Source organism: Pseudodesulfovibrio sp. zrk46, from assembly GCF_012516435.1.
Lineage (GTDB): Bacteria > Desulfobacterota > Desulfovibrionia > Desulfovibrionales > Desulfovibrionaceae > Pseudodesulfovibrio.
In genome coordinates this window covers 3,206,911-3,264,581 of the sequence record NZ_CP051216.1, presented here as the reverse complement: position 1 = coordinate 3,264,581, position 57,671 = coordinate 3,206,911, and the positions used below count along the sequence as shown (strand labels likewise).

The following is a 57,671-nucleotide window of genomic DNA, read 5'->3' as shown; positions in this document are numbered from 1 at the left end:
AAAGGTATAGACGCACTCTTGATTAGAACTCCCCAAAACCTGTTTACTTCGACATTTTAACACTTTAATGTGCAATTCTAGAATAAACGCTAGGAGTTACACACCTGATGATATTTTCCATTCTTGCAGGCCTAGTTGGCGGGCTCGGTCTTTTTCTTCTTGGCATGCGCCTCATGACCAAAGGTTTACGAAATGCGGCAGGTCCTGCGCTGCGCCACATTCTTGGCCAATGGACAAAAACACCGGTGCGCGGCCTATTTTCAGGTTTCCTCATTACCGCGTTAGTCCAGTCTTCCAGCGCCATTACTGTTGCAGTTATCGGATTTGTCAACGCAGGCCTTATGACAATGAGCCAGTCAATTGGTGTTATTTTCGGAAGCAACATTGGTACGACAATTACCGGTTGGATTGTCGCCGCAGTTGGAATCAGTTTGAAGGTTAAACTGCTAGCTTTACCACTAATAGGCATAGGAGCAATTCTCAGACTTACGGGTGGGAATTCTCGTCGGCGGTACCTTGGAGATGCGTTCACGGGCTTTGGCGTGTTCTTCCTAGGAATCGAAGTGCTTCAAACCTCTTTTCATTCATTGGAATCAACCATCAATTTGGCTGCGTACAACTTTGGTGGCGTTCTAGGCATCATCGTATTTGTTTTCATTGGATTCGTTTTAACTCTGCTAATGCAGAGTTCAAGTGCAGCAATGGCTTTGGTTCTCACTGCCGCCATGTCTGGCGTCGTAACTTTAGAAAGTGCGGCGGCAGCTGTTGTCGGCACGAACATCGGCACCACAACAACTGCAATGTTCTCAGTGATTGGTGCAACTTATAATGCAAAGAAAGTTGCTGCTGCACACATTCTCTTCAATCTAATTACTGGAATTGTAGCCATTTTCCTGATCCCAATTTTTCTTGATATCTCTTCAATGTTGTCCGGCCTTGAAGGTACTAGCAATCTTGCCGCGAATCTGGCGATATTCCATACCTCATTCAATCTCTTAGGCGTATTTATTTTCCTCCCATTTACAAATAAACTTGTACATCTCCTTGACCGCCATATTGGAAGAGAAGTTGCAGAACTTGGTAAGCCAAAATACTTGGACAAAAATGTACTTAAAACACCTACACTGGCAATGGATGCTCTTTTTATGGAGCTAGGACGCTTGGGAGAAAAGGTTCGCCTAATGGGGCAAAAAGCCTTGGTTTCGCAATTCAGACATAAAGATTTTATAAAAGACAAAGCTGCTGTTGAATCCCTTATTCTCGCTATTCGAAAATATTGCATCAATATGCAGCACTCAGACTTACCAGAAGCAGTAGCTTCAAAACTACCAAGAGCTTTAAGGGTCATTCAGTACTTTCGACGAACTGTTAATATTATTGAAGAAGTATCTCACGAACATGCACTATTGGATCATCAATTGCCTGGCCCAGAGTCAGAATCTGCCCGCCATTTTCGTCGAGAAGTAAAGGATATCATTAATGTTGCACACACTCCGTGTGCTCCCGAATTCAACGAATTACAGCCTCGCTTACATGGACTACTCGATGAATACCACCGACTCAAAGATGAATTGCTTCAACTTGGAGCGGAAGGACAACTAGACTTGGGACGAATGGTATCCCTTCTTGACTACTATTCTAATATGCGACTGATGTGTGAGCAGGCAACGAAAGGAACATATTACTGGGCCGATCTCCGTAGAAAAGAAGTGACCTGCGGAGCAGCCAACGAAGAGAACGAATTCGCCTGGAAACTCGAAGAATAACCTGATAATCAAGCCTCAATGGAGGCCTCATAATGAATCGTCATCGCACTGCTATTATACTCATAGTCTGCGCTCTTATGTTTACTGCTGGCGCATATATTCTTCTATCTAAATCAGAGCCCAACGAGTCAACCTATCGACATGCCGTATCTCCTCCAGAAGAAACTGCAGCAGCTCCTGACTGGGTTGATCAAGGACAAAACGCAACCCCAGATTATACCCCCATTGATGCAGAAGCACATAATGCCACACCCACACCAGAGCAAAACGACAAGCCAATAGGTGTGATTGAAGTCGCTGAAAACAATATCGTTACTTTCACATTTGTAGAATCTCTCTCTGACTATCTACTCAACCGTTTCACTCCCCAGGATGAAAATGGTAAGCCTGCAACTTTGGCTTCTGCCAAATCTCTCAACATGTACTTCGGAAGAGAAATGGACGGCTTTTCTATTGATGGAGATGACATCTTTCAAGCCCGTCAACGCTTATTAGACTATGTTTTCACCCCCAACATTATTAATATGCTCTATGGGATGTACAAATCTGCATTTATCGCTCAACTCATTGACAGTGCGACCAGTGAAGAACGTGAATATAAAGTGGGAGTTGAAACAGAACGACGCGTATTGGACGGCTATGAAACTGCTGTAATGCTCAAACTGAATGCGCGCCGTATTGAACAAACTTCTATAATCCTTAGAGCCATTGGTTCTGATTCAAAAATAACTGAATCTGCAGGAAAATACCTTCAGGCTCAACGCGCTGTCGGACGAGCCAACGTTCAGCTTCAAAACGCTATAGCTGACGGGAAATCTACTTCTGAAGCAAGCACTCGCCTTAAACAAGCTATCATGCAAAGAGAACAGATTAAAAGTTCTTTAATTACTCGCATGAAAAAGACTTGTACCGGCTGTCCGGATTCTGAACTATTTTACTTGGCACAATGGAGCTATCGACGGGTGCTCAATGAGCCTGAAGGCAAACTTAAGGCCTTTAAAACTGCATCTGAAGTACTTGATAATCTAGCTCAAGAATTTAGAGATGCCGCAAAGGACCTAAAATAACTGCATTCTCACTTCCACTCCCTATGGCCTTGCCTCAATATATCTGAAGACTTATACATATCTAGGCATGAAGAGTTAATCTCAAAGGAGCAATGATGTACTTTAAGCAGATTACTACGCCTGGCCTTGGTTGCTTTTCTTATGTAATTGGCTGCCCTGCTGCTGGTGAAATGGTCGTTATCGATCCTAAACGAGATGTTCAGGATTATTTAGATATTTCACGTGAAGAAGGCATGAAAATCGTTCATGTCATAGACACACACGTTCACGCCGACCATGTATCAGGAGCTCAAGAGCTCAAATCACACACAGGATGCGATATTTTGCTTTATGAAACCTCGCCGGTAGACTATGAATTTGCTCCACTTAAAGAAGGTCAAAGACTTGTGATCGGCAACGCCGGGCTTAAAGTTGTACACACTCCAGGGCACACTCCTGACGCCCTTTCCTTGCTCGTAACAGATTTTACACGCGGAAATGAACCATGGATGCTTCTTACTGGAGATGTACTTTTCGTCAATGACATAGGTCGGCCTGACTTAGTAGGTGATACAAAACTTGATGAGCAGATTCAAAATCTATGGAACACACTCTACGTCAAGTTCAGCCAGTACCCTGACAGCTTAGAAGTGTTCCCTGCTCATGGAGCCGGCTCTCTTTGTGGACGAGGTATGAGTTCGAAGCCCAGCTCAACACTCGGTTTTGAACGTCGTCACAACGCAATGTTAAGATATGAATCGTATGAAGCGTTTCATCTTATGATGAGCCAAGATTTCCCAGCTCGTCCTAAAAGTTTTACCCATATTATACAGACAAATACACATGGTGCCCCTCTATTGGAACGATGCCCGCTCGATTTGGCCATGAACCCATTCAAATTTGAAGAAAAGATGCAGACAGGGGCTATCGTTATCGATGTACGTGATGCTGCAGCATACGCTGGTTACCATATACCGGGCTCCCTTAATATTGGATTCGAACCCAGCCTCGCAAATTGGGTAGGTATGACGGTTGACCCCAAATCGAATATATTACTGGTTGTCGAATCTAAAGATGACTATGAACGCATGCGCATAGAGCTGCATAGAATAGGGTACGATAACATCCTTGGCTATCTCTCTGGAGGCATTCAAGCATGGGTTTTCAGCGGACGCCCCGTAGACAATCTTTATATAGACTCAGCACAATCTCTGCAGAACTGCCAAGATGAAGGGAAAGACATTAGTCTTGTTGACGTAAGAACTCCCGGTGAATGGCATAACGGTAGAATTCCGGGAGCTATTAACATTTCACTGGCAGATATCCTTGATGGCATGTTTGACTTGCCTGATGATGCCCATCATATTTTATACTGCGCAGGAGGCTACCGTTCTAATATAGCTGCTTCCTATCTCCAGAAACATGGATACTGGAATGTTCGTAGCTTGGCAGGTGGATACATTGCATGGAACCGTGCAGGATATGCCATTGACAAATAGCCAATCATCAAATCACAAATAATAAAGGGCCAGGAAGAATAACTCCCTGGCCCTTTTACATTCTCAAAAAGCTAGGCTTTACTGGGTGGCAAGCCAGCACCAATAGTAGCAGCATCCTGTCGGCGTCCAAGTTGAGTGGAAAGGCTATAGATCTCATGTGGATCAAGAATTAAAACAACAGAACCATCACCCATAATAGTGGCACCAGAAAGGCCTTTAAGATTAAAATTATTGAGATATTGCCCAAGAGGTTTGATCACAATCTCCTGGCGCTCAAGGAGGCGATCGACAACGAGGCCTAAACGGCGATCATTATCCTGAATAACAACCATAGGCAGAACATCACGTTCATCCATTGTCTGAGGCAGTCCAAGGAGTTCCGAAAGCTCTACAATACCTAAGACCTCGCCTCTCAATGTGACGGCCTTACGATTATTCACATCAGAAAGCTTCTCTACTTCAATTTTAGTAGTCTCGGATACAGCATCAAGTGGGATAGCAAAGGTATCACCTGCAACCTGAACCATGAGAGCATCAATAATTGCTAAGGTTAGAGGTAGAGTCAAAGTCAGTTTTGTACCTTTACCAACTTCTGACTGAGTATGAACACTTCCCTTAAGGTTTTTGATGTTGGTTTTTACAACATCCATCCCAACCCCACGTCCAGAAATGTCCGTCACCTTCTCGGCTGAAGAGAAGCCTGGCGCAAAGATAAGATCCAACGCCTCACGATCATCCATTGCATTAGCTTCTTCTGGAGTAATAACTCCCTTCCGAATGGCAACCTGCTTGAGTTTTTCCGGGTCCATGCCTCGACCATCATCTTCAACCTCAATGGCAACAGAGTTACCCTTATGGTAAGCACGTAACCAAACATGCCCCTTGGGCTTTTTCCCTGCAGCTACTCGTTCCTGCTCATCTTCCAATCCGTGATCAACCGCATTACGGACAAGATGCACCAGCGGGTCTCCGATTTCTTCAACTACCGACTTATCAAATTCAGTTTCTTCACCTTCCATGATCAACTCAACCTGCTTGCCTGATTTTCGACTAAGGTCTCGGACCAAACGAGGGAAGCGAGAGAAAACGGTTTGTACTGGTACCATGCGAACCTTCATAATGGTATCTTGAAGGTCGTCTGATATACGTGCCATCGCATATGTCGTTTCTGTTAGCTGCTGGGCGACCACATGAACTTCTTCATGGCCCTCTTCTAAGGCACGAGCGAGCATTGCGTATCGATTTCGATTAATAATAAGCTCACCAATGACATTCATCAGATGGTCCAATTTATGATGGTCAACACGAATTGTACTAGAAACTTTGGGACGAGCAGGAGGCTGAGCACCTCCCCCGCTTGCACCACCAGCATTTCTGCTCGGAGCAGATGGGGCGGGTTTAGGAGCAGACGCAACGGGCTTAGGAGCTACACGGGGCTCAGGAACAGCTGCAACCGGCTCTGACACAGTCTTCTCCAAAGCCTTCTCAGGCTCAGGAGAACTTGAAGGAAGTTCTTCAATAGTGGGTTCAGACTCTTTGCTTACATCTGAATTATTGGCAGCAGGCACACTCATATTCATTGTAGGATCAGATACTGGAGCCCCCGAAATATCACTCATGGCTTTGAGCAACATGTCTTTTAAAATGGCAAATTCCTGATCTAGAATATCAAGCATCAGGGAAAAATCCATATCAGTCTTGCGACCTTGATCAACTAAGCCAACAGTTCGACCTGCATATTCTTTGATCTCATCAAAGCCCATGTAGCCAGCAGAATTCTGCATAGTTTGGAAGGTCCGAAACAAGCCATCTATAATATCTGATTGCCCAGCGTCTTTACGTAGCATTTCCAATGCTACAGCGGCAGCCTCAAGTTGCTGGTTGATAGTAGAAACAAAAAGAGCCACATCTTCCGGGTCATATGCTACGTTAGCCTGCTCTATCACTGCCTCTACTGAATCTACTGCAACATCTCTTTCCTCAACAACAGATGTCTCAGTTCCCTGCTTGCTGCTCGGAACAGATCCTTGAACAACTGATACATCCAACTCTTCCGTCACCTTCTGTAAAAGCTGTGCCATAATACTAGTGTCAACAGGGGTCACCTTATTGGTCTCAACATCCACTTTACCAACCAACTCTTCGATAAGGTCGACAGCAGACAAAAGCAAATCAATAAGTGCCTGACTAGATGCCATATCCCCTTTACGAACCTTATTAAGCAACGTTTCGGCTTCATGAGTCAGAGCATTTAACTCCTTGAAGCCAATGATACCGCTATTGCCTTTAAGGTTGTGGAAATAACGAAATGTGTCGTTGATTAGTTCATCGGCTCCATCAGGCTCACCTTCCAAAGCTAATAGACAACGGTTCAAATTTTCGATGATTTCCTGTGCTTCCTCAAGGAAATCTGCAAGATGACCTTCACCAACTGTAGTCAATACATACGGGGTATCATCGAAATTTGGGTCAGGCTCAGGTTGGAATACTGCAGTCATGACAATGTTATCCGTATCAGCCGCAACAGGTGCGGGTTCGGGGTCCATGGTTGTGACAGGCTCAACAACTTCGCCGTCCACAGCTTTGCTAACGCTCGGCTCACTATTAAATGGAGCCTCCTCAACAGTATCATCAGATAAAGTCGGGGAAACATCTTCTGACAAATCTCCGGCAAGAGCGGCTTCAATCTGGGCAATAATTGGTGAGGTATCAACATCCCCTTCCACGCCACTCTCTTCCAAATTGTCCACCATTGTACGAAGAGCATCTGTTGCAGATAATATCAAATCCATAATTGCGCCAGTCACTTGCATAGACCCCTGTCGCAATTCATCAAGGATATTCTCTGCCTTGTGGGCAAGTCCGTTAATTTTGTTTAATCCAAGAAACCCAGATGCCCCCTTAAGGGAGTGCATTGGACGAAAGATCTCATTGAGCAATCCTAGATTCTCAGGAGCCTTTTCCAGTTCAAGTAAATTGGGCTCAATGGTTTCTAAGTGTTCTTTAGCTTCGACAAAAAAATCAGCTAATATTTCTGGATCAAGAAATTCCTGGCTCATTATTACCCTCTGTTGATAAGGGAAAAGTTCTTTCGATCACTCCAACTTGTTCGGAAATGATCATTTAAATCTTGTCAGCAGCTATTAATTAGCCGAGCAGCATTTTGACATTTCTCACTAATTTTTCAGGCTGAGCAGGTTTAACCATATACAGATTAGCTCCAACAGTGAGACCTGTGTGAATATCTTTGTCCTGCCCCTCAGTTGAAAGAACAACGATAGGAATATCCTTATAAGCATCCTGCTCGCGAACTGTTTTTATAAATGTCAATCCATCCATACGGGGCATATTGATATCAGAAACAATCAGATCGACACCAGTTGCACTGTATAATTTTTCTAAACCATCAAGACCATCTTCAGCGGTAGTGACCTTGAAACCTTCCTTTTTCATAATAAAGGCAACAAGATTCCTTACAGTCTTAGAATCGTCCACAATCAGAATATGTTTAGCCATGATTCCTCCTAATACCCAATAGCATGGTGATGGCCCGTTTATCAAATATCACCGTAAGGTGCTTCACATTACTTCGACAAAGGCTGTACAGCCATCTATGCGCCTTACTCTTCTTTTTTATAGATGATCGCACCGGGATAATGGATAGGCTTAAATGCACGAGTAATGTTGTGCAACGACTCGGAATGCCCTATCACCAAATATCCACCTGGCAATAAGTTGTCATAAAAAGCGTTGATCACTCGTTTCTTCATGTCATCATCAAAATAGATAATGACATTTCGACAAAATACGATCTGTGATCGTTCTACACGCCTTAACTGTGTACGATCTTTGAGATTGATTTGCCCAAACTGAACTAGCTTTTTAATGTCAGCCTTGATTGCATTTGAACCATTGTCTGACGCAAAGTAACGCTTTACGACTTCAGGAGGCGTAGTCCTTAAAGTATAGTCGTTATAAACACCCTTTCTGGCTGATTCCAGCACTCTTTCTGATAGGTCGTTTGCCGTAATCTTTATATCCCATTGCGATACTTCACTCTTGAGAAGCTCATGAATGATCATTGATATGGTGTAAGGCTCTTCACCAGTAGAACACCCAGCGGACCATATCCGCATCTTTCGCCCCTTGGTTCTTGCTTGCTTAACAACATCTGTTAAGACTTGCTCCTGAAAGACTTTCAGTTGAGGCGGATTCCGATAAAAACTCGTTTCATTTGTAGTAATAACTTCGAAAAGTCGCTTAAGCTCCACTTCTTTACCCACATCGAATCGCAAGTAATTGTAGTACTCATCAAAATTTCGAAGATTCAATTTTTTCAACCGATTACCTAGTCGATTTTCTAAAAGATACTTTCGGTTGTCGGCAATATAGATACCACATTTCTCATAGATAAAATCACGAAGGCCAGAGAACTCTTGATCTGAGATCTTGAGATCCTTTCCCATAGAAATAGTCTTAGCAAAAAGGGACGTCATCGTCCGGAACTCCTAGGAATCATGAATATTGGCGATAGCATTCTCTGCAGCACTGACCATTTCATATTCATCACTGTTAGTGATTTCAAGCAAGGCGCTAAAGGCTACTGAACCGCCAATATTACCTAAAGCCTCAATTACTTTCATAACCACGAAACGGTTGGAATTCTCTAGCATTGGAGTAAGCTTATCGACTACTGACTCAGAACCATGCTCCCCTAGAGCATCTATTGCTCGGATCTTTACCCAGTCGTCTTCATCTTCAAGAGCTTCAGCTATAAAAGGAATCATGTCTTCAGAAAAACAACGACCAAGAGTCTCAATGACTGTTAACCGCACATCCTTACTCTCATCAGTGAGCTTAGCCATTACTAATGGCTTCCACTCATCCCCCGTATCACAGGCCGAAGCAAGGGCTTCGACTGCAACCTTACGTATATCTGGAACTACATCCTCAAGCCCCCGTTTCAGCACTTCGATGTTGTCCAGTGCTCCCATCTTTCCGAGCGCATAAACTGACATTAAACGGTCAACAGGCTCTGAACTTTCAAACATCTCTTCAAAACGAGTTCTAACCTCAGGCCCATCAATCGCAATACAGGCTTCAAGAGCTGCTTCTTTTACGTCATCATATTGGTGCTGCAACAACGGGAATATTCTTCCGACAATCTCTGTTAATTTGAGCTTTTCACCCAACATATAAACAGCACCCTTAAGGACTGTGCCATCAGTATGCTCGTCCAAAATGCGGATAAAGAAATCCTTAGCACCAATATCACCATTAGTAGCTGCCACACTAACAATTTGGCGCTGAACTGGCAGGCTCACTTGCCAAAATGCTTTCATCAGCAATTTACAAACGTCATGTTCTCTTTCACACTGCTCAGGAGTAATGAGAGACAACGTTTGCACGGTAACCCTTGCAACGTCCTGATCCTCATCCAAAAGTCCAGCTTCAAGAGCCTTTGTTAGCCCAATCTCTGCAAGATACCCAACCGTCGTTGCTAATCTTTCTTGATCTTGATCCTGATCGAGACTGCTCGCTATTTTAAGAATGCCTTCTGATGCCATTTCTCCACCAACATAGGCCAAACCTTGAATAGCGGCATCTTGAATTTCTTCATCTTCATCGGTCAATGCAACCAACAAATACTCACGAAAACGCTCTCTTTCGTCATCGTTAAGCAAAGCGAGAGACTTTCCCCCCAGAATCTTAACTACAGCTTTTACAATTTTATTACGCAAAGCGGTATGGGCATCATCCATACGTTTAAGAAGCATGGTCACTGCTTTGACATTCCCCATTTCCCCAAGGGAATCAATGATCATGGATGCCACCAAATCAGACGCTGTATCCAATGCCTTGACCATAGCGTCAACAGAACTCGAATGCCCAATTTTGGTCAGAGCTTCGATCACAGAGTATTGTACCCACTCTTCATCATTAATAGCCTTGTTTAGACAAGGTGCAGCTTCTTCCTTGCGCAGCTCTCCTAAACTTACTGCAGCTTGATAACGAACGTTAACTTCTGGGTCTTTTAACAAAGCCTCGCAAAGAGGCTCTACCGCTAACATATTGTCTGTAGAACCAAGAATATCACTTACAAAAATACGTATATCAGCATCTTCATCATGGATGAGTTCGATAAGTGAGGGCATGTCCTGGCTTCCAACTTCACGGAGTATATCCATTGAAAGATTGCGAACTGGAGCCTCGTCCGAACGCAGCAAAGGGAGTACAGCTTGGACAGTCTCCTTTCCACCAATTCGTCGCAATGAACTATCCGCAGCCTCTTGAATGCCTAGATGATTCGTTTGCAGAAGCTCAGCAAGTATTCCTACAGCCTCCACACACTGGGCTTCACCAGCCTTGAAAGCACCCTCACGAACAATTTCTTTGTCATCACTTTTGAGCAACGCGAGGTATTCTTTACAATCCGCCATAATCTCAGCTCCCTTCATGCCCTTGGCAGGGTTAAGCTGTTATTTATAAAGATTGGCAACAATGGATTCTGCCAGATCATCCAAATCAACGATCTCATCGGCCAGATTCTCATCTACTATCGCTTTTGGCATTCCATACACAACGCAAGTCGAATCACTTTGCGCTATAGCACGCCCGCCTTTTGCCTTAAGATCCCGAATTCCTTCACAACCATCAGCTCCCATTCCAGTCAAGATAACCCCTAAACCTCGACGTCCAACGGCCTCAGCCATAGAACTAATCATAACGTTTGCAGAGGGCTTATAAAGTTCACCGGGAGGATCATCAGTTACGACGACATCGACTCTACTAACCTTTTGATCAAGAATAATATGTCGCCCACCTGGAGCAACAAAAGCATGCCCCGGCTTAAGCACATCACCAGGTTCAGCTTCTTTCACAGAAATTTGACTGACTCCATCCAGACGTTTGGCAAAAGGTCCAGTGAACGCAGCAGGCATATGTTGAGCAATAATGATACTTGCAGGGAAATCAGCAGGAAGAGATGAAAGAATCTTTTGAACAACAGGTGGCCCACCAGTAGAAACACCTATTGCCACCACATCACGTTTAGGCCTTCCCGTTGGAGTCGAAGAAGATCTACGAACAGGAGTAACGACTTGACGGGCTGCAGGACGAACAGGTGCAACATGCCGCATCTTGCGAGCAGCAACAGTTTTAACCCGCGCAATAAGATCTTTTTCGATTTTGATAATATCAAGAGAGACTTTGGAAAGCTGCTTGGGGATAAAATCAACTGCACCAAGCTCCATGGCCTTTAGCGTAGCCTCAGCACCTTCAGTAGTCAAAGAACTAACCATGAGAACTGGTCTTGGAGACTCCATCATGATGTGCCTCAAAGCCGTCAGCCCATCCATCTTAGGCATTTCGATATCCATCGTAACTACGTCTGGATCGAGCTTACGAACCAATTCAAGACCTTCGGCCCCATCACGCGCAGTGCCAACTACCTTTATCCCCGGATCCTTATCGAGCATTGTGCTTATGGCCTTCCGCATGAATGCGGAATCATCCACGACAAGAACTTTAATCACTAATTTTCTCCTTGGATATCCTGCGCCGCAACTACTGTGACCAGCCACGCGAACCCAGTTTCAATAAAGGCCAAAGTCACACTATACGCGGCCTCGCCCGAAAGAAATTATTATTTTATATCATTTAATAAGGCATGATAGGACTATTTACTATCTTTGTCTATCTAAGAAAAAAACATGATCTTTTCACTTGCCTTTCCATTTTGCCTACGCTAAACACACCTCTCACGACGACGGGATGTGGCTCAGTCTGGTAGAGCGCTGCGTTCGGGACGCAGAGATCGGAGGTTCAAATCCTCTCATCCCGACCAGAAAAATCAAGGGTTTACGGAAACACTCCGTAAACCCTTTTTCTTTTGCTTGAATACCAATACTCACTATGATTTTAAGCTCTTCGCTTTAAAGCCTGCTTGTAATTTAACGGGAACGACAGTAGTAAATACATAATTACGGAGAAATCATGGAAAACTTCATACTACTGATCACCTGTTTCTTGCTTGGAATTGCCTTGCGCCTCTCCGGAATTATTGACGAAAAAGGGCCTGCCGCAATCAATGCTGTAATCATCCATATGTCCCTGCCTGCTCTAGCCCTTCTCTACGCTCATGATTTACCCATAAGCCCAGAACTATTTCTGCCAGCAGCAATGGCTTGGATCGTTTTTGGTATTGGGTATATCCTCTTTTTTCATACACTGAACAAGGTCTTCGATTTAGACGATAAGACCAAAGTTTGCTTAGCACTAACGGCAGGTTTAGGTAACACTTCATTTGTTGGATTGCCTATGATTGAAGCCTTTTATGGGGCAGAATACATGGGTATTGGAATGCTTTGCGATACGGCAGGAACGTTCATGGCCCTCGCAATTCCAGGTATTATTTTAGCATCCAAAATATCCGGCGAAGAAATAAACAGAAAGCAACTTGCGAAGAAAGTACTTTTATTTCCTCCACTTGTAGCCATACTACTTGGATTCGCATTTCAAGTTATAGATTATCCAAGCTGGCTCATTTCCATCCTTGAGCGCATGGGAGGAACACTGAGTCCTCTTGCACTACTATCAGTAGGACTGACCTTGCGTTTTGGCGCAATCCGCAACAACCTCCGAGAACTTGCAATTGGATTAGGCTACAAATTAATTATTGCGCCACTTATCATTTTTATTTTGTACGTATTTGTACTTGATGCCACCGACATCACCGCCAAAGTGACCATTTTTGAATCTGCCATGGGACCAATGATCACTGGAGGCATCATTGCCATGAGCTATGGAGCACGCCCAGAACTGGCAGCTACCATGCTTGGCGTAGGAATCCCTGTAGCTTTCCTCACACTACCAATCTGGTACTGGATTCTGTCAGCAGTATAAAAAAAGGACATGGCCCGTTTGGAAGCCATGTCCTCATACTCATCCTTGAGTCAATTAGCGTAAGAGTAGGCGTTCTTTTATCATTTTTAAAAATCGCCGACTAACTGGTACAGTACCAGACGGAGTAGTTATCATACCTAGACCATTCTCTAACAAAGCAATTTCATTAACAAAAGACATGTTCACCAAATACTGCTTATGACACCGCAACAACTCCGTCCTCTCTTCAAAGACTTTTAATGTTAGATCCGTAAAAAACTCCCCTTCACCGGTGACCAAATGGTTACCCTTGGCTCCAGCCGAAACATATTCCACGTCATCGATAGGAATTAATTTGATTCGCTTTCCTATTAGACAAGGGATACGAGATATCGTTTCTGCTTTAAATGCAGTCGGTTTATCAGTACCCAAGAACTCATCCAACTTTGCTACGGTCTTCTTCAGCCTGTCAGGAGAAACGGGTTTGAGAAGATAGTCCAATGTCTTTTCTTCAAAAGCTTTAAGCGAGTATTCGTCAAAAGCAGTAACGAAAACCACATGAGGCATGATTTCCTGAGGAACCATACTAAGCAATTCAAAACCACTTACCATAGGCATTTGAATATCAAGAAAAACGACATCTGGTCGAAACTTATTGATTGCTTTTAGTGCATCAAAAGCATTGGCACAGGATGCAACGACTTCAACACCACCAGCTTCGCGAAGCAAGGTTTCCATCTCTTCACGAGCATGCATTTCGTCATCGATTACAACAGCACGAATCATCATTTATTCCTTTGTACTGGCAACTTGATGGTAACCAGTGTCTGCTCGTCAGGGATACAAGACACCTGCAGACCATACTGATCGCCACAAATACTCTTGATACGTTTCTCAACGATCGACATGCCTAAGCCCTGGCTCTCATTTTCGACATAACACCCAGCGTTATCTTCAATGGTAATTAGAATCACATCACTATCACGCTTAGCGGATAGTTTGACCAATCCAGGTTCAACCATATTAGAGACACCATGCTTGATGGCATTTTCTATTAGCGGTTGAAGAGTAAATACTGGGACCTCGACGTACAGCAGATCTGGATCAATATCCATTTCCAAATTAAGTCGATCTTCGAATCGAGCCTTTTCAATTAAAAGATATGAATTAACATGATTTAGTTCATCTTCTAAGGTTGCCGTATTACCTTTTCGTTTCAAATTTTTACGAAAAAAAGTTGAAAGATTAAGCAGTAAGTCACGTGCACGATCTGCGTCTTTTCTGAGTATCGCTATTACGGTATTAAGAGCATTAAATAAAAAATGTGGATTTATCTGTGCTTGGACCAACTTTAATTCAGCCTTGGTCAGCAAGCTTTTCTGCTCGATATACCTAGCTTGCAACAACTGATTAGAAATAAGATTGGTGACGCCCTCGCCCAATGTCTTGTTTATAACAAGAAACAATTTATCTTTGGGCTCAAACAAATTAATTGAACCAATCACCTCTCCTTCAAACCGAAGAGGCACAGCCAGAACCGAACCAAGCGGACAAACTTCCGACAAAGTACAGCGCCACTGTCTATCTATGCCATCAACATAAATTACACGATCCTCTTTAATCGCCTGCTTCGTCTCAATTGAGCTAAGAGGAATACCCGGCTTGTGATGATCATTTCCTAAACCTTCAAATGCAAGAACATGCTCTCGATCAGTAATGGAGACAGCTCCCACACCTGTTTCTTTGTAAAGAATTTTAGCCAATTTAGCAGCACTATCTCGATTGAACCCTGCAGAAAGGATTGACAATGTCTCATCCGCAATTTTCATTGCTTTATTCGAGAAAATAACTCCTAACTTGTCATACATGGATTTTTGATCACGGATAATACTGACGAAAATAGCTGAACCAAAACTATTTGCAACGATCATCGGAATAGCAATCACTCGGACCAACGCAAGAGCTTCCTCAAAAGGTTTAGCCATAAGCAAAATGATCACCATCTGAAGCATTTCGGCAATGAACGTAGCGATAAATGCTACCACAGGACTAAGCAATTGAGCTTGACGGTTATTCCTGACTAAATAGAGATGGAATAAACCGCCGATCAACCCTTCAACAGTTGTCGAGACTCCACAGGAAAATGCTGTAAATCCACCGAGTGTAAAACGATGGATACCAGCCGTCATACCGACAACCCCACCTAGTATTGGCCCGCCAATTATACCAGCTAACACAGCTCCAATTGCACGTGTATTGGCTATGGCATCTTGAATCGGCAACCCAAAGTAGGTACCCATAATTGAAAAAGTGGAAAACACAACATAGAGAATTAGCATCTGCTTAGGACGCAAATCACCTATCGAAAAAGTTTTAAAAACCGGAGACTTAGTGAACAAGTACGCGATAACCAGAAACACTGACATCTGCTGCAGTAACGAGAAGACATTGTTCACTGAAAAAGTAAGGGTATCCATGCTCTGTCCGTGGCGGCTGCGGTTGCAAAATATCTGATTTATCGAAAGCCCAAAAGAGGGAGCCTATAAAGGCCCCATCTTTTGGTTTGTTTCAATTGTGCGGATATCATTCCGCTTCGTCAATTATTGTCGGCTATAGGCCATACATGGAAGGGAAGACAACGATGGATGCCAAGACCAATAACTGGATAAGAATAAATGGCACTACCCCTCTGTATATATCTGTCGTGCGAACTTCCTTTGGACACACTCCCTTCAAGTAGAACAGGGAGAAACCGAATGGGGGAGAGAGGAACGATGTCTGCAAGTTCATTGCAATTAGTATTGCAAACCAAATTGGATTGATTCCTATCGTTTCAGATATAGGCAACAGAATCGGCACGACAATATAGGAGATCTCGATAAAGTCGATAAAGAAGCCAAGCAGCATGATAGCTCCCATAGACAGAATCAGAAAGCCCCACTTCTCGCCGGGCAATCCGAGCATAAATTCTTCCACCATGTAGTCTGCGCCTGTGTAGACGAAAATCATGGAGAAGGCGGTGGCACCGATTAAAATAGCAAATACCATGGCTGAGATTTTGACAGTGTCGGAAGCGGCATCCAATACCAACTTAATGCTAAAACGCTTATACATTCCAGCCAAGACCATTGCACCAAGAGCGCCAACTGCAGCAGACTCAGTCGGAGTAGCAATACCGACAAAGATTGAACCAAGAACCATGATGATCAGGGTCAAAGGAGGGACGATAGCCATGACAGCACGTGCAATCATGCCTTTCTTCTGATCTTCAGGAATCTCAATAATCGGAGCAGCCTCCTTGTCAAAGAAAGAGATCACCACGATATAAAGAATATATATTCCTACCAACACCAAGCCAGGCAACATAGCGGCTTGAAACAAGTCGCCAACCGGTTGCTGGAAAACATCACCCAGAATAATCAGGACGATTGAAGGCGGAATAATCTGCCCTAGTGTTCCTGCTGCGCAAATTGTACCAGTAGATAATTTCTTAGAATATCCATACTTGAGCATGACCGGTAGGGAAATGACTCCCATTGCGACAACCGATGCCCCGACAACGCCAGTGGACGCTGCCAACAAAGTCCCAACCAGCATTGTAGAAATTGCAAGCCCACCGCGAACCTTACCGAAAAGCATTCCCATAGATTCGAGTAGACGTTCGGCAAGACGGGATTTTTGAAGAATAATTCCCATAAAGATAAATAAGGGAATGGCCATCAAAATGGTGTTCGTCATGATGGAATATATCCGAAATGGCATCATGGAGAACATAGAGACGAACTCTTCAAAGACCATCATAATGGTCGGATCGGGCATCATCTCAATAAACGCAGCGATAGCCCCAAAGAAAATCGCACAGGCACCAAAGGTGAAGGCAACAGGGTAGCCCACAGCCAGCAGAACCAGGGCTGCGAAGAACATGACAATACCAGTCATTTATTTTGCCTCCCTGTAAAGCATGATGTTTTTAAGAATGTAACCAACAGCGCTCAGAATGAGGAATGCCATGGAGAGCGGAATCATAGACTTGATAATCCATCGATATGGCAACCCACCAGGATCCTCAGAAATTTCATTGGTGACCCATGCGTCATTCACATACTCGAATGACCCAAAAAAGATAAGCAACGCTAGGGGTAAAAGCATAAAGACTGTGCCCCCAATATTGATCACAGCCTTTTTCTTCGGACTCATACGATCATAGATAAAGTCCACCCGAACGTGGCCTTCATGACGCAAAGCAACCCCGGTGCCAAACAAAATGATAAGGGAAAATAGATGCCACTCCATTTCCTGCATGCCTACCGAGCTTGCCTGGAAAATGTAGCGCATCATAACGTCATAAGAGACGTTAAGAACCATCAGGACCAGCAGCACGGCCAAGCCGACGCCAACGCTATCCACGATACGGCCTATAAATGCTTCTAGCTTTTGCATTATTCTCTCGATGTGTTTGTAGCATTGAAGCCGCTCCGCCCGGAAGAAGCGGAGCGGCCCATAATGCCACTAATGGCAGTGCTTATTCAGCAACAGCGTTGGAGGTCTTGATGTAATTGTACTCAGAAATGGTAGACCAAGCGCGAGCTTTCTTCATGTAAGCACGCTGGGAATCAAGCACCTTCTTAAAAGCAGGATCTTTAGCTGCGTAAGTTTCATACAACTCATCTGCAGCAGCCTTCATGGCCTTAAGAACAGGCATGGGGAATTCTTTAACCTGAATATTCGGGTATTCAGTCTTCATCTTGTCCCAAGCATCAACAGAACCAGCAAAGTTCTCGATGTACATATCCATAGAAGCAGCCTTCATGGCGGTCTTCAAGATAGCCTTATACTCTTCAGGCAGTTTTTCGTATTCACGCTTGTTAACGATGAACTGCAGTTCAGTAGCAGGTTCATGCCAACCGGTGTAGTAATAAGGAGCAATCTTGTGGAACCCCATCTTAATGTCCATTGCGGGACCGACCCACTCAAGGGCATCAATGGTGCCACGATCAAGAGATGTGTAGAGTTCTCCCGGAGCGATGTTAGTGACGTTAACGCCAAGCTTTGCGAACACTTCACCAGCCAAGCCAGGAATACGCATTTTAAGGCCCTTCAGATCATCAACAGACTTGATTTCCTTCTTGAACCAACCGCCCATCTGCACGCCTGAGTTGCCACCTGGGAAGCTGAGGACTTTAAATTTGGCGAAGGCTTCTTCCATCAACTCCATACCACCACCATAGTAGAACCATGCATACTGTTCGTCAGCATTCATGCCGAAAGGAACGGTGCAGTAGAAAACAGTCTGCATATCCTTTCCTTTCCAATAATAAGCTGCAGTATGACCGATGTCGTACTGGCCCCCCTTAACCATATCCAGAATGCCGAGAGCTGCCTTGTGCTTTTCGGAACCTTCTACGCGGATCTGAAAATTACCACCGGACATCTCTTCGACCATCTTAGCCATTTGAATGGGGGCAGAAGCAAACGGAGTTAAAGTGGAAGACCAGGTCATAGCAAGCTTCCAGCGAACCTTCTTCGCAGCCATGGCAGGCGAGGCCATCATAGCTACCAGAGCCAAAACAACTAAAAATTTCAATGCGGATTTCATCCAAAACCTCCTAAGGTGATTAGGGGGGAATCCCCTGCTCTTTGGAGATTTCTTCTAAACTAGAAAGGATAAATGGCGAAACATCGACTTATTCAAGCGGTCCTATTTTTTTCCGAACGGCATAAAAATGGGATTAAGTGGCAGACGTCTCATACCACAATAACATTTCACAGGTTGACTCCAATTACATCCCTCTTTTCTGAATCATCAAGCGCCGACCACAAATGACAAACTAAGAATAGGATCATCCTATGTTTCTTAGTTCTTGGCAGAAGATATTGATTCAACCTGTGTTTCAGTCTTATCTACGGCTATCGAATATATTCCAATTATTCCAGACACAAAAATCCGTAACAGAGCCAACTTACATGCAAAAAAAGGATCTATAGTCTTCCCCATATGCTATTGCACTTTTAGACTTAGTTAACCATCAGTCTGATAATATACCTCTAACTTCAGCATGCCCCCCCAATTAGAATTCCTTATAATGTTAGATCTTTCTGCTCATAGCACCCAATAATCGTTCTACTCTACAAAAATACTGTCAGTTAAAGCTACGATAAGCTACATTGAAATATCTTGGGACAATTCCATACCAACGAACAGTCCCGGCGCTTCGATAAACCTCTCTGGGAATCTATTTCCCTCGAGGTGACGCAATGGATGCTTTGGAATTCAATGGTACAATCAGCGCAATCCGCGGCAGCGTTGTCGATGCAACGTTTGACGGGAAGATTCCACCCTTACGGTCTGTTCTCAAAACAGGCTTACATCAGAAAATTGTTCTTGAAGTTGCTGATCATATCAGCACCAACAAAGTTAGGTGCATAGCTTTAACTCCTACTGCAGGTCTCGCACGAAGTGATATTGTATCGGGCGATGGCACCACTTTAATGGCCCCAATAGGTGATGGGTTAACAGGCCGCTTGTTCAACGTATTTGGCAATGCCTCAGATGGCAGAAGCGAACCCCAAAACGTAACATACCAATCTATACATACACCTCCTATCCAACTGGCTGATCGTATAACTAACGAGGAAATTTTTGAGACCGGAATTAAGGCAATAGACTTGCTAGCTCCCTTGGAAAAGGGAGGTAAGGCAGGTTTGTTTGGTGGTGCGGGTGTTGGTAAAACAGTCCTGATCACTGAACTCATTAACAATATGGTTAGTTCACATAAGGGGGTTTCTATCTTCTGCGGAATCGGTGAACGGTGCCGAGAAGGAGAAGAGCTCTACCGAGATATGAAAGACGCAGGTGTTCTGGATAATACAGTAATGATCTTCGGCCAAATGAATGAACCTCCAGGGGCCAGATTCCGTGTGGGGCACACTGCCTTAACTATGGCCGAATATTTTCGAGACCAAAAGGAACAGGATGTACTGCTGCTTGTAGACAACGTATTTCGCTTTATCCAAGCTGGCATGGAACTTTCAGGTTTGCTCGGCAGACTTCCCTCTCGTATGGGCTATCAGCCTACACTGGGACCTGAACTAGCCGAATTCCAGGAACGCATTGCCTCCACCACGAGGGGTGCCATCACCTCCATTCAAGCAGTTTATGTTCCAGCTGACGACCTGACCGATCCATCAGCCACCCATACTTTTTCTCACTTATCCGCTTCCATTGTCCTTTCTAGAAAGCGAGCCGGCGAAGGGTTTTATCCAGCCGTAGACCTTCTCCAATCCAAGTCCATGATGCTCTCACCTGAAGTCGTAGGGCAAAATCACTACGACGTTGCACGCGAAGTACAACGAGCCTTAGCCATCTATGAAGAACTAAAAGATATCATTGCCATGCTCGGACTTGAGGAGCTTTCGAACGAGGATCGCAAAATAGTATACCAAGCTAGACGTCTAGAACGTTTCCTAACACAACCGTTCCATACCACTAAGCATTTCACAGGCATGAATGGTCGCACCGTCCCCCTAGCAGCCACTGTTGAAGGATGTGCACGCATCCTCAACAACGAGTTCGCCAGCATCAATGAAGCTTCATTATATATGATAGGGGACACGGACGAATTAGAGGAGATCAATTCATGATACTGAGAATACTTCTCCCATCAAAAATTTTCTTAGATGAAAGCGTGACCAAAATTATTGCAGAATCCCCCATGGGCGAGTTCACCCTTAAGCCTCGCCATATAGATATGGCGAGCGCACTGGCTCCAGGTATTATGACTTATATCAATGAAAACGGTAAAACCATACATCTCGCTGTAGACCGAGGATTAATAGTGAAACGAGGAAGTCAGGTTACCGTAGCAGCTAACAAAGCAATACGAGGTAAATTGGGAAAGTTGGAAAGCGACGTACGAGAAATGCTGAAAGAAATGGATGAACGAGAACGATCCACTCGAACGGCAGTGGCACGACTAGAAGCAGACTTCGTCCGCAGATTTCTGGAGTTTTGATGATGCCCAACGGACACAGAGATTTCCCAGACGAAGTAGGAATCAAAGAACAAAGAAAGCTAAAGGCCGAACGCGATGCTAAAATTGAAGTTTGGTATGGACTTGGACTGTTCGGTGTTGTCGGCTGGTCCGTTGTTCTCCCAACGCTACTTGGTGTTCTACTCGGAGTCTGGATCGATCTGAATTGGCCATCATCCCGTTCATGGACCATAATGTTGCTAGTGGGCGGCCTTGGATTTGGTTGTTTAAACGCTTGGCTCTGGCTAAATCGACAGCGGAATAAAATTATTAAGGAGCGCGATAATGAACAACCTAACGATCATTAGCGCAGGATTAGCTTGGGGAGGACTCCTGTCCCTATTCCATTTCGGTGGCCTATGGCTCTCGTTAGTTTACTTGCCAAGAACAACGCGCCCCAAACTCTGGTTCTATGGCGGCCTTTTAATGCGCTACACTGTCACCCTAACCGGCATGTGGTTCGCTCAAAAATATGGGGCACTCACGACCATCGCAACCTGCACTGGGTTCTATGTCATGCGCATGATTTTAATACCTAAACTGACTGGCATAAATACTCATTTGGGGAGATAACATGCACATCACACCAGACGCCATCATTTATGCCCGATGGGGAATTGTCAATATGAATGCAACCATCGTGTTCACTTGGCTAATCATGGCGTTGGTTGTAATCATTTCTTGGTCTGTGACACGCAGCCTGACCATCTCGCCCCAAATGCGACAACTCCAGAATTTGTTGGAAATCCTAGTGGATGGACTACTGGAACAAATTCGAGAAGCCACCCGACAGGAACCTGAACAATTCATGCCATTGCTCGGCACCCTTTTTCTTTTCATCCTAGTATCTAATCTTCTGTCGGTGGTACCAGGGTTTAAACCCCCAACAGGCTCACTTTCCTCAACTTCAGCTCTAGCGCTTATAGTCTTTTTTGCTGTCCCCTACTACGGTATCCGCAAGTACGGCCTTAGAAAGTACCTAAAAGGGTACCTACAACCTACTCCCTTTATGCTCCCGTTCAACATACTGGGCGAAGTAACTCGTACCTTTGCCTTAGCCGTACGTCTTTTCGGCAACATAATGAGCGGCTCAATGATGGGAGCCATATTACTGATTCTTGCCCCACTCTTTTTACCCGTGATCATGCAGCTTCTAGGATTACTCATCGGCGTAGTCCAAGCATATATCTTTGCGGTCCTGGCAGCGGTTTTCATTGCTTCGGGATTGCAAGCTCACGAACAACCAAAGGAGACATAATATGGACACCCTCGGTTTAGTCGCTATTGGCTCTGTCATCGGCGCGGGAATCTGCATGGGATTAGGGGCCATTGGCCCAGCTATAGGCGAAGGTATGGCCCTATCCCGCGGCCTTTCCTCCATTGCTCAACAACCAGATGAGACCAATACAATCGTCAAATTCATGTTTGTAGGCATGGCCATGGTTGAATCCACAGCCATATATAGCTTCGTGCTGGCCATGATTTTATTATTTGCCAACCCATTCTGGAACTATTTCTTGGACAAGGCCGGAGGATAGCCCGTGCTAATCGACTGGTTCACTGTTATCGCCCAAGGAATCAATTTCCTAATCCTGGCATGGTTGCTCAAACGTTTCCTATATGGCCCCATCATTGAAGGGATGAAGAAACGACAGCAGCAGCTTGCGAACGAACATGCAGCGGCTGAGGCGATGCGCACAGAAGCGGAACTTAGAGAACAAGAATTATCGCTAAAGCATGACGAACTGATGCAAAAAAGCGAAGCAATGTTAACGCAGATGCGCAACGACGTGGAGCAGGAACGTATCAATTTGCTTAATGAAACAAAAAAAGAAATAAAAACACGACATCTTGAATGGCAAAAAGCCTTAGAGCATGAACAGGCTAAACTTTCCGAATTGCTTCGAGCACGCATGGCTGAGAAGATCATCCAAACGACAAATAAAGTGTTGCGAGACTTAGCCGATGAAGACTTGAACTCCATTGCGATACTTAGATTCTTCAACAGCCTCCCAAACTCCTCTAGGATATCGGACATATGCGGTCCGGTAACAATCCGTACTGGCTTCCCATTATACGAGGAAGCCATAGCTAGAATCAAGGAAAGATTATTCAACCTCAACCCAAAATCCGCCGAAGTTAAGACTACCGTAGACACAACCCTCGGATTCGGCATTACCATGCTGGTGGGTGACGTCAAATGGGAATGGAACTTAATCAGCTATCTAGATGAAATGGAAAGGGCGATCTTCGAAGAATTACCCAAGACAAAGGCGGAGCTATGAGCAAGGGATTTCTCGAATCAACCATAGAACAGGTCGTCGATTCCATGGAGCAAGGCATCAACAAGGTACATCCTGATCTCGAACCCGAGGAGATCGGACGTCTCACTTCCGTAATCCAGGGCGTTGCCATGGCCGAAGGAATGCGTTCGGTCCAGGCCGAGGAATTGCTACTGATCGGAGGTAAAGTACCTGGTGTAGCTCTAGACATCCTACCCGACACCGTAGGTATCGCTTTACTCGGACACAGTGAATCCCTCAGCGTAGAGGACGAAGTTGTTCGCACCCACAACGTCTTGAAAGTTCCAGTTGGCGACAATCTCATCGGACGTATAATAAATCCACTAGGGATACCGCTAGACGGGATTGGACCACCCACCATGAGTGAAAGCATGCCTGTTGAACGCGAAGCCCCACCCATCCTACATCGTGCTCCAGTAAATACACCTCTTCAAACAGGTATTAAAGTTATTGATACTCTCATTCCAATAGGACGGGGACAAAGGGAACTGATCTTAGGAGACCGCCAAACAGGCAAAACGGCTATTGCTTTAGACACGATCGTCAATCAAAAAAACAAAGATGTTATCTGTATTTACTGCGCCATTGGGCAAAGAGCCTCAAGCGTAGCGAGGGCAATGGCAGAACTACGCAAGCGTGGAGCTATGGACTACACCCTAGCTGTCGTAGTGGAAGGCGACTCTCCCCCAGGATTGCAGTTTATAGCTCCATACGCAGCCACGACCATGGGCGAATACTTCATGCACAAAGGGAAAGATGTTTTAATCGTATATGATGACCTGACACGTCACGCTCAAGCATACCGACAACTCTCATTACTTCTTCGTCGTCCGCCAGGGCGTGAAGCGTTTCCAAGCGACATATTCTATATACATTCTCGTCTGCTGGAGCGGTCCACCAGACTAAAGCCCGAATATGGCGGCGGGACTCTCACTGCACTTCCTATTATCGAAACAGAAGCACAGAACATATCCGCCTATATTCCAACAAACCTAATTTCCATTACTGACGGTCAAATCTATCTCAACCCCGACTTATTTCAAAAAGGCATTTTGCCTGCCGTGGATGTTGGGACATCCGTCTCCCGCGTGGGGGGACGCGCCCAAATGGAAGCCTACCGTAAAGTGGCTGCAGATCTCCGCTTAACCTACTCTCAATTTCAAGAACTAGAAGCCTTTGCTCGGTTTGGCACACGACTGGATACGGAAACACGCGCGAAGCTAGACCATGGTCACCGAGTCAGAGAGATTCTCAAACAGAATCGTTTTTCGCCACTCACTGCTGGGCAACAAGCAGCTGTGCTTCTTGCTGTCACCAGCGGACATTTTGACACAATTCTGACTTCAGATATCCATAAAGCTGAAAAGGTACTTCTAGCTAAATTAGAATCAAAACATGGCAGCCTCGACTTCCTGGCAAGCTCGCAGCCGGATGACGCTATCTGGGCAGATATCAATAGAGATATCGAAGGAATCGTGGAGGATATAGAATAGCATGCAATCCCTCGACATTCTCAAAAAAAGAATCAAAACGACTAGCGACCTACTCAGTGTGGTCAAAACTATGAAGAGTCTTGCCGCTGTAAACATCCGCCATTTCGAACAGGCAGCTCTTTCCCTAACCGAATACGCCGATGTCGTTGAAAAGGCATGGATTGTATTGTTTCAATCAGAAGGTATTATACTTCCCCAAAGCCGAGATTCCCATACCGTCATACTTGCTATCGGAACAGATCAAGGCATGTGTGGTCAATTTAACGAACTATCCATCCAAGCTGCACTGAGGCTAGGAAATGAAGCTCAATCTGCGGGATTTGAAGTAGCATTCTGGACCGTGGGCGACCGGATGAATGCAGGTCTCAAAAGCGAAGGCTACACTGCCCAACATCACTTTCAGGTGCCCGGCACCCTTGGTGGACTCGATCACTTAATCGGGGACATAATGCGCCATATGGCTGAATGGTACAAACACGCCCGGGGCCAATTCTACGTTGTACACAACGCTCAAAACAAATTGGAAGGATATGGCTCAATGCATCGACGAGTCCTGCCGCTTGATCGACAGTGGGAAGAAGAAATTACAGCTATACCATGGCCTAACAGATGTCTACCTCAAACAAATCTCCCCACAGACATCTTGTTTGCCAATCTTTTTGAACAACACATGTTCGTGTCACTCTATGGTTCTCTAGCTCGCTCTATGGCAGCAGAAAACGCCGCCCGCCTTGCCGCTATGCAAGCAGCAGAAAAAAATATTGAAGAAATGCAAATCGGACTCCGAGGAGAATTTCTTCAGACCCGCCAGACAGCTATCACCGATGAGCTACTCGATATTATCGGTGGAGCCGAGGCCATGACCAGCCCTTTTTAAGGTAAGGTTTACTCCCCACGTCCTAACTCTTTATTTGACAAGAAAACTAAACAAATCCAGACAAGCAATTAACATTTATTATCATACCAAGGTTTGAAATTTGCTTATAGATTCCAAAACACTGAATTGGAGGGCAAATCATTCCATGAATAATCCCAGTGCAAAACAAGCAATTGAAATCATCGACGACCTTGTGATCAAAACTTTAAACACGCAGAACGCCTTTGAAAGGGCAATAGAACATCTCCTCAAAGAGGCTGAACGCATAAGAACTAATGTAGACGATATCTACAAGCCCCTTTCTAGTGATCATTTGAGACAAATACTGCAAAATGTTTCCCTCATTATTCGAGAACTTGGGATGGTCGAAAAAGGGTTTGGGACATTACCAACTCAGCCACCCCACCCACAAATGACTTATGAAACAGAGATAGGGACGATTAAACAATAATAGCATTTGCTCTCTTGTACATGAGCCAAAAGGCCTTACGGTTAACCGTAAGGCCTTTTCATTTTTCTTGATTACTGTTGCTTATAGGATATCTGACTTGCAAGCAGCAGTCTCATCGATGTTATCGAATTCACTGTGTACCAACGTGGACATGGTAATATCCTTCCATATATCACGTATTGTCTGCTTCATTTTCTGTTGGCGACCAATATAGTGAGTGTGAAGCAATTCATGAGACTTCTGTGACAAAGGCCGTTCAAGAAAGTCATCATAGAGCTTCTGTACTAATGGGTTATTGTGAGACTGACGGTACTGAGATTTCTTATCTATTTTGTACAAGGTATCACGTCGCTTGAGCGCAAAGGGAAGATATGCTTTTTTGGAACGAAGATGCCCACCGCCGTCAACACAGCCCCCGGGACAAGCCATGACCTCGATGAAATCAAAGTCTGAACGTCCCGCCAGCACATCCTCGACAACAGCGCGCACACCTTTGAGACCATGGCACATAGCGAGTTTCACCTCTCCAATATTACCGCCGAGGTCCACCTTCGCAGAGCGAACGCCTTCAAAGCCTCGTAATGCTTCCACCTCTATCTCTTCAAGCTCCTTATCATTTACCGCATAATACATTGTACGAACAGCCGCTTCCATTACACCACCAGTCGTGGCAAAAATTGCCCCAGCACCAGAATATGCTCCCATATAAGGGTTGTCGAAAGTTGACGGTTCCAATGACTTGAGATCAATACCCTCACGCTTAAGAAGACGGGCAAACTCACGAATCGTAAGAACGACGTCTACATCCCTCATGCCATCCTTCTTGAACATACCACGCCCAGCCTCATCTTTCTTGGCAATGCAAGGCATGATGGAGATCACACGCACCTTTGACGGATCGATATCCATCTTCTCGGGCAAGTAAGTTTTAGCGATAGAACCAAAGCACTGCTGCGGCGAACGGGTTGATGACAGATGAGGCAGGATTTGTGGATAGTGCTTCTCTGCAAAATTGATCCATGCAGGACAACAGGATGTGAATAGCGGTTTATTGCCTTCGCCATGCTTCTTTAAAAGCTCGGTGCCCTCTTCCATGATGACAATATCAGCAGCAAAATTAGTATCCAGCACAACATCCGCACCAATGGCACGAATTGCAGAAATTACTTGCCCTTCCACATTGGTGCCAGCCGGGAGACCAAATTCCTCCCCGAATCCCACACGAATTGCAGGAGCAAATTGAAACACAGTGACCACATCTGGATCATAGAGATAATCAACAACTGTTTCGGTCTCGTCTTTCTCTCCCAGAGCACCAGTCGGACATACCAATACACATTGCCCACAGCTAACACATTCACTTGATCCTTGGGTCATACCTTGACGTACTCCGACCCCAGCTCCAGTACCGCGTCCAGCCATGACTAATGCGTCTACCCCCTGTCCATCTCGACAGATTTTGACGCAACGATAGCAACGAATGCACTTACCCATATCTCGAACAAAGCCTGGGGCTGTTTCATCCACTTCTCGATCAGCATTTTCCGGCTCATAGTACCGGGACTTTTGAAGTCCTACGAACTGAGCGACATCTTGCACTTCACAACTGCCGTGACGAACACAGGTAGCGCATTCCTGATCGTGATCAGCCAAAAGCAACTCTACCTGAAGGCGCTGCATTTCTCTCACTTGACGAGTTCGAGTGAATACCTCCATCCCTTCAAGAATTGGTGTATTACAGGCTGTAACTATACTGCCTTCTTCCTTGCCGTCATAACGAATCTCTACCAAACAGACACGACAAGTGCCTGGCTTATGATCAATATCCGCCAATTCGCATAAGGTTGGGATATAATGCCCACTTCGGCGTGCAGCTTCGAGAATCGTTTCGTTCACTTCCAGTGATATTTTTTTTCCATTGATATATGCGTACATGATCGACTCACTTTGCTGGTTTAGGCGCAGCCTTCAGGAATAGGATACTCAGTGACTAGTGCGTAAAGACGATAACAACGCAAACATCGTCCAGCCTCATGGTACGCTTCCTCGGGAGTAATCGTCTGCTCTACCTCGTTAAACAAAGTCTTCCGCACTTCCGGATCCATTTCCTGTATGGGAACACGGTAGAGATGCTGAACGGGAGTCCCAAGCCACTCGTCGGTCATTGTTTTGTATTTATTAATGATCTGGCGCATACGACTTCTGGGGAAGAAGCGGATTCTACCCAGTTGTAGGTAGTCATCAATAGAGCGAGAGGCTTTAAGACCATGCGCCATGGCATGAATCAAAGTGGAAGGGCCTAGTTGGCAGTCACCACCAGCAAACACTCCTGGGCGAGAGGTAGCCAAGTTAGAGCCATCCACATCAATACAGCCCCACTTATTTATCTTCACACCATCATTAGATTTAAAACAATCTCCTGCAACCCGCTGACCTATTGCCGGAACCACGGTACTAGCAGTTAGGACATATTCTGTTCCAGATTTCGCTTCCACCCCTCGACGCCCGCTTTGATTCGACTCAGTCTGAATCATTTCAACAAGTTCAACACCAGTAACGTTTCCATCTTTGGACAATATTCGGGTAGGATTGGTCAGAAAATGGAATTGCACCCCTTCCTTTTCGGCAGCCTCTATTTCCTCATGATCCGCAGGCATATCTTCCATGGTACGACGATAGACCAGATGAACATTCTCAGCCCCCATACGCAAAGCAGAGCGAGCGCAGTCCATGGCGACATTTCCACCGCCGACGATGACCACGTCACCAGAGAGTTCCATGTCCCCTCCTCCCTCAACGTGGTCATGAACACGGAGCAAAAATTCGATTCCAGGTTCATACCCAACAAGAGAAACGTCTTCACCATCAACATTCATTAAGCGGCCTTCGGAACAACCAAGAGCCAAAAATACTGATTTATAACCACGCTCAAAGAGTTCATTTACATCAAAATCACGCCCAAGTTTTTGATTATAGATGAACCTGCCACCAAGACGTTCAATAATATCTGTTTCTGACTTCAAGACGTCTTTTGGCAAACGATAACTGGGGATACCGATTGAAGCCATACCACCAGCTTCACCCATAGCCTCAAACACATCCACAGCATATCCCTTAAGCAACAAATGATAAGCGCAACTGACACCTGCGGGCCCAGCACCCACGACAGCGACTTTGAGATCGTCCGGCTGATGTTCAGGGATCAGCTCTTTTGAAAAAAGGTCATCATTCATTACCTGCTCATGATCTGCCACGAAACGCTTTAGGGTCTTGATTCCCACCGGCTCGTCCACCATGGAACGCTGACAGGCCATCTCACAAAATCGAACGCAAACACGACCACAAGTAGCAGCCATAGGATATTTCTGAAGGATAACACCCAACGAATGAGAAGGCTTACCATCCTTAATATAGTCGATATAACGAGGCACATTCACTTTGGCAGGGCATGCTTCGATGCACGGCGACGTTACATATGTCATGGTATGCTTGGCCGGTAGCAGATATCTATTTTGCTCCAACTGATCGCGAAAATGCGTCAATGCAGCTAGCAGGGCATTTGTACAGGACTGCCCGAGACCACACATAGACGTATTATGTACGTGATTAGCAAGCATCTCGACCTCGTCCAATACAGCATTTGTATCATCGATCTGCATATCCTCTGAGCGCAATCCAGCCAACCTGTCCCTAATCAGGCGGGTCCCCATGCGACATGGAGTACATTTGCCACAAGACTCTTCCGCAGCTTTGTCCATATACAGCCATAAAGCGTCGAGAAGACTTGCATCAGGAGAAAACACGAAAAAACCCCGATCCCCAACAAATGTGTTGATCGGGTTGCCCTGATTAAATGCATCAAACTCAGCAAACTCTGGATTTTCTTCAATCTCAAAGAGGTTTTTACCGCGATTATCAGTGATCTCTCCGCCCCATACACCATAAACAACTCGTGCCATTGATTCTCCCCTAAAAAATTACGTAGTCTTTGATGGTCGCAAGGGCATACATGATCTGCTTCGAGAATGGAAGGAAGAACGCATTCTATTAACATGACACACAATTTTCTAACTAATAAAACCCCATTAAAATCATACAATTCAGACAAAATTCTCGACATTACCCTTTTTTTCACATAGTAGCAACTTCTTAGATCTTTTTAAGGGGGGAATGATGGATATCCTTTTAGGACAACCATCAAAAAGGCACGGAAGTTGATCAACAAAACAACATAACCCACTGCTGTGCCATGCCGTGGGTATTTCTTTATAATATATACATTTTTAATACGACTGAAGATCATTTACTGTTTCACGTCACCCCCTTGCTAAGACACGTTTTTTAGATTAATAGCTAATTCGTGTTACATTTTAATCTTTCGTAACAACACGAAAGATATTGTTTGAGGTTATAGAGCCAATCATATTTTTTATGATCGGCCAGTCTTCAATCAACCCGAGCAAGGAGGAAACTATGCTTGAGATCGAAGGCATCAGCTACCAAAGCAACGCACCCAAAGGCGTAGATCCGGACGAGATCTTTTTCGTTCAGGTCGATGCAGACAAGTGTGAAGGCTGCGGTGAATGTAATTCGGCCTGTCCCACCGGGGCAATCCAACCCATCAATGATGATGACATCCACGGAGTCATCGACACGGCTGCCTGCGTAAATTGCGGTCAGTGCCTGGCAAACTGCCCGGTCGGCGCAATCTACGAAGGCGTATCCTATGTTGACGAGCTTTTCGAAAAACTGAAGGATCCCAACACAGTCGTGGTATCTATGCCTGCTCCAGCCGTTCGTTACGGTCTGGGCGAATGCTTTGGTGCCCCCACAGGCACCTATGTCGGCGGTAAGATGCACGCAGCCCTTCGCAAACTTGGCTTCGACTACATCTGGGACACCGAGTACGCTGCAGACGTGACCATCATGGAAGAAGGCACCGAACTTCTTACCCGCGTCAAGGAAGGCGGCAAGGGCAAACACCCTCTGCCCCAGTTCACTTCTTGCTGCCCGGGATGGATCAAGTTCGTTGAGTCTTACTACCCGGACCTGCTTCCGAATCTGTCCACCTGCAAATCCCCCGTGGCTATGCTGGGCACACTTGCCAAGACTTACGGCGCTAAAGAGACCAAGACCGACGCCAAGAAGATCTACACAGTCTCCATCATGCCTTGCGTCGCCAAGAAGTACGAAGGCTTGCGTCCTGAGATGAACCAGAGCGGTCATCGCGACATTGATGCCACCATCAACACTCGTGAATTGGCATACATGATCAAGAAGGCCGGTATCGAGTTCAATGGACTGAAGGATGAGAATCCTGATCCTGTTCTTGGTGAATCCACCGGTGCAGCTACCATCTTTGGTACTAGCGGCGGCGTAATGGAAGCAGCTCTTCGCCTCGCGTACGAGGAACTCTCCAACACCAAACTTGCAAACCCAGATATCAAGGTTGTTCGTGCACATGAAGGCATCAAGACTGCTGACGTAGAAGTGCCCAACTTCGGCACTGTGAAAATCGCTGTCGCCAGTGGCCTGCAGAACGCAGCAAAGCTGTGCGACGAAGTTCGTGCCGGCAAGTCTCCCTACCACTTTATCGAAATCATGACCTGCCCTGGCGGTTGCGTTAACGGTGGTGGTCAGCCTCTCGATCCGGAAATCCAGGCCTCCCGCTTCCGTAGCACGGTCGCCAAGATCAACCGTCGCTTCAGAACCCGCAAGCCCACCGCTTAAGGAGGAATGAGAGATGAAATTCAACAGACGTAACTTCTTGAAAGCAGGCGCAGTGATGGCTGGTTATGCCGTCCTCGGTTTCAACGTCACCAAAGAGGCAGTTGCTGCCGCCATGGAATTTGTGGCTCAGCGCCAACAGTCCGTCTACGCAGCCGACGCCAACCCCAAAATCTACAAGCTTCGCAAGTCCCAGGACAACCCTATGGTCAAGAAAATTTACGACCACAAAGACGGTTTCCTGCATGAAGGCCCCTGCGGTCATGAGTCTCATCATCTTCTGCACACCCACTATGTGGATCGCAGCAAGAAGCTGGAAGCACTCAAGGCCAAGGGCGTTGAGCTTGCTCTCTAATTAAATATACACTCCGACCTGCGGCAAGGATGCCATTCTGATCCAAGGGCCGGAAGACTCTCCCCCTCTCCGCTTCTAGCGGCACATTATCTCCCAGCATTTCAGTACATCACCCCTTTTGTGATACTTTTTCTAATTTAGTATGCAAAACATGCTACTTTTTTCTTGATCATGCGAAAGTATTCACATATACCCAGTCTTCAGAACACCTCCGTATATTCGGAGTTATCTACCTGCGGGAAGGGTTCGCCTAACCCCAGGGTGGAAGCCCGCTTGAGACAGCCTGCATTTTCAGGATTCACCATTTGTCGAGGGTTCCTGCCTTGTGTTCCCACACGTAGATAGCCCGGGGAGTGCTACCCCGGGCTTTTTCATCTTTATGGACCTTCGACCAAATAAAGGGAAAACGCATGGACAAACGACTCGGCATCATCGGCATCTTCATTCAAGACAGGAACGAATCCGCACCAGCGGTCAATAAAATTCTCGGTGAGAACTCTGATATTGTAGTTGGCAGAATGGGCATCCCTTTCCGTGAAAAAGAGGTCAACTGCATTAGTCTGATCATTGAAGCTACGACTGACGAACTCGGCGCAATGACTGGCAAACTCGGTATGCTTAACGGCGTCAAAGTAAAATCACTTCTTGCTTAACGGAGACAACCATGAAGAAAAACAGCACACTTAGTCAGGGACTGACAAATTTCATTGATGAAGAATTGATTTTCGAAGAGATTGCCAAGGCTGAAAACCCCAGCCCTAACCTAGTTCGCGAAGTTCTCAACAAAGGTCTTGAACGTAACGGCCTTTCTCCTTTTGAAACTGCCGTTCTGCTCAAGAATACCGACCCCGAACTTGATGAAGCGATTTTTGAGACGGCCATGTCCATCAAACAGGGCATCTATGGCAACCGACTCGTTCTTTTTGCCCCTCTTTATATTACAAATGAATGTGGCAACCAATGTGAATACTGCGGTTTCAATGCGAAGAATCGGGATTTGGAACGCCGCACACTCAACAGTGATGAAATCCGCGCCGAAGTCGAGGTACTAGAGAATCAAGGACATAAGCGCCTTCTGCTCGTATACGGTGAACACCCCAAGTACGATGCAGACTGGATTGCTCAGACTGTACGTGACGTATACTCTGTCACCACTGACAAAAGTGGTGAAATTCGAAGGGTTAACATCAACTGTGCACCGCTGGACGTAGCAGGATTCCGCAAAATCCACGAAGTAGGTATTGGCACCTATCAGTGTTTTCACGAAACATACCATCGTGAGACATACGAAAAGCTGCACACGGGCGGTCGCAAAACGGATTACCTGTGGCGTCTCCACGCAATGCATCGAGCCATGGAGGCAGGCATTGATGACGTTGGCATGGGAGCACTCTTCGGACTTTATGATCCGACCTTTGAGGTCCTCGGCCTGCTCCATCACGCAAAACAATTGGAACGCGATTACGGCGTCGGTCCCCACACGATTTCTTTCCCACGCCTTGAACCGGCGCTTGGAGCAGAAATTGCTTTTAATCCACCCCACCCGACCTCCAAGCACGACTTCAAAAAAATCGTCGCTGCCCTACGTATAGCGGTACCATACACTGGACTTATTCTGACCACCCGCGAAAATGCAGAATTTCGCCGCGAACTCATTGAGGTGGGCGTTTCTCAGATCTCGGCTGGATCTCGCACATATCCAGGTGCATACAGCGATCCAGAGTACGATCGTCCTGATGTTCAGCAGTTCTGTATCGGTGACAACCGTAGTCTTGACGAGATCATTCTCTCTATCGCGGGGGAACACGGCTACGTGCCTTCCTGGTGTACTGCTTGCTACCGTATGGGGCGCACTGGCGAACACTTCATGGAACTTGCTAAGACGGGTTTCATTCAGGAGTTTTGTCTTCCTAACGGATTATTAACCTTCAAGGAATACCTTGAAGACTACGCATCCGATGAAACAAAGGCAGCAGGTAACGCCCTGATTCAACGCGAAGTAGAGGCCTACGACGATCCAAAGAGAAAAAAGATACTCATGGACCGTCTAGCCCGAATGGAAGCAGGCGAACGAGACTTGTACATCTAGGACAAGACCATGACTACACACGACGCCCACACACGCCGCGAACGCGACGCGCTAGGCGAATTGGATATCCCCGCAGGGTCTTACTTCGGTATTCACACCCTGCGGGCGATACGAAACTTTCCCTTTTCGGGATATAGCCTCCGCTTCCCATTCATCAAAGCATTCGCGCAAGTAAAACAAGCATGCGCAGCGACTAACTCTTCCCTAGGTTATCTGAATGATGCCGAGAGCAATGCCATTATTAAGGCCTGTCGCGAAATGGAAAACGGAAAACTGCATGATCAAATTGTAGTAGACGCTTTCCAGGGTGGCGCAGGGACATCCACCAATATGAACTTCAATGAGGTTATCGCCAATCGGGCAGAAGAGATTCTCGGCGGCAACCTCGGAGAATACGAAAAGGTCCACCCCATCCATCATGTTAACATGCACCAATCTACGAATGACGTGTACCCCACGGCTTTGAAAGTTGCGTGCCTATCTCTCCTCACGGAATTGGAAAGCAAAGTTTCCAAACTCCAAGAAGTTCTCCAAGCCAAGGAGCACGAGTTCCGCGACGTGACGAAAGTAGGACGTACAGAACTAACAGACGCTGTTCCCATGACTTTGGGCATGACCTTCGGCGCATTTGCAGACGGGGCTGCCCGAGACCGTTGGCGTATATTCAAGAGCAGAGAACGCATCAAAAAAGTCAATCTCGGTGGCACAGCTATAGGCACCGGGCTTGGCGCTCCACGCGACTACGTCCTCAAAGTCACAGAGAATTTGCGCCACATCTGTGGTTTGCCCGTTTCTCGCGCAGAGAACTTAGTTGATGCAACTCAAAACATGGACTCTCTGGTAGAAGTCTCAGGCATGCTCAAGGCATACGCGTCCAATTTGATGAAACTCACTTCCGATCTTCGACTCCTTTCTAGTGGTCCAGCCACCGGTTTCGGTGAAATAACCCTGCCCCCTCTTCAAACAGGCTCTTCAATTATGGCAGGTAAAGTGAATCCGGTTATGCCTGAAGCCGTCACTCAAGCATCCCTTCAGGTAATGGGAAATGATCAAACAATAGCCATTGCTGCTGGTATGGGGCAATTGGAACTCAACCATCTCATGCCCCTTTTAGCGCATACCATGCTGGAATCGCTCACCTTACTCATTAATGCCACAGAAGGTATATCTACCCACTGCATCCCTGGGATCACAGCGAACCGAATGCGCTGTCTCAATCATGTTGAAAGAAGTAATACCTTAGCAACAGTTCTCGTACCTGTTCTTGGATATGCCAAGGTAGAAGAGTTAGTTGCAACCGCTCATAAATCCCAACGCACAATCCGCGAAGAAATAGTTCATCAGGGCATCGCCTCCCAAGAAATTATCGATGAACTACTGTCACCTAAACGCCTTTGCAAACTTGGCTTCACGCCTAATGAATTTGACGAGATAAGCAACTAATGAAACTCACCGCAGGACTTGCTTCCTTCAATCTGCCGGAACTATTCGGTAACGCATCAAAACGCATCATATTGCATGCTGCTATTTATGGCCCCTTCGCTCAATCAAAGCCTCACAGAAGAGCTTTGGCCAAAGCTTTAAGTAAAGATTCCTTCGCACGCCTCGATATCATAGCTTTAACTAAAAGCGGTACACAGTCTTGGCGATCAGATTTTCTCAATACATTGAGAAATGGAGCGTCGGAAGAACAGAAATTAAGAGAAATCCAAGCCTCAGATGACTTTTTAGAAAAGCTGCAGATAGCCTGTCCGACAAAAGTATTCGTTCACCCCCTGACTGCGTTGCCATGCCAGCCCATTATCATAGTGGACAATACAATCGTCTTCGGACAATACGCCCATTGCGGCATCTTCGCTCCACAAGGTTTTTGGGGATGTGTTCAGACCGATGTGAAAGCTTTGCTTGAGTGGAGGCAACAAGGAGTTACGCCTACATATGCCACAGATACCGAAGTCGCAGCATACAGACTCATCTGCGAATGCCTCAACGCAATGAAGTGTGAGGTGCATCAATGCATCATTTAAGCCGCAATGATATTCAGGCATATCTTGAAGGCCGAAACGATGAGGCACTTTTCGCTCTAGCTGCCGCTGAGAAGAAACGTGTCTTCGGTAACGACATATTCATCCGTGCTGTCATCGAATTTTCTAACCATTGCAATAAACGTTGCCAATATTGTGGATTACGTTCACCAAACAAAGAAGTCGCCCGCTACCGCATGCCTATTGAGACCATGTTGGACGCGGCAGAAATCGCAACGCAAAACGAAGTGGGAACCATTGTTTTGCAATCCGGTGACGATTTTCGATACACGACCGAGGATATTGGTGAATTGGTTAAAAGAATTCGAGAGCGCCACGATGTCGCCATTACTCTATCCGTGGGGGATCGAGGGATAGACGAATACGCTTATTGGAAAGATTGTGGCGCTGATCGCTGCTTGGTGAAACTAGAAACCACGGACTCTGATCTTTACGCTCAATATCGTATGGGCGAATCCTTTTCTCAACGGCTGGAGCGAGTGGATGCCTTACGCAAGCAGGGGTATGAAGTGGGCTCCGGTATTATCGTAGGCCTCCCAGGCATGAACGTAGAAACCACGTTGAACGATATTCTCTTTTTATCAAATCTCGATTTGGACATGATTGCGGCTGGCCCCTTCGTTCCGAATCCGCTGACACCGTTCGCCAACGATAATCCTGGAAGCATCAGCCTATCTCACCGTGTAACCGCTCTGCTACGCCTGCTAAATCCTGGCTCTAATATACCAGCAACTTCAGCTTTGACAGCATTACGTCATGAAAGCCAAGGAGAAGCTCTGTTACGTGGTTGTAATGTATTAATGCCCTCCATGACACCTGAGGAGCATCGCCGAGACTATAACATTTACCCAGGTAAAAACCGAACACATGCTACAGCGACGGCATCGCTCGCCGCCGCACGCAATACGATTGAATCACTTGGCCTTGTGCCGTCATCCTCCAAAGGATTTTCCAAAAGGATCAAATAATGAGCACCAAAGCCCCTCGAGGTGTGCGTCTTGTCATCGCACTAGCCGGTCGACGCAACGCAGGCAAATCCTCGCTAATAAACGCCATCACCGAACAAGAAATTGCCATTGTATCTGACCATCCTGGCACTACCACTGACCCTGTTGCAAAGCAGTACGAGCTACTGCCTCTAGGTCCAGTCACTTTTTACGATACGGCTGGGCTTGATGACGAGGGAGAGTTGGGTGAATTACGCATTAAAGCTACCCGCCGAATACTCTGGCGTTCCGATGTAGCTGTAGTCGTTGTCTCAGACCAAGGTATAACCGACTATGAGAAAGATATAATCAACGAAATCTATGAACTGGAAATCCCTTTCCTCATTGTCTTCAACAAATGCGATTTAACATCCCCCAAGGCCTCAGATATTGCCTTTTGCACAGAAAACGGCATCCGTCACATTATTACATCAGCAAAAGAGTTGGTGGGAGTAAATGACGTAAAAGAAGCTATCATTGACATCGCCCCCCCCGAGATCAAACGCGCCCCTGTTCTTGCTGGAGATCTTATTAGCGAAGGGGACTGGGTTGTCTGTGTAGTTCCCATCGACTTGGCTGCCCCGAAGGGACGCCTTATCCTACCTCAGGTGCAGGTACTCCGTGAAATTCTTGACTGTGACGCCATTGGTATCACGGTCAAAGAGCGTGAGATCGACGAGGCCATTTCTAATCTTCACCGCAAGCCAGCATTAGTCATTACAGACTCCCAAGTCGTCATGAGTGTTGCTGGAGATGTACCTGAGGACATCCCACTCACAACTTTCTCCACGTTGTTTGCCCGCTATAAGGGTGATCTTACGCGATTGGTAGAAGGCGCTGAAGCCATTGACCAATTGGAAGATGGTGACACTATCCTAATGGGTGAAGCATGTTCTCATCATGCCGTAGCCGATGATATTGGCCGAGTAAAAATCCCACGGTGGCTATCCCAGTACACAGGCAAAGAATTGAATTTCGAATTCTACTCAGGCCATGATTTCCCAGAAGACTTAGAGAGATTTAAACTCGCAATCCACTGTGGAGCCTGCATGATCAACCGTACGGAAATGCTACGAAGAATCAAAGAATGTAATCGTCGGGGAGTGCCAGTCACCAATTACGGCGTTGCTATTTCCAAACTGCAAGGGGTCTTGGATAGAGTATTAAAGCCCTTCAATCTGAGCTAAAAAAAGGCCTTACGGAATCCGTAAGGCCTTCTTACATTATTTAAACATCACTGCATCTATTTCCAAACGCTTTAATATCTTTTGCAAAGCAACCCTTGAAAGCCCACTTCGACGAGCGGCCTCAGACACATTGCCGTGCGCTTGAGTAAGTAGTTCTTCTACATAGGCACGAGTAAAATCGTCGACAACCTTTTCCTTCGCATCTTTATAGGGGGCAAGCCCTTGTGCTCCGCTCTCAGGGACACCATCTAAACCTTCTACTAATCGGATATGCGCCAATTCAATGGTGTCACTTGGAGAGAATACAGCCAACCTACGAATAAAATTTTGCAACTCTCGAACATTACCCGGCCAAGGTTTAGCAACCAAGCAAGCCACCGCGTCCGGAGTGATTTCCTTGGGTGAAATCTTCATCTCATCACAAGCGCTTTCAAGGAAATGATGAGTAAGCATGGCAATATCCTCACTTCGCTCACGCAAAGCAGGAACATTAAGGTTGAGGACGTTCAATCGATAATACAAATCCTCACGAAAACTGTTATCTTTAATTTTGTCTTCCAATGGCTGATTGGTGGAAGCAAGGATACGGACATCAACTGGAATGGTTTTGCTTGAGCCTACAGGTCGGATCTCCCCTTCTTGCAAAGCTCTCAGAAGTTTTGTCTGAATCCCCGGAGAGATATCACCAATTTCATCAAGCAACAAAGTTCCACCATTAGCAGATGCAAATATTCCCTTACGATCACGATCTGCTCCAGTAAAAGCTCCTTTCACATGACCAAAAAGTTCACTCTCCAATAGCTGATCAGGAATGGCCGGGCAGTTTACCGTAAGCATAGGCTTGTTGCGTCGCTTGCTCATTTTATGGATAGTTCTAGCAACTAATTCCTTACCGGTTCCTGATTCACCACGAATCAACACTGTATAATCTGATTCTGCAACAGCCGCCACACCATCCTTTAGACGCCTTATTGCATAGCTATCCCCCACTAACTCATTGGGCCCACAATACTGCTCCACCATTTCCTGCAACCTAGCATTATCACGCAACAACGAACTCCGTTCCAGACCTCGTTGAATAACTTGAAACAGTTCACCCGATTCTACAGGTTTGGTAAGGAAATCGTAAGCTCCAATTTTCAAGGCATCTACTGCTTTTGCGACTGTTCCATATGCCGTCAACATGACCACGCTTAACTCTGGATGAGCATCTTTTGCAGCTGTAAGCAAAGAAACCCCATCCATACCTGGCATATTCAAATCGGTGAGCATGAGTCCATAATAATCCCGTTGCAATTCAGCCAAGGCCTCTTCACCTGAATGAACAGCTTTAATACGCTCCTCAGGGTATTGACGTCCAATGAGTCGAGCCATTCCAACTGCAAAATCCTTTTCATCGTCAACAAGAAGAATGCCTACTGATCGATTCATTTTCCACCCCCGACATTTCTCTCGCGATTCACCGGCAATCGAATGAGAAAGACTGCGCCATCGTCTGCTTCAACATCAATGCTGCCTCCCATCTCTTGAACCAATCCGTAGACTACTGCCAAGCCAAGTCCGGTCCCCTTACCCACTTCCTTGGTCGAAAAAAACGGATCAAACAATTTCTTGCGATCTCCTTCGGCGACTCCTGGCCCATTATCCGCAACCTTAATTAACAACACGCTCTCTTCATCCCCCATAGATGCTGACACTTCAATTCGGCCAATTCTTGCTTCCACAGCGTCTAAGGCATTTTTAAGCAAATTAGCGAATATCTGTTCCACTGATTGTTCATTAGCAATTATCTGCGGTAAAGAATCGGCAACATCTGGAATGATCTCAACGCCCTTTTTCTCAGCCTGAACACGGAAGATATTCACTGCATCTGTTAGTGCTTTGCCGATATCAAGCCTAACAGGCTCTACACGCTTTGGCCGTGCAAAGTTAAGCAGCTCCTGAAGCACGTTCTCTGCTTGAGAAGCGTGCTTAATAATAATCTCTGCATCAGGAGCAATTTCTTGTCCTGCCTCTGCTCCTTTCAACAGTTCTGCATAGCATTTGATTACACCCAACGGATTATTAATTTCATGAGCAAGTCCTGCTGCCAACTGCCCGACTGTCGCAAGTTTCTCACTTTGCTGCATGGAGGAAAGCATCTGTTTTTCCTGTGTTACGTCACGAATGTAAACAACAGCTCTCCCTTCCTGTTCTTCTCCTTCGGCAACAGGAAAAACGGAAATGGCAAAAGAACGTCCATCCTCCACCACAACATCACGGGACATTGGCTCTGTGAGTTCAAGGGCAACTTGTATTGGACAATCGGCCAATAAGCCGTTCTCTCTGAACAGGCTCAATTCTTTACCTTCATCCAAAGCACCACCAAAGGACTTAGCCAATTCACGTGCAGCCTCATTTGCGAGCACCACACTACACATCCCATCCATAAGAAACAAAGGATCACTAATCCCTTCGACTATCGCCTGAAGCATATCTTTCTGACGCAACAAGTTATGCAAAGCAGTCAAATTTTCCATAGCAATGCCAAGCTGCTGCCCCAAGGCACGAAGTACATTTCTATCCTGCTCGGTTATACGAGCCCCTTCATCCCAACTGATCGATAGAATCCCTTCAGATGCAGCATCAGATGCCCCCACCGGGATATATGCTCGACCAGATTCATAATAGGGCCTGCATTCGGTAAGAATTTCCTTCCAGTTATCAGGCAACGTTGGTTTAGAGCCTTCATCCGGCCACGTATAAAATGTCTGAGAAGCGAGCATACATACAAAGCCGCTCTCTCTTGCCTGAAAACGTTTAACAATTAATGGCAAAGCATATCGCCACATTTCACGACGCGAATTACTTTTATTTAACCCATCAAGTAGTTGAACAAACAGTCCGACATCAGAGCGTCGTTCTTCTGCTTCAAGTTGTAGTTCTCCTGTACGCACTTCAACCATTTGTTCCAGATTTTCCGAATGCTGGCGAAGTTGATGATGCATTTCATGAACATGGTCACCAAGCTCTTCCAAGCCTTGAACCACTTCCTCAATCTCATCCCCATGTTCCAGTTTTTCTAATACTCCTATCTCAGCGTCTTCTTTGAAAAGCATGCGAAATTTTCGAGTCAACCTTCGAAGATTGGTCATGATCAATTTATTAAAAAACATCTGAACCAAGGCAAAAAACAACAACATGCCACCACCATATAGCGCAGCATACCCCACAGTGGCATCACGAATCTGACCAACAGCTCCTTCAACAGGAACGCCGACCACCACCAGCCCGGCAACTTCGTCTAGCTTATGACCGAATCCACGCTCACGACCATACCGGTCAAGTAGAACAGGCGGAGAGTCCTGAGGAACTCCATGGCAGGTAAGACAAGAAGCGCCGAAAACTACCGGACGAGCCTTAATAAAGTATTCCTTGCCCTCAACTTTACGATACCCTTCCCATGATTCGCCACCTGGATGAGCACGGAAGTAATCTAACAGTTCTTTCTCTTTTTCGTTAACCTCGAAAAGAGGATTACGTGCATTCTCCGCCACGCGACGATAATAGTATTCTGAGTGAGCCAGATTAAGACGATCCATTATTGCACGAGATATATATGAAGAAGACATAGCCTCGATAATGAACTCATCTTCAGGAAGTTCCTCGTACATTTTAGGACGAAGCACTTCGCGCACATACTGTTGTACACTAGAGACTTGGCTAAACACCAAGTCAGCCTTGTCCTTTACCTGCGAATCCAGCAGTGAACTGAGATGGAAATATAAGCTCGACGCAAAGAATACGCCTAGAAAGAGGACAATAGTCCCCAGCCCTAGCAGGAACTTCGCCTGCAGATTCTTCGGTCCGAACGCAGCCATATATCACTCCGGGTATTTCGCCCTTGTTCTCGGTTCGCGCCACCGCAAACCGGTGGCAACACGTTCTTGAGCGTAACGCACTTTTCATTTTTTTAACAACCCACTGTAAAATAGTCATAAAAGTGCAAACTCAAGACTGCCGACTGCTAACACAAGTTAGCATATCTGAGAACAGACAAAAGCACGAACACAAATAAAAACAGAAACTTAAAAGCCATCTAGTTTTTGGCACAAGCCTTGCCTATAGGGGGGTACTGCACACAAATTAAACCCAATAAGGAGAGGTTTAGGTATGGCTCAAGCTAACGTCGGACGTCCCGACAATACCCCCACATGGATCATCAGTGGAATACTGCTGATCTTTGGTGTGCTCGTATCCTCGGGCGCACTGACCGGTCTTCTGACCACCTTCAAAGTCCACAAGGCTATCGGACTAATGGAAATCCTCGGCTTTGCAGGCGGTGGTCTCGGAATTATTACTGCACTGTTACGCCAGTCTCGCATGAACAAACCCCAGACCAATCTTGATGTCTTTGTTCTGGAGACAATTCCTGGGATCCTGTTTATCCTGGCTCTGGCCATGGGCATCCGCTGGTTCGCAGAACCTGCAATCAAGATGATGAGTTCGGCGCTGGTACCGGTACTCGGTTTCAAGATCTACAAGGTCCTGAACCTGAACTACGTTGTTCTCGGTATCATCGTCGGTATCATCATCACCAACTCCTGGGGCATCCCCAAATTCGCCGCATCCGGTGTTAAGACCGCACGTTTCATCCTGAAAACCGGTGTTATCCTGCTGGGTGCTCGTTACTCCTTCGCCGAGCTTGCCAAACTGGGCATGGTTTCCGTCTGGCTGATCGGCTTCTTCGTCCTTGGCACCGTGTTCTTTGTCCTGTTCCTCGGAAAAATGTTCAAACAGCCCAAATCCATGACCGGCGTTCTGTCCGCAGGCATGGGCGTTTGCGGTGTTTCCGCAACCGTTGCCTGTGCACCGGTCGTAAAGGCTAAGTGCTCCGAGATGGCTTACACCATCGGTACCATCCTCGGTTTCGGTATCCTCTGCATGTTCGCTTTCCCGACCATCGGTAAGCTGGCCGGCATGAACGCAACCCAGTTCGGCGCATGGGCCGGTACCGGCATCCTGAACTCCGCCCAGGTCGCCGCTGCCTGTCTCGCCTTTAACGCAGTGGACATCAAGACCCTCAAGGTCGGTGAGATCTTCAACATCACCCGCGTCCTCTTCCTGCCCGTCATCGTCTTGGTACTCGCCACTTGGTTCGGCAAGCAGACCGGTCAAAAGCTGTCATTCAAGGAAGTTGTCATTGACAAGTTCCCCATCTTCATTCTCGGCTTCTTGCTGCTCTTCATGCTGTCCTCCTTCGGCCTCTTCTCACCGCCTAGCCACTATAAGGGCAAATACCTCGACTTCACCTACAATCAGCGTACCGAAGTCACTCCCGAGGAGCTGACTGTCATCCAGAAAGCCCACGAAACTGGAATCCCGGGCCTGAAAGCAGAAGAACAAGCTGCATTCTCCGACCTGGTCAAACAGCACCAGATCGCCGGTAACTTCGAGGATCGTGAAAACAAGTCCAGATTCGACGAAACCGCTCGTGAACGCATGCGTGGCCTCGAATCCATGCTCGCTCGTGACAAAGGTGGCGAACTGACGCTTTCCAAGGACGTTAAGGGTGCAGTCAAGCACGCCATCAAGCAGGTCAAGAAGGAATCTAAGACCCTGGTTATCCTGACTGACGCCATGATCTGGTTCTTCGCATACGGCCTCATCGGACTCGGAATGCAGATCACTCGTAAGTCCCTCGCTCAGGCTGGCGGCTGGCCCCTCGTCATGGGTGGCATCTCCGGTGTTGCCAAGGCTAGCCTGTCCTTCATCGTCGTCATGTACTTCGTCAAGGACGTTGTCCTTCACTAAAGGAGAAATGAAATATGTCTATGCCTAGCGATAACGTTAAATGCGATGTTCAGCAGGACGATCAGTCTCAGAACGAAGAGCGCGCCCTGTCTGTTTTCAACTCGGAAAAGAACGAGGACCTCACGGCCCTCAGCTTCGCCCTCGTGGTCGTCTTCGTGGTGCTTCTGTTCACCAAGTGGATGGTCTAAACTAATAATAAAAACTCCCAACGGAGGGGACCTAGCGTCCCCTCCCACATCGGGTACACAAGAAGAATTTCGTCATGAAGCATATCCTACTCGCCACCCACGGAACGCCCGGAGCCCACAAGGCAGAAGTACTTACTCGCAAATGGGCCGACCAATACGGTGCCAAGGTCACCGTCCTCTCCATCATCAATGAAGCATGGGGAGACATGACCTGTGACGATTGGCTCAACACTTCCACCACGCGCAACAACTTCGGATCCTATGTCGCGAGTGAGATCGCTAAGGAGATCGAAGCAGTATGGTCCCGCGTGCGTAAGGATTTCATCGGCATAGAAGTCGACTTTCTCAGCAAGGGAGGAAAGCTCGAGGACGTGCTGGCTGAAGCTGCCGCAAAAGTCGGAGCCGACGTAGTGATCATGGGAGCTTGGCAGAAAAACCAGGCCCCCGGCTTCAAGGACCGCATTGAAAACAAACATCTGCATCCGCAGATCACATGCCCTCTGGTGGTGGCCCCATGACAACAGCATCCGAAGTAATCGATCGTAGAGACCGTGCTCATGCAGCCGTTGAAGACCTTCCACGTCCCGACGTCTGGATGGAAACAAGCCTGGCCTGGAACCCCAAGTTCTGGGAAAACCTCAAGTCCAAGACCCTGATGCGGCTAAATCCGCATTGGCACATCGAAAAGGACAGTGGTTCCGGATTCCCGGTAGAAGACGTCCTCGTAGAGTCTGAATTTAACACCAAGCCGTTGATGGCTTTTTCCGGAGAGACTTTTAAGGCAAACTTCCCAGAAATAGGCCTGACCATCTCAGCCCGCGCCTGCGAGGATGGAAAGAACACCGCCCTCTCCTTCAGCAAAGAGAAGGACAATTCCCCGGTCACCCCGGAGGACGCCGCCCGCACCATGCAATACTGGCTGCCCAGTATACGCGAATATTACCGGCTGTATGAAACCAATACTATCAAGCACCGCTACTGGCGCTTCTTCATGGACAAGATCATGTTGACCATGAACCCAACCCAACGCCGTATTTGTGGTTTCATGCTCAAACTCACCGTGCTCGAATGTTTACTCATCCTGATTCTCGGCGTTGGCTGGTTCTACTACGGAGGGTAAAGGAGACCATTATGGACCCCAAGATTCTTAGAAACATGTTTCGACACTTTTTCGTAGGCCTAGGAGCAATCACCTACCTCACCTTCGGCTTCACACTGGTTTACCAATACATTGGACTCGCCAACGACTGGCCTGGAGTCTTCCTGAGTGTAATCCACGAATCTTCAGGAGACTGGTGGCTGGATATAGATTGGGCTTCGCCAGTCCTCGTTGGAACCTTCTGTGCAACCACTCTTGCCGCGGCTCTATACGCAGCATGGAAACGCAATGATTTCGTCGAATACCGAGAACCGGAAGTACAGAGTCAATCCGGCTTCTAGGCCATCCTTCCCGGGGCTGAGCCCCCATCTGGCTCCGGGAACACTTTTCTTCTGCAAGAAAACCCCGTGAAGGTTGGCACTCCGGGGAAGTTGCGCTACCCTTTACCTAGACGCAATTCCCCGGAGCCTCCTCATTCTGCGTATCTCACTCCGCTTGTTCCCTGCTCCGTAAGAAATTGGAGATCACAATGTGGAGCGCCTTAGAGAACATCGCCTTAAGACAAAGCCTACCAGCTACCCTTGAGCCAGGACGCATCCTGTATGGAATACTCATCTCTCGGCAATTGTCTCAAGGACGCCACAATCTCAATCATCTCGGTATAAGAAACCTGACTCCGTATCTGCTAAAACAATTTTACAGCATTGATACTGACGCCTTCCTGCGATGGCAAAACGAATCGCGCTTCATTGTTTTACCGCCAACGAATGGATACACTTGGCCAAACAAAGAATGGCGAGGAGGGCTTATATTCCAGTACAATGATGAAATATCGCTAGATAAGTGGCTCAATGAAAAGACTCCATCCATGGCGTCGAAACTCACGATACTATCGCAACTCGCAGATCTGATAGCTCGCCTTCATCGTTCTGGAATATATCACCGCAATCTTTCCCCTGAAAAAATCACCATTAATAACAAATCAGTCACAATAACCGACTTTGGATCAGCGCGAAGCGAGCAATGGGATGATCTATGGGCGGATTCGAACTACTCACCCCAATATAGCGTTTATACGTCTCCCAATGGTCTACGTGGCCAACATCATGCACAAGCAGATGACGTGTATGCTCTTGGTGCCATTATTCATTATACTATTTCAGGCAAGCCCCCATTCACATCCATCACCTCTTTGCTCCGAGAAATAGCCCCAAACTTGATACATCCCACAAAACAACTGCCCAAAATGAATAGTCCAACCAAGGTCAACACTTTGGTTCACGCCTGTTTGGCTCCACTTCCCGAAGACCGCCCTACCATTCATGATATCATTTCCGTCCTGTCTGAATTCGGTGATCAATCAGTGAACGAGAACGAAATCATACATTTTCCCTCTTCACCGAAGATTGAAAGAGTTCGACAAAAGGTTATGGTTTTCATCAAAGACGATAGTCGAGCAGTCCATCTATTCAATGAGGCAATACGGTTGGCAAAAGGAACCCCTTCTCTATTCATGTTCGTCGGCTTAATCCCATCCAACTTACCCAGCGGACACATGGAAAGATTCAAAGGCAATCTGTTTCGCAAACTTAGCCATGGACTTCATAGAAGCAGAGAGGCCGGATTACAATGGAGCCTCCGTGTTCTGGATAATACCGACCCAATAAAAACTGCAGTGAACTTGGTCAGAATGTATGGCCCAGATATACTTTTAATTGGAAAAACCACACATAATCATAAGTGTTTTCATAATAATTTCCACTCACAATTGACATTGGAAGACGTTCCGATCAGGCTTATTTCCTAATCCATTTTATTTACATAACAGGAATCTGTCATGAACGAACTCGACTTTATCTGGAATGCACTAGAAGCCGTCCGAAAGTCCGGACCTTTGATTCTATCTGTAACGAACTATGTAGCAGCTAATCTCAATGCCAATGCTCTACTGGCCGTGGGAGCATCGCCCATTATGTCACACCAAGTCGCAGAGATTGAAGACTTGGTAACCATTTCCTCTGCTGTTGTCGTAAACATGGGCATTCCTGCAGACACACTACCTGAGGCTCTTTATCTTGCCGGCCAGTGCGCCAATACTATGGGTAAACCCTTAATCTTTGATCCCGTTGGGGCTGGGGCTTCCAGTTACCGAAATAAAGTCTGCAACAAACTTCTTACGACCTCTTCTCCCGACATTATTCGTGGGAATGCTTCTGAAATAATGGCCCTTGCCGGACAAAGTAGAGCAACAAAAGGTGTAGACAGTCTCCATGGTACGACTGAAGCGAGTTCTTCTGCCATTGAACTAGCAAAGCAATATAATTGCACTGTCTGTGTTAGTGGTGCCGTAGATTTGATCACCGACGGAAATAGAAGTTTATTCGTCGGAAACGGGCACTCAATGATGCCTCGCATCACAGGGCTGGGGTGTACAGCCACAGCCCTAGCTGGTGCTTTTGCAGCTGTCGTTAAAGACAAGGTCGATGCCCTTACCTCCTGCATGGCTATCTTGGGAATTGCAGGAGAAATTGCTGCTGAATCGTCCAACGGGCCTGGTTCACTCCAAATTGGCATCGTCGATAAGCTATTCAATATTTCCCGTGAAGAAATCGAAATGAAAATCAACCTTTCAATGTAATCTTTGATTTGTATCAAATAGAAAGGCCCGCTCCATTTGGAGCGGGCCTTTCACGTTTATGCAATGTCGCCTTTGCGGTTAGGCTGACTCGGCGGCTGGCTTGCCATTTACGACGTACTTGAAAACAAAGATGGCGAGAGCCACAAAAGCCCCCACGGCACCTGCAATCACAGCAGTGCCGTAATCCAAACCAAAACCAATCTTTGCGTTACTAATAAATGTAATGACAACAGCAGTCATGAAGGTCGCCGGAATAGTAGCAATCCAATGAAGCTTATCTCTCTGAGCCAGGTAGGCAGCAGCCGTCCACAGGACAAGCGCGCTGAGGCACTGATTGGAGAAACCGAAGTAACGCCAAATGGTAGAGAAGTTCTGGGTGGAAATAATATAACCCAGTACAAACAGAGGTACGGCAATCATCAAACGCTTGGCAACGGCACTCTGTTCGACCTTAAATGTCTCAGACACTATCAGACGGGTGGAACGGAATGCAGTATCGCCGCTGGTAATAGGCAGTACGATAACCGCAGCGATGGCTAAAGCACCTCCGATGGGGCCAAGGAGTGTATTAGACACTTCAGCTACAACAGCAGAGGGAGAGCCAGCTGCAATAACCGCGGAAAGAGCTTCCGGCGAATTATAGAAAGAAAGACCAACAGTGCACCAGATCAACCCAATAATACCTTCAATGATCATCGCACCGTAGAATACAGATCGTCCCTGACGCTCATTAGTAACGCAACGCGCCATCAGCGGAGACTGAGTGGAATGGAAGCCAGAGATGGCACCACAAGACAAAGTGATAAAGAGCAACGGCCAAATAGGCTTATCGCCAGGATGAACATTGTTCATGATATCCAGGTTCGGCAACAACTCATAGCCACCGAAAAGCATGGCTACAACCAGGGAGACGGTCATAGTCAACAGCAGTGCTCCGAGCAGCGGGTAGATACGGCCAATGATCTTGTCGATGGGCAGGATGGTTGCAAGGAAGTAGTAACCGAAGATGCAAGCGACCAAGATGCCAGTGTCGATCCCGGTTAAGCCATTGAGCAGCTTAGCCGGACTGAGAACGAAGACCACACCTACAAGCATAAGGAGCACAAAAGAGAATACGCGCATAACCTGACGGGCAGACATACCAAGATATTCGCCGACAACTTCCGGGATAGATGCACCATTGTTGCGCACGGAGAGCATACCGCTGAAATAGTCATGTACGGCACCAGCGAAGATGCAGCCGATGACAATCCAAACCATAGCAGCCGGGCCGTATAATGCGCCCAAGATGGGGCCAAAGATAGGACCGATACCCGCAATGTCCAGAACCTGAATAAAGATCAGTTTCCATTTGGGCATAGGCATGTAGTCAATCCCGTCCTCTAAAGCGATGGCCGGAGTGACTCGATTGGCGTCTGGAGCAAAAACCTTGTCCACGAATTTACCGTAGGTGAAATAACCTATAACGAGAGCGGCAATACAACCGAAAAAGAAAAACATGAAAATTCCTCCTAGAAAAATTAGACAGCCTTACGGCGTGCTTTCTCTCCTAGAGGATCTCATGATTTCAATTCTACGACTTCTGTCTGAATCACCCTTTCTTGAGACTGAAATGACAAAAATTATGTTTGAAAGAATTAGGTTTGATCAGGCACACGAAGCACAATTGTAGTTCCTGCCCCCGGTGCACTCTCTACATGAGGGGCAAAGTCGGAACCATAAATGTGCTCCATACGGCTCAAGCAATTACGCATACCAATACCATCTTGACGGGACCCAAGGCACTCACGGTTTAACACTCGCTCCAAAGTCGCCTCATCCATCCCCACTCCGTCATCGGCAACCGAGACTCGCAAAGAATCATCCTCACAGATGGCACGAATAGTCACGGTACCTCCCTGTTTTCGACCAAGGATACCATGACGAATTGCATTTTCCACTAATGGCTGCACAATGAGAGGTGGTATTGGCCAAGACTCACAATTCTCATCAATATCCATCTCCACTCGAACACGTTGGCCGAAACGGGCTTGTTCAATAGCAAGATAAGACCTCACCTGCTCCAACTCGTCACTTAGTGGGATAAAACCACGACTCAAATCGAGGTTTCGCCGCATGTAAAATGATAAGTCCATAAGTAACTCACGGACTTTCTCCGAATTAGTGCGACAAAAAGAGGTAATGGTGTTCAATGAATTAAACAGGAAATGAGGATTGATTTGTGCATGTAAACGACGAATTTCAGCATGAGCCAACATCTGTTCTTTAATCTGAATATCCTCAAGCTCAACCTGCGTAGAAAATAAATTAGCTAACCCTTTGGCTACTTCATACAGAGTAGTGTTTAGCGGTTTCAAATGACTACCGTAGAATTTAAGTGTTCCTACTATTTCATCATTTTTTTTCAGAGGAACGATAATAGCAGAAGTCATGGGGCAATCTTCATGATGACACCCAATTGCGTCAGCACTTAAAAGATAAGTAGACTTTCCAGAGCTGATCACTCTTCTTGTGGCCTCAGTAAGAATCGGCTTTCCAGCCAAATGATGGTCTTCGCCAGCACCAATATGTGCCAACACATCCTTGGTGTCTGTTATTGCCACAGCGGCAACATCCATTCGACGATGGATGATTTCAGCCGTCGCCTCAGCAGACGCTCTATCTAACCCCATCCTCAAATAGCTTACGGCCATATTGGCAATATCCAAAATAAGCTGAGCATGAAGTGATTCACGCCTCTCGCGATCACGAGAGAAGATGTTTATTACTTCAACAAAAAGCGCAGCTCCCACTGAGTTGATCAGCAACATAGGCGGAGCTATGAGTTTCACTAGCTCAACAGCGTCAGTCATTGGCCTAGAAAGGATAAGAATCAGTGCCATATGCAACGACTCACCAACTAAGGCCAAACCAGCAGCAATACGCCAATTCATGGCTTTATCTCTAAGGTACATACCAATCAGCCCTGCAGCGAAACCTTCTAGTGAAGTTGCAATGCCACACGGCCAAGCGCTAAACCCGTGAACGTCCATTACGATTCGGTGCGCTCCGGCAATTAAACCGGCACCTATCCCGACCACGGGACCACCAAACAAGCCACCGGAAATAACCACCATGGCCCGAAGGTTGGCAACTGAATCAAAGACGGCGTTACCGGTATATGTCCCGAGTATGCCAAACAAACCAAATAAAATCGTAATTAAAAGTGTTCGGGCACGAGAGTCGCCACTAACAAACTGAACTCGCTGCATGGGTGTGATAGTCATAAACAGAAGAATCACGCCAACCATGAGGCCGAATCGCTCAGCCAAGGTCAAAAGGATATTATATGCATCCACGGCACACTCCCTACAATTCCATGAGGGTCTTAAAATCTTTTACTCGTGCCTTACTGACCGTTATTTCGGTTTCTTTTCCATCGTTCATAGTCAATACATACTTACCATTGAACCATGGAGCGTAAGATCTTACCATTGCGAGATTAACCAGTTGAGACCTATTGACGCGAAAAAAAGAGAATGCCGTCAATCGTTCTTCCAGTTTGTCCAACGTTAGTTCTGCAGCACATCGAAAAACATCGTCACGGGTGCCTGCTTGAACTCGCCGATCGACGTAATCAAAATAAACGATTTCTCTAGGATTTAGTAGGATGTTGCGTCCAGAACTTTCAACACTGATACGAGTAACACCAGGTTTAATGCCGACATCTGCTAACAGTTTACGAAGCACCTCACCTGAATCTTCTACTTCGTCCGGCTTAAGCAGTTTTCGCACTCTATCGAGACTAGAGGCCAACCGTTTTTTATCAACTGGTTTGAGAATATAATCCACAGCATTTTCCTCAAATGCACGAATGGCATACTCATCAAATGCGGTAACAAAGATAACGAGCGGCCGTGATTTAAGAGCCATAAGTTCCTTAAGAACATGAAAACCATTTTGCCCTGGCATTTGAATATCCAAAAAGACAAGGTCAGGACGATGCTCTACTATTAAATCAACTGCATCAGTAGCGTTATCTACCGTGTTAATAATTTCAACATCTGAGTGGCTTGATAACAAGTAGCTCAACTCATCCTGAGCAGGGAGTTCGTCATCGACTAGTATGGTGCGTATCGTTTTACTCATCTTCATTCCTCATAGATGGTGTCTCCGCATTGTAAGCACCTCGCCCTGCTTGGCAAGATTAATAGCAAAGCAACTGCTATGTTCCATTTTCTTTTTTTCAACAGTGATCGGCTCAACATAAACATAAACATAAACTTTTATTACTGTTTAATATTCAAGCCACCTAAAACGTCAATTGAAACACTGTTTGATTTATTCCTTGACCACCTCAGGAGCAGTGCGTACACATTGATTCAAACACTGTTTCAATCGAATATTTATCTATCGGAGACGCCATGTCTGACGGATCGACAAGGGCTAGGATATTAAACGCCTCTAGTGATGTATTTTGCCAAAAAGGTTTTGAGAACACAACAATACGTGACATTTGCACAGCTGCTAATGCTAACGTAGCTGCTGTGAATTACCACTTTGGAGACAAGAAAAAGCTCTACAACGAGGTTCTTAAGAAATGGATGATGGAGTTTGCGGAAGAAAAACAACTCCGCAAAGAAATTGAAGAGCAAAAGGATGCTGAGGGTAAGATTCGCGTATTCATCAAATCAGATATGGCTAGTTTATGCGCATTTAATGACCCCTCAGGAATACATTTACAGAGAACACGCATACTACTTCGTGAATTGTCATCTGAAGATCACGACCCAGATGTATTCGAATGCTATAAAGACTTAGAAGAAGATTTATTACATCCTGTGATACGAGACATTGTTGGCCCAGTTGATGACAAGGCTTTTGAGCAGGCATGCATAGTAGCTAATGCAGCCACAACACATCATTTTATAATTAATATACACGATCCACGAACTCGCCTCCAAACGAAAGAAGACCTTGAATACATGACAGACTTTCTGACGTCGTTCGTCATGGGTGGCCTCAAGGCAATAAGAGAGAACTACAATGATAAATAAAACTCTTCCAACAGCACTCATATTGTTTATGTTAGCAGTCATAGCCGGATGCAGTGAGACTGAATCTGAAGCTACGACAACTATCCCTACCACCGAGAAGGCAATCAACGTCGAGACACTAACAATTAAACCAATTGCCTTAAATGACTATCTTACCCTCCCCGGAGAAACTGAACCCGACGATGATGTCTGTGTATCATCAGAAAGTTCAGGCACTGTCATATGGTTGGGAGTGAAAGAAGGCGACTGGGTAAAAAAAGGCGCACTTATAGCCCGCTTGGACGCTGCCTCGAGTGATGCTCGTTTCAATCAGGTTAAAGCTTCTAAAAAACTTGCTGCGGAGCAACTCCGACGGAGAAAGGAGCTTCTTAAAAAGGGAGTTCTGGCTCAAGAAGAGTTTGATCAAATGGAAGCAGAGCTTGAGCGTACAGAAGCATCCCTCAAAGAAATGATGGTAAATGTACAATATGGTGTGGTGCGTGCGCCAATATCCGGTGTCATCAACAAACGCTACGTGGATCGTGGAGAGCGTCTAAATGTAGGCGATATGGTGGTAGATATCGTTAACCCATCTGTCATTCGAACCACCATTAACGTGCCAGAAATGGATATCCCATATATCCACAAAGGCCAGGAAGTAGCTGTTACCGTTGATGCTATCCCTGGCCGCACCTGGAAAGGCGTCGTAGAGTTTGTTTCCTTCAAAGCAGACCGAGCCTCTAAAACATTTGAAGTACGTGTACTTACTGACAACCCAGACAATACTATCCGAGCTGGAATGCTCGGACGAGTTTCACTCCTACGAAGAGCATTGGATCAAGCCATCACGGCCCCTCTTTACGCTATAATCAACCAAGGAGGAGAGCGCCTCGTCTATGTTGAAGAAAATGGACAAGCACGTGCTCGTAGCGTTGAACTTGGCATTATCGAAGGCGATCGCGCCCAAATTTTATCAGGACTCAATACAGGAGATAGCCTCATCGTAGCCGGACACAATATGGTCGAAGACGGCATGAAGGTGGTTTCTCAATGATCATCAACACAGCTGCCTTGAAACGCCAGTCCACTGTCATGGTGCTACTGGTGTTCATCATCATTTCAGGCATAGTCAGTTACATCGGACTGCCTCGTGAATCTGACCCGGATATCACAATTCCTTATATTTTCGTGACCACCAATTTTGAAGGCGTTGCTCCAGAAGATATGGAAACGCTAGTAACTATGCCCATTGAGCGCAAACTCAAAGGATTGTCCGACACGAAGGAAATTTCTTCAATATCCGATGATGGTGTATCCATCATTAAAGTAGAATTCACTCCTAACGTTGATATCGACGACGCCCTTCAAAAGGTACGTGACAAAGTTGATCAGGCCAAACCCGACCTGCCGAATGACCTTCCAGACGAACCCATTATCAACGAGGTAAACCTCTCCGAACAACCTATCATCAACGTAGTACTGTCAGGGCCATTCTCCCTCAAACGCCTCAAGGTTTTTGCAGAAGACTTGGAGGATCGGTTTGAATCAGTACAGGGAGTTTTGGACGCCGTGATTATTGGAGGCTTAGAACGTGAGATTCATGTTGAATTTGATATGGATCGCGTGGCTTTCTATAATATCCCACTCTCCAACTTGCTTGGGTCAGTAAAAAACGCCAACGTCAATACTCCCGGCGGTTCAGTAGAAATCGGACAGGCCAAGTACTTGGTACGTGTCCCCGAAGACTTTAAGCATCCCGACGAAATTAACAACATCATTGTTTATGAAAACGACGGTCGCCCAATTTACTTGCGTGACATAGCGACGATCCGTGATCACTATAAAGACCCTACATCTAAAAGCCGTATCAACGGCGTACGGTCAGTCACTATACAAGTGAAAAAACGCGCCGGTGAAAACATTATCGAGATAACCGATAGCATCAAGCGTATTATCAAAGAGGAACAGGAAATTCTGCCTCCCACCTTGACTATCAATGTAACCTCTGACCAATCAGAAGACATTAGACTGATGGTCGCGGACCTTCAAAACAACATCATCACAGGCCTGCTGCTTGTGCTGATCGTGGTCTTCGCATTCATAGGCGGCCGATCTGCACTATTTGTGTCTCTGGCAATCCCCTTATCCATGCTCATCACTTTCACGGTACTGGATATCTTTGCATATACCCTGAACATGGTAGTTCTCTTCTCTTTGATTTTAGCCCTAGGCATGCTCGTAGACAACGGCATTGTGGTGGTCGAAAACATATACCGACATATGCACATGGGAAAAACTCGCCTACAAGCCGCGCAGGATGCAACAGATGAAGTAGCTTGGCCTGTAATTGCCTCAACACTGACCACAATTGGTGCTTTTTTTCCGATGGTTTTTTGGCCTGGTATCATGGGTGAATTTATGAGCTACCTACCCGTTACAGTCATTATCGCCCTTGTTGCCTCACTTTTCGTTGCATTGGTTATCAACCCGGTCCTATCTGCAAAATTTCAGGGAATCCCAAATCAAAAGAATGGTGCAAAACCAAGCATGGTTGACCGTATGATGGAATCCATCAAGTCAGCATACCGCCCCATTCTTGAATGGTCTTTAAACAATCGATTCAAAGTTCTGGGAATGTCTGTGGCATTCCTAATGCTCTCCATCTTAAGTTTCAGCATATTCGGTAAGGGAGTAGAATTTTTACCAGCCACCGAACCAAAACGTGCGGACGTCAAGATCAAGGCCCCAATTGGCACAAACCTGGATGCATCGGACAAATATGTTCGTATTGTAGAAGAAGTTGCCAAGGATTATCCTGACATCAAATACGTTATCGCCAACACTGGAGAATCTGGAGCTAGTGATGAAATCGGCACCCACTACTCCCTCGTAAAGCTTGACTTTCTGGATATTCAAGAACGCTCTCGACCTTCTTCAGAAATCACTAACGAAATTCGTGACAGGTTGCGCAATGCAATTCGTGGAGTTGAAATCCAGGCAGAAGCTGAAAAGATGGGTCCCCCCACTGGTAAGGCAATCAACCTCGAGATATACGGTCGCGACTTACGTCACCTCGGTAAACTTGCAGCTTCCATCAAACGCGCAATCAAGGATGTTCCTGGACTGGTAGACCTCAAAGACAATTACGTAGCAGCCAAACCGGAGATCCGTGTTGATGTAGACAAAGAGAAAGCAGCCTTGCTTGGCTTGGATGCAAACACCATCGCTCAAGCGGTCAAAACAGCCATCAACGGGTACAAAGTTGGTGTCTACCGGGAAGGCAAAGATGAGTACGACATCGTTGCCAAACTTCCCAAAGAAAGCCGCGACTCACTGGATGATATCAAACGAATCACGGTATCAGGCCCTAAAGGGGAGCCTGTCCCTATCACTTCACTATGTGACATATCTCTGGGCGGCGGCCTAGGCGGTATCAACCGCATAGACCAAAAACGCGTTGTCACCCTATCCGCCGATGTATCAGGAAGGCTTGCGGAAGAAGTCATCGCTGACATCGAAACAAAACTAACGAGCTTTGATTTCCCGAGAGGTTACAGCTACCAGTTTACAGGAGAACAAGAAGAGCAACAGGCAGCCTCTGAATTCCTTTCTAAAGCTTTTGCTACAGCTCTCTTTCTGATCTTCCTAGTATTGGTAACTCAGTTCAACTCCACAACAACACCATTCATAATCTTAACGGCTGTCATCCTGTCACTAGGCGGTGTCATGCTCGGTCTCTTGGTCACAGGTACAGCATTTGGTGTTATCATGACTGGTGTCGGTGTTCTCAGCTTGGCTGGCGTGGTGGTTAATAACGCTATTGTGCTCATCGATTACTATGAACAACTGATGCGTCAAGGTATGGCTTACCGGGATGCCATAGTAGAGGCGGGACTGACCCGCTTTCGGCCAGTGCTGCTTACTGCTATAACAACCGTCCTAGGGCTTATTCCTATGGCCACTGGAGTAAGCTTTGATTTTATTAACTTCCGCTTAGACACCGGCAGTGAAACATCGCAATGGTGGGGCCCAATGGCCGTAGCGGTCATTTTCGGGCTAGCGATCTCGACTATCTTAACGCTGGTGGTAGTTCCTTGCCTCTGCTCTCTTAAAGAAAGCCGGAAGCTCAAAGCCGAAGAACGCAAATCGAAAGATGGTCAACGACAAACCATCTAAAAATATGAGCTAATAAGTAAAGGGT

Annotated in this window: 49 protein-coding genes and 1 tRNA gene (1 of these 50 running past the window's edge); 33 read left to right on the top strand and 17 right to left on the bottom strand. The window is 46.2% G+C overall.

From position 1 onward, the window contains the following. The 4 genes from HFN16_RS14705 to HFN16_RS14690 all read left to right on the top strand — a co-directional run. Window positions 1-26: the 3' end of an ABC transporter permease gene (locus HFN16_RS14705; RefSeq protein ID WP_168891476.1), read on the top strand. Its footprint begins 1,108 nt before the window's first position; 26 of the gene's 1,134 nt are visible here — the last part of the coding sequence; the start codon falls outside the window, past its left edge; its stop codon occupies window positions 24-26. A gap of 81 nt (window positions 27-107) precedes the next feature. Then, window positions 108-1,766: a Na/Pi symporter gene (locus HFN16_RS14700; RefSeq protein WP_168891475.1), complete on the top strand. Its 1,659-nt coding sequence runs from the start codon at window positions 108-110 to the stop codon at window positions 1,764-1,766. Window positions 1,767-1,798: 32 nt separating this feature from the next. Next, a complete protein-coding gene (locus HFN16_RS14695; RefSeq protein WP_168891474.1) occupies window positions 1,799-2,833 on the top strand; it encodes a hypothetical protein in 1,035 nt (344 codons plus the stop codon). A gap of 95 nt (window positions 2,834-2,928) precedes the next feature. Continuing rightward, window positions 2,929-4,311 (top strand): MBL fold metallo-hydrolase, encoded by a 1,383-nt coding sequence (locus tag HFN16_RS14690; protein WP_168892380.1) that lies wholly within the window; start codon window positions 2,929-2,931, stop codon window positions 4,309-4,311. Window positions 4,312-4,382: 71 nt separating this feature from the next. On the opposite strand, the gene HFN16_RS14685 is transcribed toward HFN16_RS14690, so the two are convergent. The 5 genes from HFN16_RS14685 to HFN16_RS14665 form a co-directional block, all read right to left on the bottom strand. Continuing rightward, window positions 4,383-7,370: a chemotaxis protein CheA gene (locus HFN16_RS14685; RefSeq protein ID WP_168891473.1), complete on the bottom strand. Its 2,988-nt coding sequence runs from the start codon at window positions 7,368-7,370 to the stop codon at window positions 4,383-4,385. Between the two features lie 88 nt (window positions 7,371-7,458). Continuing rightward, on the bottom strand, window positions 7,459-7,827 hold the full coding sequence (locus HFN16_RS14680) for a response regulator (RefSeq protein WP_168891472.1): 369 nt from the start codon (window positions 7,825-7,827) through the stop codon (window positions 7,459-7,461). A gap of 104 nt (window positions 7,828-7,931) precedes the next feature. Beyond that, entirely contained in the window at window positions 7,932-8,807 is an 876-nt protein-coding gene (locus HFN16_RS14675; RefSeq protein ID WP_168891471.1) for a protein-glutamate O-methyltransferase CheR, read from the bottom strand. A 12-nt stretch (window positions 8,808-8,819) separates the two neighbouring features. After that, window positions 8,820-10,751: a HEAT repeat domain-containing protein gene (locus HFN16_RS14670; RefSeq protein WP_168891470.1), complete on the bottom strand. Its 1,932-nt coding sequence runs from the start codon at window positions 10,749-10,751 to the stop codon at window positions 8,820-8,822. 39 nt (window positions 10,752-10,790) lie between these two features. Continuing rightward, window positions 10,791-11,846: a chemotaxis response regulator protein-glutamate methylesterase gene (locus HFN16_RS14665; protein ID WP_168891469.1), complete on the bottom strand. Its 1,056-nt coding sequence runs from the start codon at window positions 11,844-11,846 to the stop codon at window positions 10,791-10,793. 234 nt (window positions 11,847-12,080) lie between these two features. On the opposite strand from HFN16_RS14665, the gene HFN16_RS14660 reads away from it, so the two are divergent. Both HFN16_RS14660 and HFN16_RS14655 read left to right on the top strand, forming a co-directional pair. Next, window positions 12,081-12,157 (top strand) — tRNA-Pro (locus tag HFN16_RS14660). 149 nt (window positions 12,158-12,306) lie between these two features. Further along, entirely contained in the window at window positions 12,307-13,215 is a 909-nt protein-coding gene (locus HFN16_RS14655; protein ID WP_168891468.1) for an AEC family transporter, read from the top strand. Between the two features lie 54 nt (window positions 13,216-13,269). Here the strand turns inward: HFN16_RS14655 and btsR are convergent, their stop codons facing one another. From btsR to HFN16_RS14630, 5 genes are all read right to left on the bottom strand, one after another. Continuing rightward, window positions 13,270-13,980 carry a two-component system response regulator BtsR gene (gene btsR / locus HFN16_RS14650; RefSeq protein ID WP_168892379.1) on the bottom strand — a complete coding sequence of 237 codons (711 nt, stop codon included), beginning with the start codon at window positions 13,978-13,980 and terminating at the stop codon, window positions 13,270-13,272. Then, window positions 13,980-15,671 (bottom strand): sensor histidine kinase, encoded by a 1,692-nt coding sequence (locus HFN16_RS14645; protein WP_210772204.1) that lies wholly within the window; start codon window positions 15,669-15,671, stop codon window positions 13,980-13,982. Before HFN16_RS14645 ends, btsR begins: the two co-directional genes overlap by 1 nt. A gap of 133 nt (window positions 15,672-15,804) precedes the next feature. Then, window positions 15,805-17,133 carry a TRAP transporter large permease subunit gene (locus tag HFN16_RS14640; RefSeq protein WP_168891467.1) on the bottom strand — a complete coding sequence of 443 codons (1,329 nt, stop codon included), beginning with the start codon at window positions 17,131-17,133 and terminating at the stop codon, window positions 15,805-15,807. Then, window positions 17,134-17,634 carry a TRAP transporter small permease subunit gene (locus HFN16_RS14635; RefSeq protein ID WP_168891466.1) on the bottom strand — a complete coding sequence of 167 codons (501 nt, stop codon included), beginning with the start codon at window positions 17,632-17,634 and terminating at the stop codon, window positions 17,134-17,136. 82 nt (window positions 17,635-17,716) lie between these two features. Continuing rightward, window positions 17,717-18,790, bottom strand: coding sequence for a TRAP transporter substrate-binding protein (locus HFN16_RS14630; protein ID WP_168891465.1), 1,074 nt, complete (start codon window positions 18,788-18,790; stop codon window positions 17,717-17,719). A gap of 659 nt (window positions 18,791-19,449) precedes the next feature. Here HFN16_RS14630 and atpD point away from each other — a divergent pair. The 9 genes from atpD (at window position 19,450) to HFN16_RS14580 (ending at window position 26,348) form a co-directional block, all read left to right on the top strand. Beyond that, a complete protein-coding gene (atpD, locus tag HFN16_RS14625; RefSeq protein WP_168891464.1) occupies window positions 19,450-20,835 on the top strand; it encodes a F0F1 ATP synthase subunit beta in 1,386 nt (461 codons plus the stop codon). After that, window positions 20,832-21,206, top strand: coding sequence for a F0F1 ATP synthase subunit epsilon (locus HFN16_RS14620; RefSeq protein WP_168891463.1), 375 nt, complete (start codon window positions 20,832-20,834; stop codon window positions 21,204-21,206). The genes atpD and HFN16_RS14620 overlap by 4 nt, the downstream gene beginning before the upstream one ends. Then, entirely contained in the window at window positions 21,206-21,532 is a 327-nt protein-coding gene (locus HFN16_RS14615) for an AtpZ/AtpI family protein (protein WP_247648348.1), read from the top strand. Before HFN16_RS14620 ends, HFN16_RS14615 begins: the two co-directional genes overlap by 1 nt. A 266-nt stretch (window positions 21,533-21,798) precedes the next feature. Beyond that, entirely contained in the window at window positions 21,799-22,482 is a 684-nt protein-coding gene (locus tag HFN16_RS14605) for a F0F1 ATP synthase subunit A (protein ID WP_168891461.1), read from the top strand. 1 nt (window position 22,483) lies between these two features. Further along, window positions 22,484-22,762: a F0F1 ATP synthase subunit C gene (locus tag HFN16_RS14600; RefSeq protein ID WP_168891460.1), complete on the top strand. Its 279-nt coding sequence runs from the start codon at window positions 22,484-22,486 to the stop codon at window positions 22,760-22,762. Window positions 22,763-22,765: 3 nt separating this feature from the next. Continuing rightward, entirely contained in the window at window positions 22,766-23,509 is a 744-nt protein-coding gene (locus HFN16_RS14595; RefSeq protein WP_168891459.1) for a hypothetical protein, read from the top strand. Further along, window positions 23,506-25,020, top strand: coding sequence for an alternate F1F0 ATPase, F1 subunit alpha (locus tag HFN16_RS14590; protein WP_168891458.1), 1,515 nt, complete (start codon window positions 23,506-23,508; stop codon window positions 25,018-25,020). Before HFN16_RS14595 ends, HFN16_RS14590 begins: the two co-directional genes overlap by 4 nt. Before the next feature lies 1 nt (window position 25,021). Then, complete coding sequence (locus tag HFN16_RS14585; protein WP_168891457.1) at window positions 25,022-25,897, top strand: F0F1 ATP synthase subunit gamma; 876 nt, start codon at window positions 25,022-25,024, stop codon at window positions 25,895-25,897. Between the two features lie 145 nt (window positions 25,898-26,042). Further along, window positions 26,043-26,348 (top strand): hypothetical protein, encoded by a 306-nt coding sequence (locus tag HFN16_RS14580; RefSeq protein ID WP_168891456.1) that lies wholly within the window; start codon window positions 26,043-26,045, stop codon window positions 26,346-26,348. An 81-nt stretch (window positions 26,349-26,429) separates the two neighbouring features. Here HFN16_RS14580 and HFN16_RS14575 read toward each other — a convergent pair whose 3' ends face one another. Both HFN16_RS14575 and HFN16_RS14570 read right to left on the bottom strand, forming a co-directional pair. Continuing rightward, on the bottom strand, window positions 26,430-28,283 hold the full coding sequence (locus tag HFN16_RS14575) for a 2Fe-2S iron-sulfur cluster binding domain-containing protein (protein WP_168891455.1): 1,854 nt from the start codon (window positions 28,281-28,283) through the stop codon (window positions 26,430-26,432). Window positions 28,284-28,303: 20 nt separating this feature from the next. After that, complete coding sequence (locus tag HFN16_RS14570) at window positions 28,304-30,307, bottom strand: FAD-dependent oxidoreductase (protein WP_168891454.1); 2,004 nt, start codon at window positions 30,305-30,307, stop codon at window positions 28,304-28,306. A gap of 514 nt (window positions 30,308-30,821) precedes the next feature. On the opposite strand from HFN16_RS14570, the gene HFN16_RS14565 reads away from it, so the two are divergent. The 8 genes from HFN16_RS14565 to hydF all read left to right on the top strand — a co-directional run bounded on the left by HFN16_RS14565 (window position 30,822) and on the right by hydF (window position 38,737). After that, entirely contained in the window at window positions 30,822-32,078 is a 1,257-nt protein-coding gene (locus HFN16_RS14565) for a [FeFe] hydrogenase, group A (RefSeq protein ID WP_168891453.1), read from the top strand. Window positions 32,079-32,091: 13 nt separating this feature from the next. Continuing rightward, window positions 32,092-32,430 carry an iron hydrogenase small subunit gene (locus tag HFN16_RS14560; protein ID WP_168891452.1) on the top strand — a complete coding sequence of 113 codons (339 nt, stop codon included), beginning with the start codon at window positions 32,092-32,094 and terminating at the stop codon, window positions 32,428-32,430. Window positions 32,431-32,840: 410 nt separating this feature from the next. After that, window positions 32,841-33,083: a TM1266 family iron-only hydrogenase system putative regulator gene (locus HFN16_RS14555; RefSeq protein ID WP_168891451.1), complete on the top strand. Its 243-nt coding sequence runs from the start codon at window positions 32,841-32,843 to the stop codon at window positions 33,081-33,083. Between the two features lie 11 nt (window positions 33,084-33,094). After that, complete coding sequence (gene hydG, locus HFN16_RS14550) at window positions 33,095-34,519, top strand: [FeFe] hydrogenase H-cluster radical SAM maturase HydG (protein WP_168891450.1); 1,425 nt, start codon at window positions 33,095-33,097, stop codon at window positions 34,517-34,519. A 9-nt stretch (window positions 34,520-34,528) separates the two neighbouring features. After that, the gene (locus HFN16_RS14545; RefSeq protein WP_168891449.1) at window positions 34,529-35,962 is read left to right on the top strand and encodes an aspartate ammonia-lyase; all 1,434 of its coding nucleotides are present in this window, start codon (window positions 34,529-34,531) and stop codon (window positions 35,960-35,962) included. Beyond that, complete coding sequence (locus HFN16_RS14540) at window positions 35,962-36,546, top strand: hypothetical protein (RefSeq protein WP_168891448.1); 585 nt, start codon at window positions 35,962-35,964, stop codon at window positions 36,544-36,546. The genes HFN16_RS14545 and HFN16_RS14540 overlap by 1 nt, the downstream gene beginning before the upstream one ends. Further along, window positions 36,534-37,532, top strand: coding sequence for a [FeFe] hydrogenase H-cluster radical SAM maturase HydE (gene hydE, locus HFN16_RS14535; protein WP_168891447.1), 999 nt, complete (start codon window positions 36,534-36,536; stop codon window positions 37,530-37,532). The genes HFN16_RS14540 and hydE overlap by 13 nt, the downstream gene beginning before the upstream one ends. After that, window positions 37,532-38,737: a [FeFe] hydrogenase H-cluster maturation GTPase HydF gene (gene hydF / locus HFN16_RS14530; protein WP_168891446.1), complete on the top strand. Its 1,206-nt coding sequence runs from the start codon at window positions 37,532-37,534 to the stop codon at window positions 38,735-38,737. Before hydE ends, hydF begins: the two co-directional genes overlap by 1 nt. A 36-nt stretch (window positions 38,738-38,773) precedes the next feature. Here hydF and HFN16_RS14525 read toward each other — a convergent pair whose 3' ends face one another. Both HFN16_RS14525 and HFN16_RS14520 read right to left on the bottom strand, forming a co-directional pair. Beyond that, entirely contained in the window at window positions 38,774-40,168 is a 1,395-nt protein-coding gene (locus HFN16_RS14525; RefSeq protein WP_168891445.1) for a sigma-54 dependent transcriptional regulator, read from the bottom strand. Further along, the gene (locus HFN16_RS14520) at window positions 40,165-42,597 is read right to left on the bottom strand and encodes a DUF3365 domain-containing protein (protein WP_168891444.1); all 2,433 of its coding nucleotides are present in this window, start codon (window positions 42,595-42,597) and stop codon (window positions 40,165-40,167) included. The genes HFN16_RS14525 and HFN16_RS14520 overlap by 4 nt, the downstream gene beginning before the upstream one ends. A gap of 292 nt (window positions 42,598-42,889) precedes the next feature. Between HFN16_RS14520 and HFN16_RS14515 the strand changes: the two genes are divergently transcribed. The 7 genes from HFN16_RS14515 (at window position 42,890) to thiM (ending at window position 48,455) form a co-directional block, all read left to right on the top strand. Next, window positions 42,890-44,530 (top strand): putative sulfate exporter family transporter, encoded by a 1,641-nt coding sequence (locus tag HFN16_RS14515; RefSeq protein WP_168891443.1) that lies wholly within the window; start codon window positions 42,890-42,892, stop codon window positions 44,528-44,530. Window positions 44,531-44,544: 14 nt separating this feature from the next. Continuing rightward, a complete protein-coding gene (locus HFN16_RS14510) occupies window positions 44,545-44,718 on the top strand; it encodes a hypothetical protein (RefSeq protein ID WP_168888743.1) in 174 nt (57 codons plus the stop codon). Between the two features lie 74 nt (window positions 44,719-44,792). Then, on the top strand, window positions 44,793-45,236 hold the full coding sequence (locus HFN16_RS14505; RefSeq protein WP_168891442.1) for a universal stress protein: 444 nt from the start codon (window positions 44,793-44,795) through the stop codon (window positions 45,234-45,236). Further along, the gene (locus tag HFN16_RS14500) at window positions 45,233-45,838 is read left to right on the top strand and encodes a hypothetical protein (RefSeq protein WP_168891441.1); all 606 of its coding nucleotides are present in this window, start codon (window positions 45,233-45,235) and stop codon (window positions 45,836-45,838) included. The genes HFN16_RS14505 and HFN16_RS14500 overlap by 4 nt, the downstream gene beginning before the upstream one ends. 11 nt (window positions 45,839-45,849) lie before the next feature. Then, window positions 45,850-46,158: a hypothetical protein gene (locus tag HFN16_RS14495; protein ID WP_247648347.1), complete on the top strand. Its 309-nt coding sequence runs from the start codon at window positions 45,850-45,852 to the stop codon at window positions 46,156-46,158. Between the two features lie 188 nt (window positions 46,159-46,346). Next, window positions 46,347-47,624 (top strand): protein kinase, encoded by a 1,278-nt coding sequence (locus HFN16_RS14490; RefSeq protein WP_168891440.1) that lies wholly within the window; start codon window positions 46,347-46,349, stop codon window positions 47,622-47,624. A gap of 30 nt (window positions 47,625-47,654) precedes the next feature. Next, window positions 47,655-48,455, top strand: coding sequence for a hydroxyethylthiazole kinase (gene thiM / locus HFN16_RS14485; protein ID WP_168891439.1), 801 nt, complete (start codon window positions 47,655-47,657; stop codon window positions 48,453-48,455). 78 nt (window positions 48,456-48,533) lie between these two features. Here the strand turns inward: thiM and HFN16_RS14480 are convergent, their stop codons facing one another. The 3 genes from HFN16_RS14480 to HFN16_RS14470 form a co-directional block, all read right to left on the bottom strand. Next, window positions 48,534-49,955, bottom strand: a complete 1,422-nt coding sequence (locus HFN16_RS14480; RefSeq protein WP_168891438.1) for a carbon starvation protein A — start codon at window positions 49,953-49,955, stop codon at window positions 48,534-48,536. Between the two features lie 137 nt (window positions 49,956-50,092). Next, the gene (locus tag HFN16_RS14475; protein ID WP_168891437.1) at window positions 50,093-51,793 is read right to left on the bottom strand and encodes a sensor histidine kinase; all 1,701 of its coding nucleotides are present in this window, start codon (window positions 51,791-51,793) and stop codon (window positions 50,093-50,095) included. Window positions 51,794-51,803: 10 nt separating this feature from the next. After that, on the bottom strand, window positions 51,804-52,583 hold the full coding sequence (locus tag HFN16_RS14470) for a response regulator transcription factor (RefSeq protein ID WP_168891436.1): 780 nt from the start codon (window positions 52,581-52,583) through the stop codon (window positions 51,804-51,806). A gap of 275 nt (window positions 52,584-52,858) precedes the next feature. Here HFN16_RS14470 and HFN16_RS14465 point away from each other — a divergent pair, with 275 nt between their 5' ends. Genes HFN16_RS14465 through HFN16_RS14455 form a run of 3 tightly spaced genes read left to right on the top strand, consistent with a single transcriptional unit; the run spans window position 52,859 to window position 57,646 of the window. Next, window positions 52,859-53,491: a TetR/AcrR family transcriptional regulator gene (locus tag HFN16_RS14465; protein WP_168891435.1), complete on the top strand. Its 633-nt coding sequence runs from the start codon at window positions 52,859-52,861 to the stop codon at window positions 53,489-53,491. Continuing rightward, complete coding sequence (locus tag HFN16_RS14460; protein ID WP_168891434.1) at window positions 53,481-54,524, top strand: efflux RND transporter periplasmic adaptor subunit; 1,044 nt, start codon at window positions 53,481-53,483, stop codon at window positions 54,522-54,524. Before HFN16_RS14465 ends, HFN16_RS14460 begins: the two co-directional genes overlap by 11 nt. After that, window positions 54,521-57,646, top strand: a complete 3,126-nt coding sequence (locus HFN16_RS14455) for an efflux RND transporter permease subunit (RefSeq protein WP_168891433.1) — start codon at window positions 54,521-54,523, stop codon at window positions 57,644-57,646. The genes HFN16_RS14460 and HFN16_RS14455 overlap by 4 nt, the downstream gene beginning before the upstream one ends. Window positions 57,647-57,671 lie beyond the last annotated feature (25 nt).

Excerpts from the sequence above, each read along its gene's own strand:
- HFN16_RS14575 (WP_168891455.1), bottom strand. The coding sequence starts at position 28,283 with ATGTACGCATATATCAATGGAAAAAAAATATCACTGGAAGTGAACGAA.
- hydG (WP_168891450.1), top strand. The coding sequence starts at position 33,095 with ATGAAGAAAAACAGCACACTTAGTCAGGGACTGACAAATTTCATTGAT.
- HFN16_RS14480 (WP_168891438.1), bottom strand. The coding sequence starts at position 49,955 with ATGTTTTTCTTTTTCGGTTGTATTGCCGCTCTCGTTATAGGTTATTTC.
- HFN16_RS14520 (WP_168891444.1), bottom strand. The coding sequence starts at position 42,597 with ATGGCTGCGTTCGGACCGAAGAATCTGCAGGCGAAGTTCCTGCTAGGG.
- HFN16_RS14600 (WP_168891460.1), top strand. The coding sequence starts at position 22,484 with ATGGACACCCTCGGTTTAGTCGCTATTGGCTCTGTCATCGGCGCGGGA.
- HFN16_RS14645 (WP_210772204.1), bottom strand. The coding sequence starts at position 15,671 with ATGGATACCCTTACTTTTTCAGTGAACAATGTCTTCTCGTTACTGCAG.
- HFN16_RS14470 (WP_168891436.1), bottom strand. The coding sequence starts at position 52,583 with ATGAGTAAAACGATACGCACCATACTAGTCGATGACGAACTCCCTGCT.
- atpD (WP_168891464.1), top strand. The coding sequence starts at position 19,450 with ATGGATGCTTTGGAATTCAATGGTACAATCAGCGCAATCCGCGGCAGC.
- HFN16_RS14505 (WP_168891442.1), top strand. The coding sequence starts at position 44,793 with ATGAAGCATATCCTACTCGCCACCCACGGAACGCCCGGAGCCCACAAG.
- HFN16_RS14670 (WP_168891470.1), bottom strand. The coding sequence starts at position 10,751 with ATGGCGGATTGTAAAGAATACCTCGCGTTGCTCAAAAGTGATGACAAA.
- HFN16_RS14690 (WP_168892380.1), top strand. The coding sequence starts at position 2,929 with ATGTACTTTAAGCAGATTACTACGCCTGGCCTTGGTTGCTTTTCTTAT.
- HFN16_RS14680 (WP_168891472.1), bottom strand. The coding sequence starts at position 7,827 with ATGGCTAAACATATTCTGATTGTGGACGATTCTAAGACTGTAAGGAAT.
- HFN16_RS14490 (WP_168891440.1), top strand. The coding sequence starts at position 46,347 with ATGTGGAGCGCCTTAGAGAACATCGCCTTAAGACAAAGCCTACCAGCT.
- HFN16_RS14700 (WP_168891475.1), top strand. The coding sequence starts at position 108 with ATGATATTTTCCATTCTTGCAGGCCTAGTTGGCGGGCTCGGTCTTTTT.
- HFN16_RS14565 (WP_168891453.1), top strand. The coding sequence starts at position 30,822 with ATGCTTGAGATCGAAGGCATCAGCTACCAAAGCAACGCACCCAAAGGC.
- HFN16_RS14590 (WP_168891458.1), top strand. The coding sequence starts at position 23,506 with ATGAGCAAGGGATTTCTCGAATCAACCATAGAACAGGTCGTCGATTCC.
- HFN16_RS14570 (WP_168891454.1), bottom strand. The coding sequence starts at position 30,307 with ATGGCACGAGTTGTTTATGGTGTATGGGGCGGAGAGATCACTGATAAT.
- HFN16_RS14455 (WP_168891433.1), top strand. The coding sequence starts at position 54,521 with ATGATCATCAACACAGCTGCCTTGAAACGCCAGTCCACTGTCATGGTG.
- HFN16_RS14605 (WP_168891461.1), top strand. The coding sequence starts at position 21,799 with ATGCACATCACACCAGACGCCATCATTTATGCCCGATGGGGAATTGTC.
- HFN16_RS14655 (WP_168891468.1), top strand. The coding sequence starts at position 12,307 with ATGGAAAACTTCATACTACTGATCACCTGTTTCTTGCTTGGAATTGCC.
- HFN16_RS14630 (WP_168891465.1), bottom strand. The coding sequence starts at position 18,790 with ATGAAATCCGCATTGAAATTTTTAGTTGTTTTGGCTCTGGTAGCTATG.
- btsR (WP_168892379.1), bottom strand. The coding sequence starts at position 13,980 with ATGATTCGTGCTGTTGTAATCGATGACGAAATGCATGCTCGTGAAGAG.
- HFN16_RS14540 (WP_168891448.1), top strand. The coding sequence starts at position 35,962 with ATGAAACTCACCGCAGGACTTGCTTCCTTCAATCTGCCGGAACTATTC.
- HFN16_RS14620 (WP_168891463.1), top strand. The coding sequence starts at position 20,832 with ATGATACTGAGAATACTTCTCCCATCAAAAATTTTCTTAGATGAAAGC.
- HFN16_RS14465 (WP_168891435.1), top strand. The coding sequence starts at position 52,859 with ATGTCTGACGGATCGACAAGGGCTAGGATATTAAACGCCTCTAGTGAT.
- HFN16_RS14560 (WP_168891452.1), top strand. The coding sequence starts at position 32,092 with ATGAAATTCAACAGACGTAACTTCTTGAAAGCAGGCGCAGTGATGGCT.
- HFN16_RS14640 (WP_168891467.1), bottom strand. The coding sequence starts at position 17,133 with ATGACTGGTATTGTCATGTTCTTCGCAGCCCTGGTTCTGCTGGCTGTG.
- hydE (WP_168891447.1), top strand. The coding sequence starts at position 36,534 with ATGCATCATTTAAGCCGCAATGATATTCAGGCATATCTTGAAGGCCGA.
- HFN16_RS14500 (WP_168891441.1), top strand. The coding sequence starts at position 45,233 with ATGACAACAGCATCCGAAGTAATCGATCGTAGAGACCGTGCTCATGCA.
- HFN16_RS14635 (WP_168891466.1), bottom strand. The coding sequence starts at position 17,634 with ATGCAAAAGCTAGAAGCATTTATAGGCCGTATCGTGGATAGCGTTGGC.
- HFN16_RS14510 (WP_168888743.1), top strand. The coding sequence starts at position 44,545 with ATGTCTATGCCTAGCGATAACGTTAAATGCGATGTTCAGCAGGACGAT.
- HFN16_RS14615 (WP_247648348.1), top strand. The coding sequence starts at position 21,206 with ATGATGCCCAACGGACACAGAGATTTCCCAGACGAAGTAGGAATCAAA.
- HFN16_RS14580 (WP_168891456.1), top strand. The coding sequence starts at position 26,043 with ATGAATAATCCCAGTGCAAAACAAGCAATTGAAATCATCGACGACCTT.
- HFN16_RS14460 (WP_168891434.1), top strand. The coding sequence starts at position 53,481 with ATGATAAATAAAACTCTTCCAACAGCACTCATATTGTTTATGTTAGCA.
- HFN16_RS14685 (WP_168891473.1), bottom strand. The coding sequence starts at position 7,370 with ATGAGCCAGGAATTTCTTGATCCAGAAATATTAGCTGATTTTTTTGTC.
- HFN16_RS14495 (WP_247648347.1), top strand. The coding sequence starts at position 45,850 with ATGGACCCCAAGATTCTTAGAAACATGTTTCGACACTTTTTCGTAGGC.
- HFN16_RS14515 (WP_168891443.1), top strand. The coding sequence starts at position 42,890 with ATGGCTCAAGCTAACGTCGGACGTCCCGACAATACCCCCACATGGATC.
- HFN16_RS14545 (WP_168891449.1), top strand. The coding sequence starts at position 34,529 with ATGACTACACACGACGCCCACACACGCCGCGAACGCGACGCGCTAGGC.
- HFN16_RS14555 (WP_168891451.1), top strand. The coding sequence starts at position 32,841 with ATGGACAAACGACTCGGCATCATCGGCATCTTCATTCAAGACAGGAAC.
- HFN16_RS14585 (WP_168891457.1), top strand. The coding sequence starts at position 25,022 with ATGCAATCCCTCGACATTCTCAAAAAAAGAATCAAAACGACTAGCGAC.
- HFN16_RS14695 (WP_168891474.1), top strand. The coding sequence starts at position 1,799 with ATGAATCGTCATCGCACTGCTATTATACTCATAGTCTGCGCTCTTATG.
- hydF (WP_168891446.1), top strand. The coding sequence starts at position 37,532 with ATGAGCACCAAAGCCCCTCGAGGTGTGCGTCTTGTCATCGCACTAGCC.
- HFN16_RS14675 (WP_168891471.1), bottom strand. The coding sequence starts at position 8,807 with ATGACGTCCCTTTTTGCTAAGACTATTTCTATGGGAAAGGATCTCAAG.
- thiM (WP_168891439.1), top strand. The coding sequence starts at position 47,655 with ATGAACGAACTCGACTTTATCTGGAATGCACTAGAAGCCGTCCGAAAG.
- HFN16_RS14525 (WP_168891445.1), bottom strand. The coding sequence starts at position 40,168 with ATGAATCGATCAGTAGGCATTCTTCTTGTTGACGATGAAAAGGATTTT.